This window comes from Streptomyces sp. NPDC002935 (assembly GCF_040611295.1).
GTDB lineage: Bacteria > Actinomycetota > Actinomycetes > Streptomycetales > Streptomycetaceae > Streptomyces.
The window spans coordinates 1-57,011 of record NZ_JBEXNW010000050.1 but is presented as its reverse complement, the minus strand read 5'-3'; the positions used below and the strand labels follow the sequence as shown (position 1 = coordinate 57,011).

General features: G+C 70.9%; 51 protein-coding genes and 2 pseudogenes. 30 read left to right on the top strand and 23 right to left on the bottom strand.

Going from position 1 to position 57,011, the window contains the following annotated elements:
- Nucleotides 1-91: 91 nt before the first annotated feature.
- Nucleotides 92-397: a DUF1905 domain-containing protein gene (locus ABZX90_RS40205; protein WP_351132805.1), complete on the bottom strand. Its 306-nt coding sequence runs from the start codon at nt 395-397 to the stop codon at nt 92-94.
- A 271-nt stretch (nt 398-668) separates the two neighbouring features.
- Between ABZX90_RS40205 and ABZX90_RS40200 the strand changes: the two genes are divergently transcribed.
- The 3 genes from ABZX90_RS40200 to ABZX90_RS40190 all read left to right on the top strand — a co-directional run bounded on the left by ABZX90_RS40200 (nt 669) and on the right by ABZX90_RS40190 (nt 3,360).
- Entirely contained in the window at nt 669-947 is a 279-nt protein-coding gene (locus ABZX90_RS40200) for a hypothetical protein (protein ID WP_355213313.1), read from the top strand.
- A gap of 370 nt (nt 948-1,317) precedes the next feature.
- Entirely contained in the window at nt 1,318-2,523 is a 1,206-nt protein-coding gene (locus ABZX90_RS40195) for a serine hydrolase domain-containing protein (RefSeq protein ID WP_355213312.1), read from the top strand.
- A 111-nt stretch (nt 2,524-2,634) separates the two neighbouring features.
- Nucleotides 2,635-3,360 carry a GntR family transcriptional regulator gene (locus ABZX90_RS40190; protein ID WP_351132799.1) on the top strand — a complete coding sequence of 242 codons (726 nt, stop codon included), beginning with the start codon at nt 2,635-2,637 and terminating at the stop codon, nt 3,358-3,360.
- Here the strand turns inward: ABZX90_RS40190 and ABZX90_RS40185 are convergent.
- Entirely contained in the window at nt 3,330-4,157 is an 828-nt protein-coding gene (locus ABZX90_RS40185) for a class I SAM-dependent methyltransferase (protein WP_355213311.1), read from the bottom strand. The genes ABZX90_RS40190 and ABZX90_RS40185 overlap by 31 nt on opposite strands.
- A gap of 269 nt (nt 4,158-4,426) precedes the next feature.
- Between ABZX90_RS40185 and ABZX90_RS40180 the strand changes: the two genes are divergently transcribed.
- The 12 genes from ABZX90_RS40180 to ABZX90_RS40125 all read left to right on the top strand — a co-directional run bounded on the left by ABZX90_RS40180 (nt 4,427) and on the right by ABZX90_RS40125 (nt 16,952).
- A complete protein-coding gene (locus ABZX90_RS40180; RefSeq protein WP_355213310.1) occupies nt 4,427-6,031 on the top strand; it encodes an alpha-amylase family glycosyl hydrolase in 1,605 nt (534 codons plus the stop codon).
- 713 nt (nt 6,032-6,744) lie between these two features.
- Nucleotides 6,745-7,839, top strand: a complete 1,095-nt coding sequence (locus tag ABZX90_RS40175; RefSeq protein ID WP_355213309.1) for an ATP-grasp domain-containing protein — start codon at nt 6,745-6,747, stop codon at nt 7,837-7,839.
- 34 nt (nt 7,840-7,873) lie between these two features.
- Complete coding sequence (locus ABZX90_RS40170; RefSeq protein WP_355213308.1) at nt 7,874-9,133, top strand: ATP-grasp domain-containing protein; 1,260 nt, start codon at nt 7,874-7,876, stop codon at nt 9,131-9,133.
- A 10-nt stretch (nt 9,134-9,143) separates the two neighbouring features.
- A complete protein-coding gene (locus tag ABZX90_RS40165) occupies nt 9,144-9,815 on the top strand; it encodes a 7-cyano-7-deazaguanine synthase (protein WP_351132789.1) in 672 nt (223 codons plus the stop codon).
- A 3-nt stretch (nt 9,816-9,818) separates the two neighbouring features.
- On the top strand, nt 9,819-10,181 hold the full coding sequence (locus ABZX90_RS40160; RefSeq protein WP_355213307.1) for a 6-carboxytetrahydropterin synthase: 363 nt from the start codon (nt 9,819-9,821) through the stop codon (nt 10,179-10,181).
- Between the two features lie 84 nt (nt 10,182-10,265).
- On the top strand, nt 10,266-10,961 hold the full coding sequence (locus ABZX90_RS40155; RefSeq protein ID WP_351132785.1) for a 7-carboxy-7-deazaguanine synthase QueE: 696 nt from the start codon (nt 10,266-10,268) through the stop codon (nt 10,959-10,961).
- Between the two features lies 1 nt (nt 10,962).
- A complete protein-coding gene (gene folE, locus ABZX90_RS40150) occupies nt 10,963-11,577 on the top strand; it encodes a GTP cyclohydrolase I (protein ID WP_351132783.1) in 615 nt (204 codons plus the stop codon).
- A gap of 66 nt (nt 11,578-11,643) precedes the next feature.
- Entirely contained in the window at nt 11,644-12,135 is a 492-nt protein-coding gene (locus ABZX90_RS40145) for a methylmalonyl-CoA mutase (RefSeq protein ID WP_351132781.1), read from the top strand.
- A complete protein-coding gene (locus tag ABZX90_RS40140) occupies nt 12,129-13,523 on the top strand; it encodes a methylaspartate mutase (RefSeq protein WP_355213306.1) in 1,395 nt (464 codons plus the stop codon). The genes ABZX90_RS40145 and ABZX90_RS40140 overlap by 7 nt, the downstream gene beginning before the upstream one ends.
- The gene (locus ABZX90_RS40135) at nt 13,523-14,524 is read left to right on the top strand and encodes a fatty acid desaturase family protein (RefSeq protein WP_355213305.1); all 1,002 of its coding nucleotides are present in this window, start codon (nt 13,523-13,525) and stop codon (nt 14,522-14,524) included. The genes ABZX90_RS40140 and ABZX90_RS40135 overlap by 1 nt, the downstream gene beginning before the upstream one ends.
- A gap of 35 nt (nt 14,525-14,559) precedes the next feature.
- Entirely contained in the window at nt 14,560-15,765 is a 1,206-nt protein-coding gene (locus ABZX90_RS40130) for an ATP-grasp domain-containing protein (protein WP_355213304.1), read from the top strand.
- On the top strand, nt 15,762-16,952 hold the full coding sequence (locus ABZX90_RS40125; protein WP_355213303.1) for an MFS transporter: 1,191 nt from the start codon (nt 15,762-15,764) through the stop codon (nt 16,950-16,952). The genes ABZX90_RS40130 and ABZX90_RS40125 overlap by 4 nt, the downstream gene beginning before the upstream one ends.
- Nucleotides 16,953-17,005: 53 nt before the next feature.
- Here ABZX90_RS40125 and ABZX90_RS40120 read toward each other — a convergent pair whose 3' ends face one another.
- The 4 genes from ABZX90_RS40120 to ABZX90_RS40105 all read right to left on the bottom strand — a co-directional run bounded on the left by ABZX90_RS40120 (nt 17,006) and on the right by ABZX90_RS40105 (nt 20,723).
- Nucleotides 17,006-18,274, bottom strand: coding sequence for an RNA polymerase sigma factor (locus ABZX90_RS40120; protein WP_355213302.1), 1,269 nt, complete (start codon nt 18,272-18,274; stop codon nt 17,006-17,008).
- Nucleotides 18,271-18,612 carry a YciI family protein gene (locus tag ABZX90_RS40115; protein WP_355213301.1) on the bottom strand — a complete coding sequence of 114 codons (342 nt, stop codon included), beginning with the start codon at nt 18,610-18,612 and terminating at the stop codon, nt 18,271-18,273. The genes ABZX90_RS40120 and ABZX90_RS40115 overlap by 4 nt, the downstream gene beginning before the upstream one ends.
- Nucleotides 18,609-19,355: a nuclear transport factor 2 family protein gene (locus ABZX90_RS40110; RefSeq protein WP_355213300.1), complete on the bottom strand. Its 747-nt coding sequence runs from the start codon at nt 19,353-19,355 to the stop codon at nt 18,609-18,611. The genes ABZX90_RS40115 and ABZX90_RS40110 overlap by 4 nt, the downstream gene beginning before the upstream one ends.
- A gap of 114 nt (nt 19,356-19,469) precedes the next feature.
- On the bottom strand, nt 19,470-20,723 hold the full coding sequence (locus ABZX90_RS40105; protein WP_355213299.1) for a cytochrome P450: 1,254 nt from the start codon (nt 20,721-20,723) through the stop codon (nt 19,470-19,472).
- Nucleotides 20,724-21,134: 411 nt separating this feature from the next.
- Here ABZX90_RS40105 and rho point away from each other — a divergent pair, with 411 nt between their 5' ends.
- Together rho and ABZX90_RS40095 are read left to right on the top strand one after the other, a co-directional pair.
- On the top strand, nt 21,135-22,274 hold the full coding sequence (gene rho / locus ABZX90_RS40100) for a transcription termination factor Rho (protein ID WP_355213298.1): 1,140 nt from the start codon (nt 21,135-21,137) through the stop codon (nt 22,272-22,274).
- An 89-nt stretch (nt 22,275-22,363) separates the two neighbouring features.
- Nucleotides 22,364-23,272: pseudogene (locus ABZX90_RS40095) on the top strand (serine hydrolase); the annotation flags it as partial.
- Nucleotides 23,273-23,283: 11 nt separating this feature from the next.
- Here ABZX90_RS40095 and ABZX90_RS40090 read toward each other — a convergent pair.
- From ABZX90_RS40090 to ABZX90_RS40030, 13 genes are all read right to left on the bottom strand, one after another.
- Nucleotides 23,284-24,780 (bottom strand): glycosyltransferase 87 family protein, encoded by a 1,497-nt coding sequence (locus ABZX90_RS40090; RefSeq protein ID WP_355213297.1) that lies wholly within the window; start codon nt 24,778-24,780, stop codon nt 23,284-23,286.
- An 80-nt stretch (nt 24,781-24,860) separates the two neighbouring features.
- Complete coding sequence (gene mptB / locus ABZX90_RS40085; RefSeq protein WP_355213296.1) at nt 24,861-26,267, bottom strand: polyprenol phosphomannose-dependent alpha 1,6 mannosyltransferase MptB; 1,407 nt, start codon at nt 26,265-26,267, stop codon at nt 24,861-24,863.
- Between the two features lie 281 nt (nt 26,268-26,548).
- Nucleotides 26,549-27,499 (bottom strand): glutaminase, encoded by a 951-nt coding sequence (locus ABZX90_RS40080; RefSeq protein ID WP_351132758.1) that lies wholly within the window; start codon nt 27,497-27,499, stop codon nt 26,549-26,551.
- Between the two features lie 193 nt (nt 27,500-27,692).
- Entirely contained in the window at nt 27,693-28,727 is a 1,035-nt protein-coding gene (locus tag ABZX90_RS40075) for an asparaginase (RefSeq protein ID WP_355213295.1), read from the bottom strand.
- A 241-nt stretch (nt 28,728-28,968) separates the two neighbouring features.
- A complete protein-coding gene (locus ABZX90_RS40070) occupies nt 28,969-29,646 on the bottom strand; it encodes a FadR/GntR family transcriptional regulator (protein ID WP_355213315.1) in 678 nt (225 codons plus the stop codon).
- A gap of 230 nt (nt 29,647-29,876) precedes the next feature.
- Nucleotides 29,877-30,713, bottom strand: coding sequence for an undecaprenyl-diphosphate phosphatase (locus ABZX90_RS40065; protein WP_351132754.1), 837 nt, complete (start codon nt 30,711-30,713; stop codon nt 29,877-29,879).
- 83 nt (nt 30,714-30,796) lie between these two features.
- Entirely contained in the window at nt 30,797-31,171 is a 375-nt protein-coding gene (crcB, locus tag ABZX90_RS40060; RefSeq protein WP_355213294.1) for a fluoride efflux transporter CrcB, read from the bottom strand.
- Entirely contained in the window at nt 31,168-31,572 is a 405-nt protein-coding gene (locus ABZX90_RS40055) for a DUF190 domain-containing protein (RefSeq protein WP_351132750.1), read from the bottom strand. Before ABZX90_RS40055 ends, crcB (ABZX90_RS40060) begins: the two co-directional genes overlap by 4 nt.
- The gene (crcB, locus tag ABZX90_RS40050; RefSeq protein ID WP_355213293.1) at nt 31,569-32,045 is read right to left on the bottom strand and encodes a fluoride efflux transporter CrcB; all 477 of its coding nucleotides are present in this window, start codon (nt 32,043-32,045) and stop codon (nt 31,569-31,571) included. The genes ABZX90_RS40055 and crcB (ABZX90_RS40050) overlap by 4 nt, the downstream gene beginning before the upstream one ends.
- 203 nt (nt 32,046-32,248) lie before the next feature.
- Nucleotides 32,249-33,232, bottom strand: a complete 984-nt coding sequence (locus ABZX90_RS40045) for an SMP-30/gluconolactonase/LRE family protein (RefSeq protein ID WP_355213292.1) — start codon at nt 33,230-33,232, stop codon at nt 32,249-32,251.
- 4 nt (nt 33,233-33,236) lie between these two features.
- A complete protein-coding gene (locus ABZX90_RS40040) occupies nt 33,237-33,524 on the bottom strand; it encodes a helix-turn-helix domain-containing protein (protein WP_351132744.1) in 288 nt (95 codons plus the stop codon).
- A 143-nt stretch (nt 33,525-33,667) separates the two neighbouring features.
- Nucleotides 33,668-35,230 (bottom strand): arabinogalactan endo-1,4-beta-galactosidase, encoded by a 1,563-nt coding sequence (locus ABZX90_RS40035; protein ID WP_355213291.1) that lies wholly within the window; start codon nt 35,228-35,230, stop codon nt 33,668-33,670.
- A gap of 888 nt (nt 35,231-36,118) precedes the next feature.
- On the bottom strand, nt 36,119-38,140 hold the full coding sequence (locus tag ABZX90_RS40030; RefSeq protein ID WP_355213290.1) for a beta-galactosidase: 2,022 nt from the start codon (nt 38,138-38,140) through the stop codon (nt 36,119-36,121).
- A 208-nt stretch (nt 38,141-38,348) separates the two neighbouring features.
- Here ABZX90_RS40030 and ABZX90_RS40025 point away from each other — a divergent pair, with 208 nt between their 5' ends.
- The 9 genes from ABZX90_RS40025 (at nt 38,349) to ABZX90_RS39985 (ending at nt 46,844) form a co-directional block, all read left to right on the top strand.
- Nucleotides 38,349-39,671: an extracellular solute-binding protein gene (locus tag ABZX90_RS40025; protein WP_351132738.1), complete on the top strand. Its 1,323-nt coding sequence runs from the start codon at nt 38,349-38,351 to the stop codon at nt 39,669-39,671.
- Entirely contained in the window at nt 39,668-40,591 is a 924-nt protein-coding gene (locus ABZX90_RS40020; RefSeq protein ID WP_351132736.1) for a sugar ABC transporter permease, read from the top strand. Before ABZX90_RS40025 ends, ABZX90_RS40020 begins: the two co-directional genes overlap by 4 nt.
- Nucleotides 40,588-41,493 (top strand): carbohydrate ABC transporter permease, encoded by a 906-nt coding sequence (locus tag ABZX90_RS40015; RefSeq protein ID WP_351132734.1) that lies wholly within the window; start codon nt 40,588-40,590, stop codon nt 41,491-41,493. The genes ABZX90_RS40020 and ABZX90_RS40015 overlap by 4 nt, the downstream gene beginning before the upstream one ends.
- On the top strand, nt 41,490-42,521 hold the full coding sequence (locus ABZX90_RS40010) for a LacI family DNA-binding transcriptional regulator (protein ID WP_351132732.1): 1,032 nt from the start codon (nt 41,490-41,492) through the stop codon (nt 42,519-42,521). The genes ABZX90_RS40015 and ABZX90_RS40010 overlap by 4 nt, the downstream gene beginning before the upstream one ends.
- A 197-nt stretch (nt 42,522-42,718) precedes the next feature.
- Nucleotides 42,719-43,069: a VOC family protein gene (locus ABZX90_RS40005; protein ID WP_351132730.1), complete on the top strand. Its 351-nt coding sequence runs from the start codon at nt 42,719-42,721 to the stop codon at nt 43,067-43,069.
- A 149-nt stretch (nt 43,070-43,218) separates the two neighbouring features.
- On the top strand, nt 43,219-43,611 hold the full coding sequence (locus ABZX90_RS40000; RefSeq protein ID WP_351132728.1) for a MarR family transcriptional regulator: 393 nt from the start codon (nt 43,219-43,221) through the stop codon (nt 43,609-43,611).
- Between the two features lie 634 nt (nt 43,612-44,245).
- A complete protein-coding gene (locus ABZX90_RS39995; protein ID WP_351132726.1) occupies nt 44,246-44,989 on the top strand; it encodes an IPT/TIG domain-containing protein in 744 nt (247 codons plus the stop codon).
- Between the two features lie 149 nt (nt 44,990-45,138).
- Entirely contained in the window at nt 45,139-46,143 is a 1,005-nt protein-coding gene (locus tag ABZX90_RS39990; protein ID WP_355213289.1) for an IPT/TIG domain-containing protein, read from the top strand.
- A 233-nt stretch (nt 46,144-46,376) separates the two neighbouring features.
- Nucleotides 46,377-46,844, top strand: coding sequence for an Ig-like domain-containing protein (locus ABZX90_RS39985; RefSeq protein WP_351132722.1), 468 nt, complete (start codon nt 46,377-46,379; stop codon nt 46,842-46,844).
- A gap of 223 nt (nt 46,845-47,067) precedes the next feature.
- Here ABZX90_RS39985 and ABZX90_RS39980 read toward each other — a convergent pair whose 3' ends face one another.
- The 3 genes from ABZX90_RS39980 to ABZX90_RS39970 all read right to left on the bottom strand — a co-directional run bounded on the left by ABZX90_RS39980 (nt 47,068) and on the right by ABZX90_RS39970 (nt 51,645).
- Nucleotides 47,068-47,958, bottom strand: coding sequence for an MBL fold metallo-hydrolase (locus ABZX90_RS39980; RefSeq protein ID WP_355213288.1), 891 nt, complete (start codon nt 47,956-47,958; stop codon nt 47,068-47,070).
- Nucleotides 47,959-48,115: 157 nt separating this feature from the next.
- A complete protein-coding gene (locus ABZX90_RS39975; RefSeq protein WP_351132718.1) occupies nt 48,116-48,532 on the bottom strand; it encodes an SseB family protein in 417 nt (138 codons plus the stop codon).
- Between the two features lie 245 nt (nt 48,533-48,777).
- Complete coding sequence (locus ABZX90_RS39970; RefSeq protein WP_355213314.1) at nt 48,778-51,645, bottom strand: carbohydrate binding domain-containing protein; 2,868 nt, start codon at nt 51,643-51,645, stop codon at nt 48,778-48,780.
- 496 nt (nt 51,646-52,141) lie between these two features.
- Between ABZX90_RS39970 and ABZX90_RS39965 the strand changes: the two genes are divergently transcribed.
- Nucleotides 52,142-53,161 (top strand): permease, encoded by a 1,020-nt coding sequence (locus ABZX90_RS39965; protein ID WP_351132716.1) that lies wholly within the window; start codon nt 52,142-52,144, stop codon nt 53,159-53,161.
- Nucleotides 53,158-54,000, top strand: a complete 843-nt coding sequence (locus ABZX90_RS39960; RefSeq protein WP_355213287.1) for a TIGR03943 family protein — start codon at nt 53,158-53,160, stop codon at nt 53,998-54,000. Before ABZX90_RS39965 ends, ABZX90_RS39960 begins: the two co-directional genes overlap by 4 nt.
- Nucleotides 54,001-54,099: 99 nt before the next feature.
- Here ABZX90_RS39960 and ABZX90_RS39955 read toward each other — a convergent pair whose 3' ends face one another.
- Complete coding sequence (locus tag ABZX90_RS39955) at nt 54,100-54,912, bottom strand: TetR/AcrR family transcriptional regulator (protein WP_351132712.1); 813 nt, start codon at nt 54,910-54,912, stop codon at nt 54,100-54,102.
- A gap of 277 nt (nt 54,913-55,189) precedes the next feature.
- On the opposite strand from ABZX90_RS39955, the gene ABZX90_RS39950 reads away from it, so the two are divergent.
- On the top strand, nt 55,190-56,902 hold the full coding sequence (locus ABZX90_RS39950) for an MFS transporter (RefSeq protein ID WP_355213286.1): 1,713 nt from the start codon (nt 55,190-55,192) through the stop codon (nt 56,900-56,902).
- Between the two features lie 40 nt (nt 56,903-56,942).
- Nucleotides 56,943-57,011 (top strand): annotated as a pseudogene (locus ABZX90_RS39945) (DNA methylase); the annotation flags it as partial.

Below are 57,011 nucleotides of genomic sequence, written 5' to 3'. Positions count from 1 at the left end.
CCTCCGCCTTGCAGTTGGACGCACCAGGCCCCGCTCACGTGCGCTGATCAGGCGCCGCAGGTTTCCTCCGACTTGATCCGCCGGACAGGCCCTAGCGGGATTGAGGTTCGTGGAGACGGACGGCCATCCTCACCGTCACGTCGTCTCCAGCCGAGAGGCCGCTCGGCTTGCGCACAGCGACCTTGAGCGGCAGCAGGTAGCCGCTGTCCTTGGGGAAGAGCGACGTCTGGAAGGCGACCTCGCCGATCCGGGCCTCGACCGGGATCACGCCCCAGCCGTAGGTGGCCATCGCGGCCACCTCGCGGATGTCGGCGGCCTCCTCCTCCGGCACACGAACGAAGTAGTACGGGGACGGTCCGCGCCATTCGATCACCGGGCCGGAAAAGACGAACTCCATGAGGTCAGGTTCCTTCCTCGAGAACGGCCAAGATACGCGATCCACCCGGCGAAGGTCTCCGGTCTTCCACCCCTCGACGACGCAGGCGTACGGCGCCACTGAGACCGCTTCGGAGACCGCGCCTGCCGGTGTGCGGTGGTCACCCAGGGCGAACAGGTCACCACCTCGACGAGCGCGGCGTCGTCGCGCTTCCCTTCGCGGTCACGGTGAGCACACTCAGGGCGGGTCCCGTCAGGATGCGACGTGGTGCCCCTCGTTGGATCGTGGAGTCATGAACCATCACCAGTCCCAGCGGACGATCGACATCGACACTCGTCTCGTCACAACCGGTGCCGCGCTCACTGTGGCCGGTGCCGTGGTGGCGTGCACCGGCATGGCCATCGCGGCCTTCGCCGTCGCCACCGCAGGTCGGCGCATGATCCGCGCCATGGAGGTGCCCCCGTCCCAGCAGGCGGCCATGATGTGGCGGCAGGCCATGGAGGCGTCCCGAGCGGGCAGGCAGGCGTGGCAGTCCGCGTCCGACGCCCAGAACGGGTCGCTCACCCGCTAGACCCGTCCACGCCGCTCCACCGACACCGGGTCACCGGCCAGGCGTCGGTGGAGCGACGCCTCCTCTCCCGGCGCGGTCGCCTGGCAGGCCCGGGCCATCATCCGTTCGCCGTATCCCGACCCGCGCCGTTTCCCGACCCGCGCCGTCGCCGCGGAGCTCGATGAGCCGATGCTGCCGCCGGGCAGAGGCACCCGTTGCGCTTCACGCGGAGGTGTCCGGCGCGGCGCCCTGTACGTACGCACGTGCTGACCGCCTCGGCTTCCCACGAACCCGCGCCCGACCCCGCGATGCGATGCCGTCGCAGGCTTCCCTCCAGTCCGACCAGTCGGTATGTTCAACGGACCCGGACCCGGACATCCACGGAGGGCTCATGCTCGCGTCCCAGCAGACCCCGGCGGCACACGGCCACTGCGACCCGCGCTTCGCGGCCGTGCGCACCGCGTTCGAGGACAACTTCCGCGACCGCGGAGAACTGGGCGCGGCGGTGTCCGTCACGCTCGACGGGGAGACGGTGGTGGACCTGTGGGGCGGCTGGGCGGACGCGGCCCGCACCCGCCCGTGGGAGCGGGAGACGCTGGTCAACGTCTGGTCGACGTCGAAGGGGCCGACCGCGCTGTGCGCCCACATCCTGGCCGACCGGGGGCTCCTCGACTTCGACGCCCCGGTGGCCGCGTACTGGCCGGAGTTCGCGGCGGCGGGCAAGGGGGGCGTCCTCGTACGTCATCTGCTGTCCCACCGGGCGGGGTTGTCCGGGCCGCGCGAGCCGCGCACACTGGCGCAGCTCTGCGACTGGGAGCCGACCGTCCGTTCTCTCGCGGAGCAGGAGCCCTGGTGGGAGCCGGGGACCCGGTCCGGCTATCACGCGCTGACGTTCGGGCACCTGGTCGGCGAGCTGGTGCGACGGGTGTCGGGGCTGCTGCCGGGCGCGTTCCTGAAACAGGAGGTGACCGGGCCGCTCGGGATCGACTTCACCATCGGGCTGCCGGAGAAGGAGGCCGCACGCGCAGCCGAGCTGGTCCACCCTCGGGCCGCGTCGAGCAGTGAACAGGCCGCGATCTTCGCCCAGTTGGCGCCCGCGGCGCTGGCCGCGCTCACCAACCCGTCGGTCGGCGCCGCCGAAGCGAACACACCGCGTTGGCGGGCCGCCGAGATACCGGCCGCCAACGGCCACGGAACGGCGCGCGCGGTCGCCGCGCTGTACGGCATCTTCGCACTGAAGGGCACCTACGGCTCCCGGCGGGTGCTGTCCCCGGAGGCGGCCGAGCGGGTGCGCGAAGGACAGGGCAGTTGCCGTGACCTGGTACTGGGCGCCGGTTTCGAGAAGGAGACGGAGGTCGGACTCGGGCTGTGGCTGAGTGGCGCCAACGGCTCGTACGGGCCCAACCCGAGGGCTTTCGGACACGACGGGTTCGGCGGCTCCTGCGGTCTCGCCGACCCCGAGGCAGGGGTCTCGCTGGGGTACGTGATGAACCGCATGGGCCCGCACATCGCAGACGACCCAAGGAAGATGGCGCTCGTCGACGCCCTGTACAGCGCGCTCCGGGGGCTGCCCGCGCCGGTCGGGGACGCGGGCTGAAATCGGCCGAAGTACCCGGTCGCTCCTTCCTGGTGGCGTAGACCAATGCTAGATGTGGTGGCGCAATGAGCCCGCACGGCTACGGCTTGTCACCACGCAGGAGGCGCGGACATGGCCCGCACCACCCATTCATCCGACCACGAACCGCTCTACGCGCGGATTGCCGCACAATTACTCGGCGAGCTGCGCGACGGGACCATCCCGCCCGGCGAACGCCTGCCGGGAGAGCGGGAGTTGGCGACCCGCTTCGGCGTCAGCCGGGAGACCGTACGGCAGGCGCTGCAGATGCTGCGGCGCGGCGGCCAGGTCTCCACCGACCGGCGCGGCAGCCATGCAACGCTGTCCGGCACCGGCGCCGAGCATGTCCCGTCCCTCGACTTCCCCGTCGGAGCGCACACCAGTGAACCCTGCGCGCGCCGGCGGACCACCGTGACCTGGGAGACTCCCCCACCGGAACACGCCACGGCGCTCGGGCTCGCCCCGCGGCGGGCGACGCTGGTCCACCGCTACGAGTCCGCCGCCGCCGACGGCAGCGGACTGCGCACGGCCGTGACGTCCTTCTCCGCGATCGCGGTGACCGAGGTCGAGGAACTCGCCCGCTACCGCGACCGCGCGGACGGCAACGCGTCGGCGCAGCTGTCACGGGCCTACGACTGGATGCGCAAGGCCGGTCTGACCCTGCATCACCGGGACGCGATCACCCAACTCCCGCAGTCGGTACGGGTCACCCGGCGCGTGCACGACCAGTACGACCGGCCACTGGAGATCACCGACCTCACTGTGGACGCCCAACAGGACGCCTTGGTCTACGAGTTCACACTACCGGCGGCCGAGTGAGCATCGTCCTCGCGCGTGGCCACGACCATCCGGGCCCGCGGGCTGCCGTCCCGCCGGCGGCCGAACTCGGGCAGCGCGTGAAGCTCCGTCCGGAATCCGGCCCGCGCCAGTTCCCGCTGCGCGTCACCGAGCCGGAACGCGCGGTAGTACATGACGAAGGTCGGACGCCGGACGGCGTTGCGCACCCGCATCACCGTGTCGAAGCCCAGCAGGGCCCAGTACCAGGGCGAGCCGGGCCGCGGCGGGGCCATGACCGGGAACGCGAAGCGTCCGCCGGGACGGAGTACGGCGTGGACCCCGGCGAACAGACCGGGCAGCTCACGCGGCAGGAAGTGCCCGAAGGCGCCGAAGCTCACGACCAGGTCGAACGCGCGCCCGAAGGGCAGGGCGCGGGCGTCACCACGCACCCAGGCGACCGACGGTGTCCTGTGGTCGCGCGCCCCCGCCGCGTCCGGCGTCCCGTCGTCGCGCACCCCCGCCGGGGACGGTGTCCCGTCGGCCCCGAGGCGCGAGCGTCCGACCGTCAGCATGCCCGCGCTGATGTCGACGCCGGTGACGCTGTCCCGGCACAGCTCCCGCAGGACCTCCATGCCCGCGCCGGTGCCGCAGCAGAGGTCGAGTCCCGCGGTGAACGGTCCCATGGGAGCGAGGGCCCGCCCCACCGCGTCGAGGATCGCGTCAGGGGTCCGGAACGGCGTGTGATCGAACTTGGGGGCGAGCAGGTCGTAGCCGTGTTCGATGGACGAGAGGGCCTGCACGGCCAGTTCGCGGAGGGTGGGACCTTGCGGGGTGAACATCTCGCCGAGCTTAGGGCCTGTCCGCCGGATCAAGTCGGAGGAAACCTGCGGCGCCTGATCAGCGCACGTGAGCGGGGCCTGGTGCGTCCAACTGCAAGGCGGAGGAGGGCGCCGATGCGGAGCATCGGCAACCGACGACAACGCCGCTGGGGGTCCCCCCTGCTCGAAGAGCTTGGGGGAGGGCGTGCCAGACCCCGCGTCTCCGGCATGATCCGCCGGACAGGCCCTAGAGGCAGCGGGCGCCGGTGCGCTGATCTATGGTCCGTGGCATGACTTCGTTCCGCCCCGCCCCCGGCTGGCTGGCCGACGCCGTCTTCTACCAGATCTACCCGCAGTCGTTCGCCGACTCGAACGGCGACGGCATCGGCGACTTCGACGGAATCGCCGAGCGCCTCGACCACCTCGCGTGGCTCGGCGTCAACACCGTGTGGCTCAACCCGTGTTTCGTGTCACCGTTCGGGGACGCCGGGTACGACGTCGCCGACTACCTGGACGTCGCGCCCCGCTACGGCTCGTCCGACGACCTCGCCCGCCTCGTCGACCAGGCGGGCCACCGCGGCATCCGCGTCCTCCTGGACCTGGTGGCGGGTCACACCTCCGACCAACACCCCTGGTTCCGCGCCGCGATGGACGATCCGGCCGACGACCGGTACATCTGGACGCCCGAGGGCTCCCCGGACGGCTTCGTCCCCTCCCCCGGGACCCGCCCGGGCTCGTACCTGCCCAACTTCTTCGCCTTCCAGCCCGCCCTCAACTTCGGCTACGGGCGCGACGATCCGGCCGAGCCCTGGCGCGGCTCGGTCGACGCGGAGGGCCCGCGCGCCAACCGTGCCGCCCTGCGCGCGATCATGGATCACTGGCTGGGCCTCGGGCTGTCCGGCTTCCGCGTGGACATGGCCGCCTCGCTCGTGAAGGACGACCCGGGCAAGAAGGAAACGGCCGCGATCTGGACGGAGTTGCGCCACTGGCTGGACCGCGCGCATCCGGACGCGGTGCTGCTCTCGGAGTGGGGCGACCCCGAGGTGTCCGTTCCCGCGGGGTTCCACGGGGACTTCTTCCTCCAGTTCGGCGGCCCCACCGACGGGCTCGCCCTGCGCTCGCTCTGGAGCAACGGCGAGGGCACGGTCAACGAGGCCTGGGACCCCCTCGACTGCTTCTTCGACGCCGAAGGCCGGGGCTCCCCGCGCCCGTTCGTTCAGGCCTGGCGCCATGCGGCCTCCACGATCGGCGAGAACGGCTTCGTCGCGCTCCCCACCGCCAATCACGACTTCTCCCGCCTCAACTGCGGCCCCCGCACGGCCGGTCAGCTGCCCGCCGCCTTCGCCTTCCAGCTGACCTGGCCGACCCTTCCGGCGATCTACTACGGCGACGAGATCGGCATGCGCTACGTTCCGGGGCTGCCCGAGAAGGAGGGCAGCGTGCTGGGGCCGCGCTACAACCGCGCGGGTTCCCGGACACCGATGCAGTGGGACGACAGCCCCAACGCCGGTTTCTCCACCGCCCCCGCCGACCGCCTCTACCTCCCTCTCGACCCGTCCCCGGACCGCCCGACCGTGGCCGCCCAACGGGCCGACGACGCCTCGCTCCTGCACCTCGTACGACGCCTCGTCGCCCTGCGCACCAGCACCCCGGAACTGGGACCGGGCGGCACGGTGGAGGTGGTGCACGCCGGGTATCCGTTCGTGTACGTGCGGGGCGGCCGGTATCTCGTCGTGGTCAATCCCCGCCGGGAGCAGACGAGTTGCCACTACGACGGCATCACCGACGCACGCCCCCTGGAAGCCACCGGCATCCGCGTCGACGCCGGCACCATCAGCGCCGAGGGCTTCGGCTACGGCATCTTCGAACTCGCCGGGCCATGGTCCAGGCATTGAGCGCAGCACCGTGTGAGGCACCCAGGCCCACCTGTTGTCCGTGATCTTTACCGTGCCATGAGCGAAGTTGTGCGGGACTCGGGTCAGCGTCCCCGTCGGAATCGGGGGGACGGATGAACCGTTCAGGTCGGCTCCCGGCGGGAGCGGGGGCAGGCCGTCCGCACATCCCGGCGGCCATGACGCCCATGATCGATCAGCTGCGTTGATCTTGAGTGACACCCAGCGATCATCGAGCGGCAGTTACCAGTCATGTTGATCATCTCGACCTGTCACTCGGCTGTCACGACCACGGTCCCTTTTGTCGCCCTTGCACTGATCTGCCGGAGGCTGGATGCGCTACGCGCGTTGAAGGGGCCCGATTTCACCGGGCGCAGGGTGGGTGGCTCATTCCCACGCTCCGCAACCTCAACGGAACCTCAATTGCTTGAAGGTGCTTCTAATTCCATGTTCTGCTCTCCATGCCCCGGTGATCACGGAAACCCGGAAATGCATCAGGAGAGAAATGTGAAAGATTTACCCAGCCCAACACGGGGCGCCGCATGACAACAGTCACCCAACAGTCGGCAAAGAATTCCCCAATTCTGGTCATCGGCAGCGGCTCGGCCATCTGGCGGGAATACCTTCTGCGCTCGATATCCGAATCCTGTGATATATGGCTCTTCAGCGCCGGCGATGTCACGTGGGAATCTCCGTACATCATCGGCAGCACTCGGGTGAACACACTCGATGCCGCCGCGACCATTGAGGCAGCGGCCGACCTGGACCGCCGGCTCGGCGTGGGCGGGGTGCTCTCCTACGACGAGATCCGCGTGTCCGTCGCCGCCGCGGTGGCCGAGGCGCTCGGGCTGCCCGGGGGCGGTGCCGAAGCGGTCGCGTCCTGCCGTGACAAGGCCTCGACCCGGCAGAGGTTCTCCGCCGGCGGAGTGCCCCAGCCGAGTTCGTACGCGGTGTCCTCCTTCGAGGAGGCCGAGTCCCGGGCCGCCTCCATCGGGTATCCCGTGGTGGTCAAGCCGCGTGCGCTGGCGGGCAGCATGGGCGTCGCGCTGGTCGCGAAGGCGGCGGACCTGCCGGATGCCTACGCCTCGACACGGAGCGCGGAATTCTTCGAACTCCCGAGGCTGGAGGCCGGCGTCCTCGTCGAGTCGTTCGCCGACGGGCCGGAGATCAGCATCGACGCGGCCTGCCACAACGGCACCGTGCACCCGCTCTTCGTCGCGAGGAAGAAGACCGGCTTCGCTCCGTGCTTCGAGGAGGTCGGGCATGTGGTCAGCGCCCGCGACCCGCTCCTGACGGATCCCGAGATTGTACGGGTCCTGCAGGCGGCCCACAGCGCGCTCGGGCTGTCCACCCTCATGACCCACACGGAGATCCGGCTGACCTCGGCGGGCCCCAGGGTCATCGAGGTGAACGCCCGGCTGGGCGGGGACCTCATCCCGTACACCGCCCACCTGGCCACCGGGGTCGACTACGGGCTGGTGGCGGCCCGGCTCGCCCAGGGCATCCCCCCGGTTCGCGAGGAACTGCCCGAGCGGACCGCGCAGATCGACTTCCTCTACCCCGACACCGACCTGAAGGTCGACGCCCTCGACGTGACCGAGGACGGGCTGCCGGCCGAGGTGCACCGGATCATTCCGCTCGTCGGTCCCGGCCGGGAGCTGCGCATCCCGCCGCGGGAGCACGTCCGCGGCCGCTATGCCGTCGTCATCACCGCGGCGCGGACCCCTGAGGCCTGCGAGCAGGCGAAGGCGGCCGCCGAGAAGCACATCGAACTCGTGGGCGCTCCGCTGGACATCCCTCCCGCCGCGTAATTCGCCCCATCCGCTCTCAAGCCTCAGGCGACTCATGGAATCACTGACACAGGACGCCGTCCTGCTGCTGGACCCTGTGAAAACGGGGGCCAACTACAAACCGGCCGTGCGCGAACGCGGCCTGGCCATCGTCTCCGTCTACACGGTGGAGCCGACCGAACTGCACGAGCGCTGGCCCACGCACGCCGACGGTGACGACGCGACGCTCTACGCGTCGCAGACCGCCGACGTACTGGCGAAGCTGGCCGAACAGCCCTACCGGATCCGCGGCGTGGTGCCGGCCATGGAATCGGCCGTCCACCTGGCCGAGGAGGTGGCCGAGCGACTGGGCCTGCCCGGCAACGGGACCCGCCTCGCCCGCGCCCGCCGCGACAAGGCCGAGATGCGGCGCGTCACCCAGGCCGCCGGCGTGCGGGTACCGGAGCACCACGTCGTGCACAGCCTCGACGAGGTCGCGGCGGCAGCGGAGAAGATCGGTTTCCCCGCCATCCTCAAGCCGACGACCGGCGCCGGATCGCACGGGGTCACCCTGCTGCCGAACGCCCGGGCCGCCCGGCACCTGGAGGACCAGGAGCGCCGTGACCTGTTCGGCTGGGAGGTCACCGAGTGGCTGGTGGAGCGGTACGTCCGCGGTCGTGAGATCGCCGTGAACTGCTTCAGCTTCGGCGGACAGCACCGGGTCGTCGACATGTGGGAGTACCGCAGGCCCGACGACGCCGACTACGACCTGCCGTACTGGGGCTCGGTCCAGCTCGACCGGGACGACCCCGACTGGCGGCCGGTGGCGGAATTCATCGAGACCGTCCTGGACTCGCTGGAGATTCGCAGCGGCCCGAGCCACACCGAGGTCAAGTTCGCCGCCGACGGCGTGTACCTGATCGAGACCGGCGCTCGGCTGCCCGGTGGTCCCATCACCGACCAGTGGACGCAGAACAGCGACATCCGACCGTTCCACGACGCGCTCGACTTCTACGTGGACGACGGCGCCGTGCCCCGGCTGCTCCAGGACGCGCCCGTGTTCCACGCGGTGTGCGGGGCCAGCGCCATCTGCAACGAGGAACGGCCCGGAACGCTCGTGGCCATTCGCGGCCTGGAGGCCGTCAACGCGCTGCCCGGTGTCGACAAGATGCTCGTCACCTACCAGCCGGGCGACCACGTTCCGGTCACCCGCAACACGAAGACCATTCCGCTCGGCGTCTGGGTGTCCGGCGCCACGCGGGACGACGTCATCCGGACCCTCGACGAGATCCGCCGGACCGCGGCGATCGAACTCGCCGGGCAACTCGAGAGTTAGGTGTGTCTCCATGGCACGGATAGTCGCCATCGTCTCCGGCGGACTCGACTCCGTCGTACTGGCCCACCACCTGGTGGACCAGGGGGACGACCTCCTGATGCTGTCCATCGACTACGGCCAGCGGCACCGCAAGGAGCACGAGTTCGCGCAGCGCACGGCCGACCGGCTGGGCGCCGACTACGAGGTCGTCGACCTGCGCAACATCGCCACCATGCTGCCCGGCTACTCGCTGACCGACAGCAGGGTCGACGTCCCCGACCAGCACTACACGGCACCCGGCAGCGTCAACGTGGTGCCGAACCGCAACGTCATCCTGCTGTCCGTCGCCTTCGGGCGGGCGGCCGCCGAGAAGGCCGACAAGGTCGCGATCGGCACGGTGGCCGGCGACGACACCACCGCCCCCGACTGCTCGCGCGCCTTCATCGACGCGTTCAACACGATGGAGCGGGTGGCCACCGCCGGGTACGCGCCCGAGGGGCTTGAGGTCGTCGCGCCCTTCATCGACATGCCGAAGCACGAGGTCATCAACCTCGGCGAGCGGCTCGGTGTGCCCTGGCAGGGGACCTGGAGCTGTTTCAACAACTACGACGTGCAGTGCGGCCTGTGCGCCGCCTGCCAGGACCGGCGGCTGGCCTTCGAGAAGTCCGGCGTGTCCGACCCGACCCCCTACAGGAGCGAGTGACAGATGTTCACGATCACGAAGGACTTCCAGTTCTCGGCGAGCCACCGGCTGGCCCACCTCCCCGAGGACCATCAATGCGCCCGGCTGCACGGGCACAACTACACGGTGCAGCTCGAACTGCGCTGTGCGAGCGACGAGCTCACCGAGCCGGGATTCGTTCGCGACTACGGCGAGCTCGGGGACTTCAAGAAATGGATCGACGCGGAACTCGACCACCGTCACCTGAACGAGGCGATATCCGACCGCAATCCATCGGCAGAGAACATGGCGATGTGGATCTACCAGATCTGGTCCGAGCGTATTCCGGAGCTTTCCGCCGTCCGCGTATCCGAAACGCCCAAGACCTGGGCCGAATTCCGTCCGTAAGGATATGAGCGGAGCGTTGTCATCGAAACTCTGGAAGAAAGCGTAGAAGACGCCGAACTCTTCGCGGATGCCGCGAAGATCGTCGTGAACGAGATATTCGGTCCCACGGTGCAGGGGGAAGGCCCGTCCGCGGGCCGGCGGTGCGGATTCCTCCGCCTGGGCGGATGCAACCTGTCCTGCAGCTGGTGCGACACCCCCTACACCTGGGACTGGAAGGGCACCAGCGACGAAGGCAGGGCCTACGACCCCCGGGTCGAGCTCACCTCGCGCAGCCCCGCCGACGTGCTCCACGAGCTGCTCGCCATGGACGTGGACCTCATCGTCATCAGCGGCGGAGAACCGCTGAAGCAGCAGAAGAGGATCGCCCCTCTGGTGCGTGAGCTCCACGATCGCGGCATCTCCGTCGAGGTGGAGACCAACGGAACCGTCGTTCCGGACGACGAACTGATCGACCTGGGTATCCGCTTCAACGTCTCCCCGAAGCTGTCGCACGCGGGAGACCCCGAGCACCGCAGGATCAAGCCCGACGCGCTGCGCAAGCTCGCGCGGACGCCGGGAGTCGCCTTCAAGTTCGTGTGCAGGTCGCACGACGATCTCGACGAAGTCGCCGCGTTGCAGCGGAACGTGGGCATCGATCCCGTCTGGATCATGCCCGAAGGCAAGAACGTCACCGACATCAGCCGCCACCTGGCACACCTCTCCGACGAGGTCGTGCGGCGCAACTGGAATCTCTCCACCAGGCTCCATGTGTTGGCCTGGGGAGATCAACGGGGAGTATGACATGACGATTGAACTTGAAGACCTCGCGGCGACCTCCGTGAACGGTGTGAACCCGACCGCGGACCCGCTGGAGTCGCTGGCCCGGCAGTTGCTCGCCGAGATCGGCGAGGACCCCAACCGTGAGGGCCTCCTCGACACCCCCCGCCGCTACGCTAAGTGGTGGCGCGAGTTCGTCAACTACGACGCCGGGAAGATCGAAACCATCTTCGAGAGCGTCGCCGACAACCAGATGGTGCTCGTGTCCGACATGCAGGTGTGGTCGCTGTGCGAGCATCACCTGCTGCCGTTCAACTGCTCCCTGACGGTCGCGTACCGCAGCAACGACAAGCTGCTCGGGCTGTCGAAGTTCGCCCGCATCGCGCACAAGCACGCCCACAAGCTCCAGGTGCAGGAGCGGCTCGTCGCCGACATCGCCGCCGAGATCGCCTCGGTCACCGACTCTCCCGACGTCGCCGTCATCGGCCGGGGTGAGCACCTCTGCATGACCATGCGCGGCATCAGGACCGGTGCCGTCATGACGTCGGCCGTCATGCGCGGCGTGTTCGGCGAGGACGGGCCGCAGCGAACCGAGTTGCTGACGCTCGCCAACTCTTCCGGCGCCTCGCTGCGCCGCTGAGGCGCGGGCGCTCGTGCCCCCTCGCCCTGCCGACATCCGGGTCCCTTGCCGAGCAGAGGAGTTCTCATGACAGGGGCGGTCGCCCCTCGCCGTTCACAGGACCTTGACGGCCCGAAGAAGATCCTCCTGTCCGGCGTCTCCTCCGACGCCCACATGTGGAACCTGATATTCCTTCAGCTCTTCATCGAGGAGAACGGCCATCAGGTGAGGAATCTGGGCCCCTGCGCCCCGGACGAACTGATCGCCGAGCACTGTCTCGCCTGGCGCCCGGACGCGCTCGTCATCAGCACGGTGAACGGGCACGGCCACCTGGACGGGGTCCGGCTCATCCGCACCCTGCGCGAGGCGGGTGGGCCGCTGGCGACTCTTCCGGTCGTCATCGGCGGGAAGCTGGGCATCCACGGGATCGGAAACGCGCGGTTCCACCAGCAGTTGCTGGACGCCGGCTTCGACGCCGTCTTCGGCGCCGAAACCGGGGTCATGGAGTTCCAGTCCTACCTCACAGCTCTCAGCCGGTCCGGGCGGGCCGTGGAGACGACGGCGGTCCCGGCATGCTGAATCCTGCCGACCCGGCGGCACCGCTCGCCGGATCGGTTCCGTCGCCGTACGGACCCGATCCGGCGGAGCTGGGCGGCCTGCCCGCCGCCGTCGCCCGTGCGCGTGCCCGCGGCGAGCTCGTCGTCCAGCCGCGCATGGGCTTCGGGACCGTCTCCCGGATGCGGGCCGGCCTCACCGCCGTACACGACTGCGACGCGGTGAGCGTCGGAACGGTCACCGTCGACAGCTTCACCCGCGTCAACGACCACGACTCCGCACGCCGTGCGCTGGCGGGGGGAGCGGACCTCAACGGCTTCCCCCTCGTGGCCCACGGCCCCACCACCACACGCCGGATGCTCGACGGGCTGCTGTCCGAGCACTTCCCGGTCCAGGTACGGCACGGTTCGGCCCTGCCGTACCCCCTTTTCCAGAGCCTCACCGAGGCAGGGCTCACCGCCACCGAGGGCGGTCCGGTCTCCTACTGCCTCCCCTACAGCCGCACACCGCTCGACGACTCCATCGAGGCGTGGAGCCGGTGCTGCGAACTGCTCGCCTCGACCTCCCGGCCCGGCGCCGTCGCGCATCTGGAGAGTTTCGGCGGATGCATGCTGGGCCAGCTCTGCCCACCCAGCCTCCTGATCGCCCTGAGCGTCCTGGAATGCCTGTTCTTCAGGCAGCACGGGCTGCGCAGTGTCTCTCTCAGCTACGCGCAGCAGACCAGTCCGGCGCAGGACCGCGAGGCCCTCGCCGCCCTGCGCCGGCTGGCCGGTGAACTCCTGTCCGGCATGGACTGGCACATCGTGCTCTACACGTACATGGGCGTCTTCCCGCAGACCCGGGCAGGCGCGCTGGCCCTGCTCGGCGACAGTGCGCGGCTGGCGGTCACGGCCGGGGCCGAGCGCCTCATCGTCAAGACACCGGCCGAAGCCCATCGGATTCCCACGATCGAGGAGAACGTCCAGTCCCTGGAACACGCCGCGCAGGCCGCCCGCGGTGCCCGCGCGCCGGCCACCGCACCGGAGCCGGTGCCCGACACCGGCATCTACCGTGAGGCCGCGGCGCTGGTGGAGCGCACGCTCGCCCTCCACCCCAGGGTCGGCAGGGCGCTCGGGCAGGCGTTCCGCCTGGGCACGCTGGACGTCCCGTACTGCCTGCATCCCGACAACGCGCAGCGGGCCCGGGCCGTGATCGACGACCACGGACACCTGCGCTGGGCCTCCGTCGGCGCCATGCCTCTGCCGCGTCCCGCCTCGTCGGCCGGTGCCCGGCTGACCTCGACCGGCCTTCTGCACATGCTCCATTACACCCAGCGGCGCTACGACGTTCCCGCACCCACCCCCAGACAGCACGCGATCACGACTGTGGGAGACAAGGAACGGGCCGCCGCTCCATTGCCCACGGGGGATTGATGAACACCGACTCCATAAGTCCCGCACCGCCGTCGGCGGACACGCAGGCCGGGGCCGCGGGCGAGAAGCCGTTCCGCAAGGGCTACCGCCTGCCGCCGGAGCTGCGCGACCGCATCGCCGCCGCACATCGCACCCGGCCCCTCCTCACCATGGCCTGCGCTCTGACGGATGCGGTCACCGCCCTGGCCACCGCGGTCGTCTGCGCCTTGTTACTGACCTCCGCGAGCCTGTTCCTGTCCGTTCCGGTCGCACTCGCCGGCTGCTTACTCATCGCCCGTCAGCTGCGCGCGCTGGAGAACCTCACCCACGAGGCCTCGCACTACAACTGGTCACGCCACCACCGCAGAGGGAACGACGTCCTCGGATGGCTGCTCTCCGGCCTGCCGACGGGCGGCCGGCTCTCCGCGTACCGGGAGAGCCACCTTCGCCACCACGGCCGGTTCGGCACCTCGGACGATCCCGACCGGCGGCGCTACGCCGAACTCGACCTCGAAGCACTGAACCGCAGCTCGCCCTGGGCGTTCGCGTCCTCGGTGCTGGTCAGGATCACCCGCTACCAGATCGGCTGGCTGCGCGAGGTCAAGACGGACCTGCTCGCGAGCGCCGGGATTCTGCTGTGGAGCGCGGTGTGCGCGGCGCTCCCCGCGACGCTGCTCGGCGGCCCGGTCACCGGCGTCCTCGCCGAAGTGGTCTGGCTGGCCTCGGCGTTCGTGGTGCTGCCGGTCCTGCGCCTGGTCGCCGAGGCCGACGAGCACATCTACTCCGACTGCGACACGGTCTTCGACGCCACCATCTCCAACGTGGGCCTCGTACAACGCGTCCTGATCCATCCGCACGCCGACGGTTACCACACGGTCCATCACCTGTGGCCGGGGATCCCCCATCACGCGCTGCGCCGCGTGCACCACACACTCATGACACATGACCCCGACTACGCCCGGCGCATCAGGATGCGCCGAGGTGTGCTCGACACCCCCCGAGCGACGACCTCGGACTCCTAGAGAAAAGGTGTGTGATGACCGTAAGAAGCCCAGCAGTGGCCGCTGTTCTGCTCGTGGGCGGCCGCCATCCCGCGGCTGCCCGGGCCGCCCGCCGAGCGGGGCTGCGCGTCCATTACCTGGGCGCGCGGGACGGGGCGCCCGGTTGGCTCGAGGGCGAGGCGGACGCGGTGACGCTTCTCGACACCCCGGACGCGGAGTCGGTCATGGCCGCGGCGCGGGACATCCACGCGACGCAGCCGTTCGACGTGGCGATCTCCATGAGCGATGCGTACGTCGAGGCCGTCGCCGTCGTCAACGAACGGCTGGGCCTGACCGCCAACACCCCACGGACGGCCAGGACCGTCAACGACAAGGCGCTCATGCGCGAGGTCCTGCGCGGCTCCGGGGTGGCCTCGGTGGCGGCGGCGCGTGTCACCACCGGAGAGCAGGCGAGGCGGTTCCCCGCCGAGGCCGGTTACCCGTTCGTTCTCAAGCCCGTCGACGGATCGGGCAGCCGCGGTGTGACGCTGGTGCAGGACGAGGAGAGCCTCGCCGACGCCGTGGCACACACCGTCGGGTCCGAGTCCGGGACGTGGATCGCGGAGGAGTACCTGAGGGGACCCGAGTTCAGCGTCGAGACGTTCTCCGCCGGCGGCGAGCACCATCTCCTAGCGGTGACCGAGAAGTTCAAGGGCACCAACTTCGTCGAGGTCGGACACCTGGTTCCCGCTCGCATCGCCGCGGAGACGGTGCGCGCCCTGGTCGACGAGGCCATCGCCTGCCTCGACGCGGTGGGGTTGCTGGAGGGCCCTGCCCACACCGAGGTGATCCTCACGGACAAGGGGCCCCGGGTGGTGGAGACCCACGCCCGACCCGGCGGTGACGGCATCGTCGAACTGGTGCGGCTGGCCACCGGACTCGACGCCCAGCAGCTCACCTTCGACTGGCTCGCGGGCCGCCCGCTGGACCTGGACGGGGCGCGGCACGAGATACGTGCCGCCGCGACGTGGTTCCTCACCTCGCCCCCGGGAACAGTGGCCGACGTCGGCGGTCTGCGGGAGGCGCTCACCGAGGAGGGCGTGACCGAGGCGTACCTCGCCGTGGCGCCGGGCGACGTCATCGGCGAACTGCGCAGCTCCTCGGACCGCGTGGGCGCCGTCATCGCCGCGGCCGACACCCCGGACGCGGCGCTGGACCGGGCGCGCGAGGCAGCCGGCCGCCTCCGGGTCGGCGTCACCTCCGAGACCGCACCCGCCTCATGACGGGAGGTCTCGCACGCTACCGGCGGCTGCTGTCCGGGCCGCGCATGGTGACCTGTGGCACGGCCGCGCTGGCGAGCAAGCTCCAGGGTTCGATGTTCTCGCTGAGCCTGCTGTTCACCGTCGCGGACGGCCGCTCGTACGCCACCGCCGGCGCCGTGGCGGCCGTCTCGGCGCTCGGTGGCATCGCCGCCCCGGCCCGCGGACGGCTGCTGGACCGGAAGCGCTACGCCCCGGTGCTCTGGGGCGTACTCGCCCTGCACGCCGCGCTGGTGGCCCTGATCGTGGCCAACGAGGTGCTGCACGGCCCGCTGCTGCTCACGTTCGCGGCGGCGCTCGGTGCCAATGTCGCCGCGCCTCCCGTCGGCGTGGTGACCCGCGTCATGTGGCGGTTCGTCACTTCCGAGGACGAACGGTCGACGGCTCTCGCGCTGGACGCGGTGCTGGCCGACGCGGGTTTCATCGTGGGGCCGGTCCTGGTCGGCGTGATCAGTTCGCTGCTGGCTCCGTCGGCGGCCATGGTGGCCTGCGTGCTGGTGAGCACCCTGGCGACGCTGTTGCTGCTGCGCGCCCTGGCCGGCCGTGAGCCCCTCAAGTCCGAGCCCGGCGAGCGGAGTTGGAAGGGCGCTCTCGACAGCGTGCCGTTGCGGATGATTCTCGGCTGCGCGGTGTTCTTCTCGGCGACCGTGGGCGGAGTGGAGGTGATCCTCGCCTCGCACGGTGGCGAACTGATGGGCAGTGTGCTCGTCAGCGTGCTGTCGGTCGGCAGCATCACGGGCGGTCTCGCCGTCGGAGCCCTGTCCCCCGAGCGCGCGGCACGGGTCGGCCGGCTGTCACTGCTGCTCGTGTACCTGTGCGTGGCGTCGGCCCTTCTCGCGTTCGTGGGCGACGGCCATGCCGTGGCGACCGTGGTCCTGGCAGCGGCCGTGGGCATGGCCTTCGGTCCGTGCTTCGTGGCGCTGTACGGGCAGACCGCGGATCTCGCACCGGCCGGTACGGCGGCCGAGACCCAGGCGTGGGCGGGTGCGGCCCTGCAGGGCGGCACGGCCCTCGGTCAGGCCGCGGGCGCGTACGCGTACGGCAGGTGGGGCTTCGGCGCGGGCATGACCCTCGTTCCCGTCTTCGCCCTCCTGGGCGCTGCCTTGGCCCTCGTCACCGAACGGTTCTCTCTCGCCGCCGTGACCGAGTGACCTCCGGCGCCGACCCCGGCGCTGCGCCTGTCCGCACCTCACCGACGAAGGGCCTACGCCGACCGGCACTCCGCGAGCCGCTTCTCCAGGAACCTCCGCTCCGCCGCGTTCTCCACCAGTTCGAGCGCCCTCTCGTACGCCGCGGCGGCCTCCGTCGTGCGGCCGCCGCGGCGCAGCAGGTCCGCGCGGGTGGCGGGCAGCAGGTGGTACGCGTCCAGTTCACCCTCCTCCTCCAGTTCGGCGACGAGGGCGAGCCCGGCGTCGGGACCTTCGGACATGCCCACGGCGACCGCTCGGTTGAGCCGGACGACGGCGGAGGGCACGAAGCGCCTGAGCTCGCCGTAGAGGGCCGCGATGTCGGCCCAGTCGGTCTCCTCGGCCATGGCGGCGGTGGTGTGGCAGGCGGCGATCGCCGCCTGGATCTGGTACGGGCCGGGACGCCCGCGGCGCAGGGCGGTCTCCAGCAGTGCGGCGCCCTCGTCCGCCTCGGACGTGTCCCACGCGGTCCGGTCCTGGTCCTCCAGGGTGACCAGGCCGCCCGCCGCGTCGACGCGCGTGCCGCGCCGGGCGTCGTGCAGCAGCAACAGCGCTAGCAGGCCGAGGACTTCGGGCTCGTCGGGCATCAGGCGGGCCAGGACGCGGGCGAGCCGGATCGCCTCGGCGCAGAGGTTCGTGCGCACCAGATCGGCGCCGGCCGTGGCGGCGTACCCCTCGTTGAAGAGCAGGTAGAGCACGCCGAGGACGCCCGTGGTGCGTTCGGGCAGGAGGTGCGCGGGCGGTACGCGGTACGGGATGCCCGCGTTGCGGATCTTCCGTTTGGCGCGCACGATCCGCTGCGCCATCGTCGCCTCGGGGACGAGGAAGGCGCGCGCGATCTCGGGCGTGGTCAGCCCGGCGAGGGTGCGCAGCGTGAGCGCCACCCGGGCCTCGATGGGCAGCGCCGGGTGGCAGCAGGTGAAGATCAGCCGCAGCCGGTCGTCACGCACTCCGCTCTCGTGGTCGAATTCCGGGTCGTACGGGCCGTAGGGGTCGTACGGCTCCTCGTCGCGCGCCAGCACCGCCACCTCCCGCAGCTTCCGCGCACCGACCGCCTCCCGGCGCAGCACGTCCAGGGCGCGGTTGCGCGCGGTCGTGGTCAGCCAGGCGCCGGGGCGGCGCGGTACTCCGTCGCGCCGCCACCGGTCGAGGGCCTGGGCGAAGGCGTCCTGCGCGCACTCCTCGGCGAGGTCCCAGTCGCCGGTCACCCGGATCAGGGTGGCGACGACCTGGCCCCACTCCTCGTGGAACGCGGCGGCGACCGCCTCCTCGACGTCGTCGTTCACTCCCAGACCGGCCGCACCTCCACCGAACCGCCGTCCAGCGCCGCCGGATGCCGGGACGCGAGTGCGACGGCCTCGTCGAGGTCGGCGACCTCGATGATGCCGATGCCCGCGACGTACTCCTTCGATTCGACGAACGGGCCGTCGCTGAGCAGGACTTCGTCGCCCTGGACCCGGACGGTGGTGGCGTCGGTGGACGGCCTCAGCCGGGCGCCGCCCTTCAAGAGGTCGCGGTCGCGCACCTCTTGGACGTACGAGGTGAACCGGGGGTCGTCGACGATCTCCTCGGGACCGAGCTCCTCGCCGCCGACGGGGGTGCAGAGGAACAGGACGTACTTCACGGCCGGCCCTCCTCTGTTCCCGGGATGTCTGCGGCGAGGGGCACCGACGTGTGCTGGTGGACGATCTGCCAGCGGTCGCCGGCCGCGCGGTAGCCCGTGGTGACGCGTGCGGTGGTGTCCAGCCTGCCGCCGTCGGCGCGCGTGGCGCGCGTCCGTACCAGGGCGTGGCTGAAGGCGACGCTCTCGTCGACCCGGAGCCGGAAGTCGAGCACCTCGCGTTCGACGGGGCCGGCCAGCGTCGAGAACCGCAGTTCCGCCGCCTTGCGCAGGGCGCCGACGCCGCTCTGTTCCAGGCCGCTCACGGGGTGGAACACCTCGACGTCCGGGGCGTAGCAGGCCATCGCACGGTCGATGTCGCGCTCACGGGCGGCCTCGGTGAGCTCCGCGTCGAGGCGGCGGATCTCCGTCCTGGCGTCCTCGTCGTCCCAGAACGCGCGGACCTCCATGGCGCCGATGGCCGCGACCGGGTGTTGCGCGGCGGCCTCGATCGCCTCCTCCATGTCGGCGCAGTCGAGGATGTCGAAGCCGGCGACGTACTCCTTCGTCTCGGCGAACGGGCCGTCGGTGCGCAGCACCTCGCCGTCGCGCACCCGGACGGTGACCGCGTCGGCGGGCGGCCGGAGCCGGTGGCCGTGCAGTCGTACTCCGCGCTCGGCGCCCAGCTCCTCGACCCAGGGTTCGACGGGTGCCATGCCGGAGGCGTCGGCGGTGTCGTCCCCGCAGACCAGCAGCATGTACTTCATGGTTCCTCCCGGTACTCATGAGCTTCCTACACCCCACCGACGAACGGCGTCGCGGCGAATCGACAGGCCTCGCCCGATTTTTCGCGTCCTCGTGTCCGGACGGTGTGCGCGGCGTCAGAGGCGGGAGGCTCCGGGCCGGACGGGAAGGGCCCGGACGCTGTTGCCCACGAAGCTGGCGTGCCGGGTGAGCTCCGCCTCGGACACGGCGAGGTCGAGATCGGGGAAGCGGGTGAACAGCCGCTCCAGGGCGATCGTGGCCTCCATCCGGGCGAGCGGGGCGCCGAGGCAGTAGTGGGCGCCGTGCCCGAGGGAGAGGTTCCGGACGGCGCCGGGACGCCCGGAACGGGTGATGTCGAAGCGGTCGGCGTCCGGCCCGTGCGCCGCGCTGTCGCGCCCCGCGGCCGAGTAGCCGGCGAGGACGGGCGTGCCCTGGGGAATGACGGTCCCGTCGACGGTCAGGTCCCGCACCGGGTAGCGGAACGGGAAGTAGCTGACGGGCGCGTCCCAGCGCAACGTCTCCTCCACGACGTCCGCCCAGCTCGACTCGCCCTTCTGGACCGACTCCAGCTGGTCCCGGTGCCCGCACAACGCCCGTACGGCGTTGGTGATCAGGTTCAGTGTGGTCTCGTGACCGGCGATGATCATGAGAACCAGGGTGCCGATGAGCTCCTGCTGGCTGAGCCGGTCGCCCTCCTCGTCCCGGGCGGCGATCAGCGCGCTGGTGAGGTCGTCGCCGGGGTTCTCGGCGCGGGCGGTCGCGACGGCGCTCAGCACGGCGACCAGTTCGCGGTTCGCGGCGACGGCCTGCTCGGGGCCGATGTCGGTGGCGACGACCTGGTTCGACAGATGGTGGAGCCGGTCGAGGTACTCGGCGTCGACCCCGAGGAGTTCACCGATGACGCCCATCGGGAGCGGGAGCGCGAAGTGCCTGCGCAGATCCGCCACTCCCCCGTCGTCCTCCGCCGCCGCGTGCAGACCGTCGAGCAGTCCGGACGTCAACTCCTCGATACGAGGGCGTAGTTGCTCAACCCGCCGCACGGTGAACGCCTTGCTGACGAGGGATCGTAGCCGCCGGTGGTCATCCCCGTCGGCGGTCGTCATCCCCTGCACGGTGGCGAAGGTCATCAGGGGCCAGCCGGCGGCTATCCGCCCCTCGCGCAGGGCCGTGAAGTGCTCGGCCCCCTTGGCGACATCCGGGTGCGCCAGGAAGTCCTTCAACGCGTCGTGCCCGAGCACCGCGACGCCTTCCACCGCACCGGGCAGCAGCACCGTCGCGACGGCGCCCCGCGCGAGCAACCGCTGGTTGTCGGCGTGCGGGCAGCCGCCCGCGGGGTCCATGCGGTGCGGCGTGACGGGCGAGGTGTCCACCGGGTTCTCCTTGCTGCTGGGCCGAGTTGACGTCCGTACGACGATCGATTCTGCCTGCTCAGAGCAGCGTGCGCAGCAGCTCGGCGAAGACCCTTCGGGTGGGTCGGGTTGCCGCTGAGAGCCGGATCACAGCCGAACCGGGCCCATCAGTGGTACTGTCGTGTCAGCACTCGTGTACGCCTCTTCGTTCAGGCGCCGGTGCCAGTTCCTTTCTCTCCCGCTGTCACGCCGTCGATTCCGACCGGCGGACCAGCTTCTCAGCACCACCTCCCGAGCACGGCCGGGGATCAGTCCCGTCGTACCCGAGGTGATGTTCCCGCCGCACCGAGGCGCGCCCCGTGCCCTCCCTTCGCGGCCTCTCCCCCTCCTTTCCGCATGTCCCATGCATTCCCGTCCGTGAGAGGACATCCCATGACCACCACACTCGAACGCCCCCCTGTACAGCAGCGGCCCCAGACCCAGGTCGCCCGCGGTGTCCTCGACATCGACGGCAACGGGAAGGGGCACCTGCGCTCCGCGAACTGCCTGCCCTCGCCCACCGACCTCCAGGTCTCCCCCGCGCTGATCCGCCGTCACGGCCTGCGCAAGGGCGACACCGTGGAAGGTGTGCGCGGCGGGCCCCGGACCCTCACCGAGGTCGAGCGGATCAACGGCCGCGCACCCGAAGAGCTGCGCCGCCGCCCGCACTTCGGCGACCTCACCCCGCTGCACCCGCGTGACCGGCTCCGGCTGGAACACCCTGCGAGCGGACTGACCGGACGCGTCGTCGACCTGGTCTCCCCGGTCGGCAAGGGACAGCGCGGCCTGATCGTCGCCCCGCCCAAGACCGGCAAGACGGTACTGCTCCAGCAGATCGCCGCCGCCGTGGCCGGCAACCACCCCGAATGCCATCTGATGGTGCTGCTGCTCGACGAGCGGCCCGAGGAGGTCACCGACATGCGGCGCTCCGTGCGCGGCGAGGTCTTCGCCTCCACCTTCGACCAGACGCCGAAGCAGCACATCGCGCTCGCCGAACTCGTCATCGAGCGGGCCAAGCGGCTCGTCGAGGCAGGCGAGGACGTCGTGATCCTGCTCGACTCCCTCACCCGGCTGTGCCGGGCGCACAACAACGCGGCCGCCGCCGGCGGGCGCACCCTCAGCGGCGGTGTCGACGCCGCAGCGCTCCAGGGCCCCAAGCGGCTCTTCGGCGCGGCGCGCCTCGCCGAGGAGGGCGGCTCGCTCACCATCCTCGCCACCGCCTTGGTGGAGACCGGCTCCCGAGCCGACGACTTCTTCTTCGAGGAGCTCAAGGGCACCGGCAACATGGAGCTCCGTCTCGACCGGACCCTGGCCTCCCGGCGTGTCTTCCCCGCGGTCGACATCACCCCTTCCGGCACCCGCCGTGAGGAACTCCTCCTGCCCACAGCCGAGTTGGCGACGGTACGAGGACTGCGCCGCGCCCTGCGGACGCGGGACGGGCAGGCCAGCCTGGAAACGCTCCTGGAGCGACTGCGCGCCACCCCGGACAACGCCGCCTTCCTGCGCCAGGTTCAGCCCACCCTGCCCTCCTGACCGACCGCGTCTGTGGCATCCGGGTGCTCGATGCCGCCACTCGGCCCGGCCAGCCCGGCGTGTCGCGAGTCCCTTCCTACGTTTGCGGTATGACCATCGGATTCTCATTCCGGGCCGCCGCTTCTCGCTCCGCGGTCACGCGCGCCGCCCTCTCCTGCTCCGTCGTCTGCGTGGTCGGTGTGCTGGCCGTCGCGCCGAGCCCGGCCGCCGCGCTCGCCGGTGCGGACCCTGCGGCGCCCGGCCCCGCCGCGTCGCCGCACTCGTCGCTCTACCGGCCAGGAACGCAGGTACGGCCCCGGGCCGATGCCCCCGAGGTCCCCGAGGACATCTCCGCGCTGTCGTGGCTGGTGGCCGACGCCGGCACCGGGGACGTGCTCGCCGCGCACAACGCCCACCGCAGGCTGCCGCCCGCCAGCACCCTCAAGACCCTGTTCGCCCTCACCGTCCTCCCGGCGCTGCCCAGCGGCATCCGGCACACCGTCAAGGACGAGGAACTGGAGGGCATCGGCGCGGGCAGCAGCCTGGTCGGCGTCGCCGAGGGACACACCTACCGCGTGTCGGACCTGTGGCGCGGTGTCTTCCTCAACTCCGGCAACGACGCCGTGCACGTGCTCGCCGCGATGAACGGCGGCTGGACGAGCACCGCCGTCCAGATGCAGGCCAAGGCCCGCGCTCTCGGCGCCCGCGACACCCACGTCGTCTCACCGGACGGGTACGACACACCTGGCCAGGTGTCGTCGGCGTACGACCTGGCGGTCTTCGGACGGACCGGGCTGCGCAACCCGGACTTCGCACGGTACTGCGCCACCGCCGAGGCGATGTTCCCCGGCGACGACGGCTCCTCGTACGGGATCCAGAACACCAACCGGCTGCTGACCGGCGCGAACGGCGTGGAACCGTACCCGGGTCTGATCGGTGTCAAGAACGGCTACACCACCAACGCGGGCAACACCCTGGTCGCCGCCGCGCGGCGCGGCGGGCGCACGCTCGTCGTCACGGTGATGAACCCTCAGGCGGGCGGCGGCGTCACCGTGTACGAGGAGGCGCGCTCGCTGCTGGACTGGGGCTTCGAGGCGGCCGGCCGTGTCGATCCCGTGGGAACACTGCTCGACACACACGCCGTTCCGGCGGCCGGTCCCTCCGCCCCGGCAGGTTCCGCCACCCGGGCCGGTTCCGCCGCGCGGCCCGGCCTCAGCGCACGGCCCGGTTCCGCCGCACCGCCCGTCACCACCGCACAGCCCGCGGCCGCCGCGCTCCCGGACGGCGAGGGGCTCGACTGGTCCGACGCGGCCGAGATCGCGGGCGCCGCGGGTCTGGGTGCTGCGAGCGTCGCTCTCGCCCTGCGGATCAAGTCAGCCCGGGCCCCGCGCGGCTGACCGGCGGGCAGCCACAGCAGCAGCCCGAGCGTCACCCACGTATAGACGTTGCTGCCCAGGAATCCGTCGAGGCCCGACGCGTCGTCGAACCACAGCCACACCACGCTGCTGCACAGCACCGCGTACAGAACCGCCGCGACCCCCAACCGGCGCCTGTGCAGCAGCACGGCGAACGACGGCAGCAACCAGACGAGATGGTGCACCCAGGTGATCGGGCTGACGAGACAGGCGGCCAGGCCCGTGAGGGCGAACGCCGCGGTCCAGTCGTCGTCGGCCAGGGCCCGCGAGGTCCGCCGGGCCCAGACGCACAGGACCAGCAGGGCGACCGTCGCCCACAGGGCCCGGCTCGGATCCTCCGGGGCCACGAGCCGGGCCAGCACTCCCTGCAACGACTGGTTGGAGACATAGTCCAGGCGACCGATGCGAGTCGTGTCCCACAGCGCGTCGGTCCAGTAGAAGCGTGAGGCGTCCGGCGCCGCCCAGGCCGCCAGCGCGGTGGCCGCGGCGGCGACGGCCGTCGCGACCCCGGCGGCGCGCCGACGGCGGCCGAGCAGCAGCAGCACGATGAACAGCGCCGGGGTGAGCTTGATCGCCGCGGCGAGGCCGATACCCACGCCGGCCCAGCGGCCCCGCCCGCCGGCCAGCAGCCAGGCGTCGCTCAGCACCAGGGCGAGCAGCACCAGGTTGACCTGGCCGAAGCTGAAGGTGTCGCGGACCGGTTCGAGCAGGGCCAGCAGACAGGCCGCCAGGGCGAAACCGAACCAGCCGTAGCGGCGCAGCGCGGGTCCGACCAGGATCCCCACCACACAGGCCAGCGCGGCGAGGTTGATCACCAGCGCGATGGCGATCGCCGTGCGCAGCCCGACCAGTGCCATGGGCAGCATGCCGAGGGCCGCGAACGGCGGGTAGGTGAAGCCGTACGTCGTTCCCGGCATCCGGTAGTCGTAGATACTGCCGCCGTGGTGGACCCAGGTGTCCACCGCCCCGTAGTACACACGCAGGTCGAACCAGTCGCGCAGCAGCGGCACGGTGGCCGTGAACACGCCGACGACGACGGCCAGTCCGAGGACGAGGACAAGGCGCCGGCGATCGGTGCTCAGCACCGCCGCCAGGCCGCTCGGACCCCGCATGCCGTTCCCCGCCTTCACTCCCGCAGTCCCCTTCGACCCGCTCGACCCGCTCGGACCCGTCCCACGCTTCGGGTCTCCCGTCATGCCGTCCGCTCCAGTACCGGTGCGTTCGGCTGCGCCGCCTGGTGGGCCTGCCAGAGCACGACGAGGGCGAGCACTCCCCCGGAGACGGCGAGGATCACCTGCTCGACGTCCGCCGGTGCCCCGCTCGGCAGCACCGCGAGGGCGAGCACCGCGCTGGCGGCGGCGACCCTGCCCCGTACCGAACCGGTGGGGGCCGCCGCCGCGATCAGGAACAGGCCCCACAGCGCGTACCAGGGCCGGATCGCCGGACCGAGCACCGCCACCGCGGCCAGACTCAGGCCGAGCGCGTAGACCGGGTGCGGCCGCAGTCGCAGCCATATGAACAGCAGCAGGCCCACGGTCGCCACGAGTCCGGCCGCGTGCCAGGCGGGCATCGCGAGCGGCGCGAGCCCGCTGCCCAGCTTCTGCAGCAGGGCGCCGGTGGCACGGCCGAGGACGCTGGTGGGTGACCAGTTGTGCGGCGAGACGGGCGTCTTCAGGGCGGCTATCCAGCCGTACCCGGTACCGGCCACCGCCGTCGCGGCGACCGTCGTCGCGACCGCGACCACCGCGGTCGTCACCGTGGCCCTGGCGATCCCCCGGCGCCCCCGCCCGCGCCCGCGCAAAGCGACGACCGCCACCAGGCCGAGCACGGCGGGCGCCTTGACGAGTGCGGCGAGAGTGATCAGGACGACGCCCAGGACGGGCCATCGGCCGCGCGCGGCCACCAGGCCGACACCGAGCAGACCCAGCATGATGGCGTCGTTGTGGGCACCGGCCACCAGGTGGAGCAGGACGAGGGGGTTGAGGGCGCCCAGCCACAGCGCGGCGGCCGGATCGGCGCCGCTGTGCCGGGCGAGGCGGGGCAGCGCGGCCGCCATCAGGGCGACGCCGAGCAGGGCGACCATGCGCATGCCGAGCAGTCCGGTCGGTATCTCCCCGCGGGTCAGCGCCGACAGGCCGCGGGCCACGGCGAGGAAGACCGGGCCGTACGGCGTCGTCGTCTGCTGCCACACGGGCGCCACCTCGTCGGCGAGCGGGCCGCCGAGCTGCGCGGGTCCGTACGCGTACACGTCGATGTGGGCGTCGACCATGGCGCCCTGCGCGAGATAGCTGTAGACGTCCCGGCTGAACAGCGGTGGCGCGAGCAGCAGCGGCGCCGCCCAGGTGGCCAGAACGAGCAGCAGGGAACGCGGAGTCGGGGGTTCGGGCCCGCGTACGACGGTACCCAGCAGCGCCCAGGCCGCTATCAGCAGAACGACGCCGAAGTACACCCCGACCAGGCCCAGGACGGCACGCCCCGACTCGGGGGCGAGGAGGTCCCGCGCGGGCAGGGCCCCCGCGGTCTCGCCGCCCAGCGCGAGGAAGGCGGTACCGGCCAGGCCCAGAGCCTGGCAGCGGCGGAGATCGACGGGGAAAGCCATGGCCAACACTCCGCAAGCGTGTCAACGCCGGGTGGCCGGAAGGCGACGTGGTGCTCTCCTGGCGGGGTCAGGCGTGTGACCTCCATGTGGTGGGCACGAAATCCGGCGGTGCCGCGCCGCTCACACGGTCGGCGCGAGGCGCACGGACGACAGGGGACGACCATGGGGACGGTCGGCGATCGGGTCGGGTCGTACGCACGGGGCACGCCGGCGGTCGGGACAAAGTGGCTGTCCGCGTGTGGCTACGGTCGGCACCGATCCGTCGTCGGCGCGGGCAGGTGTTAGAAGACCGACACCCCGGTCAGGGTCGTGAAGCGGTCCAGGGCCGCGACACCCGCCACCGAGTTGCCGCGCTCGTCGAGGCCCGGGCTCCAGACGCACAGCGTGCAGCGGCCCGGCACCACGGCGATGATGCCGCCGCCCACCCCGCTCTTGCCCGGAAGCCCCACCCGGTAGGCGAAGTCGCCCGCGGCGTCGTACGTCCCGCACGTCAGCATGATCGCGTTGATCTGTTTGGCCTGGCTCTGGGTGAGCAGCCGGCCGCCGTCGGCGCGGATGCCGTGCCGGGCCAGGAAGCCGGTGGCAAGGGCGAGATCGGCGCAGGACGCCGCGATCGAGCACTGCAGGAAGTACTGGTCGAGCAGGACCGGCACCGGGTTGTCGATGTTGCCGTACGACGCCATGAAGTGGCCGAGTGCCGCGTTGCGGTCGCCGTTCGCGGTCTCCGAGGCGGCGATCTCCTTGTCGAAGGCGAGCTGCGCGTTGCCGCTCTCGGCCCGCAGGAACTCCAGCAGGGTGCCGGCCGCGTCCCCGGTCCGGGTCTGCAGCCGGTCGGTGACGACGAGGGCTCCCGCGTTGATGAACGGGTTGCGCGGGATGCCGTTCTCGTACTCCAGCTGGACCAGGGAGTTGAACGGGTTGCCGGAGGGCTCGCGCCCGACGTGTTCCCACAGTTCGTCGCCCTCGCGGGCCAGGTCGAGGGCGAGCGTGAAGACCTTGGTGATGGACTGCGTGGAGAACGGCTGCCGCCAGTCCCCCACGCCGTACACCGTGCCGTCGAGCTCCGCTACGGCCATGCCGAAACGGCGTGGGTCGCAGGCGGCCAGCGCCGGGATGTAGTCGGCGGGCCGCCCGCGTCCCGGCGTCTGCGCGACTTCGGTGGCGATGCGCTCCAGGACCGGCTGGAAGGTCAGGGAGGACGGATACGACGAATTCGCGGACATGATCACCATTGTGCCGCCCGTCCGGTCCCGCTGCTCACCGGTTCGGGTGGTCCCGGGAACTCGCCCGCGACGGTCCCCGGCCGCGGCCGCCTGGCGAACCGCCCGGGCGGCAACAGGCTCTCCCCCAGCACGAGTTCGGCCACCTCACGGCCGGGTGGCGAGGACGTCCGCGGTGCCTCCGACGTCCGCCGGACGCCCCGCGTCATGCGTAGGCGGGCCGGCTCAGCGGGTCGAGGGCGCGGGCGGGATGGACGCGGCCGACCACCGCGCCGCCCCCGAGGAGGGGCGCGCCCGCGAACTCGGCGAGGGCGGCCGGGTCGACCCCGGCCCGTGCCAGGGCGGCGGCGGCCACCGGGACACGCGCCCGGTCGGCGCCGTCGGCGATCTTCACGGCGACGGCGCGGCCGTCGGGCAGCGCCGCGACCTGCACGCCTTCGAAGCCGTCCTTGGCGATCAGCCCCGGCACGGCCCGCATCAGCGCGGCGACGTCGCGCCCGGATCCGGAGGCCATCTCGGCGTGCTCGCGCATCGCGTCGGCCACCCGGGCCTCGGGGGTGCCCGGCACGGCCGTGGCGATCCGTACGGCGGCGCGCGCGAGGCCGTGCAGCGAGACGGAGAACAGGGGTGCGCCGCAGCCGTCGACGGTGACCTGGGCGACCGCCTGTCCGGTGAGGTCCTCGACGGTCGCGGCGATCGCCTGCTGGAGCGGATGGGCCGGGTCGAGGTAGTCGTCGAGCGGCCAGTCGTTGAGGTGGGCGGTGTACAGCATGGCCGCGTGCTTGCCCGAGCAGTTCTGGGCGAGCCGGGAGGGCAGTCGGCCGTCGCGGATCCAGGTGTCGCGGACGACCGGGTCGAAGGGCAGGTCGGGGATGTTGCGCAGTCGGCCCTCGGGCAGCCCGGCCGACTCCAGGATGCGTCGGGTGCCGGCGAGATGCCGTTCCTCGCCGGAGTGGCTGGCCGCGGTGAGCGCGAGCAGTTCGCCGTCCAGCGGGAGGCCGGCGCGCAGCATCGCCACGGCCTGCACGGGCTTAAGCGCCGAGCGCGGGTAGAAGGCGGCCTCGATGTCGCCGATCTGGAGCTCCACGCCGCCGTCGGCGGCCAGGACGACGACCGAACCGTAGTGGATTCCCTCGATCACGCCACCGCGTACGAGATGGGCGACGGGCGCGTGGAGGGGTTCGCGGATCGCGGGGGCCGCCGCGGTGAGCGGACCGCCGTACGGCAAGGTCGGGTTCACGCGTCGGCCCCGACCCGTATCCGGGCGTACGGGCGGCACGCTCCGTACCGGTCCGCGGCCGGCGGCGCGACGATGGGCGCACGGCAGGGCCGGGTCGTCCGGCCCGCTCCGGCGGACACGGTCGCCAGGGACGCCAGGGACGCCATCGGGACGTCCGCTGCGGGCGTCCGGGAGGCCGGCGGCCTGTTCCGCGAGGGCGTCTGCGACGCCAGGGGTATGTCCTGCCGCGGGGAGTGCGTGCTCACGCCTCGGGTCCGCCTTTCGTGGGGGTGTCCGTGCGCCCGGGGCGCACGATGGAGGTGAGAGCGGTGTCCACGCGGTCGAGGTGGTGGGCCATGGCCTCGACCGCGTCGTGTTCGCTGCCGTCGACCAGCGCTTCGACGATCGCCCGGTGTTCCCGGTTCGACTGCTCGCGACGGCCGCCGAGTTCGTTCAGGAAGGCCGACTGACGTGCCAGCGCGTCCCGGATCTCCTCGATGACACGGCGGAAGACCGGGTTCTGGGAGGCTTCGGCGATGGCGATGTGGAAGACCGTGTCCATGGCGACCCACGCCGTGGTGTCGGTCTCCCGCTCCATCCGGTCGAGCAGATGGACGAGGTGGTCGAGGTTCTCCGGGGTGCGGCGCACGGCCGCGTAGCCGGCGACGGGGATCTCGACATGGCGCCGCACTTCGAGCAGGTCACCGGCCGCGTAGTCGCCGAAGGTGGGGTCCTCGACCGCGTCGGCGACCACGAAGGTGCCCTTCCCGGTGCGGGACACGGTCAGGCCCATCACCTGGAGGGCCCGCAGCGCCTCGCGCAGCACGGGGCGGCTGACCTCCAGACGGCGGCAGAGCTCCGCCTCGGAGGGGAGTTTGTCGCCGACGGCGTAGTCGCCGCGCTCGATGGCGTCGCGGAGGTGGGTGAGCACCGCTTCCATGGCGCTGACCCGCCGCGGTATCGCCCCACCTGTCTGGCTGTCTGACAGGTTCACGGATGCGATCCTCCGGGCGGCCGGAGGGGATGTCAAGCGGAGTGCGGGAAACGGGGACCCGGGGACCCGGGGAAAACACCGAGGGGGCGCGAAGCCCGGAAACCGGCTTCGCGCCCCCTCGGAGCGGCGCCCGCGCGCCCTCGGACCGGCTCGCACCGGCGCCCGGGGCGGGCGTCTCAGCTGTCGAGAACGCCCGCGCCCAGCAGCCCGAAGAGCGCCACGCCGATGATGATCCGGTAGATCACGAAGGCGTTGAAGGAGTGCTTGGCGACGAATTTCAGCAGCCAGGCGATCGAGCCGTAGGCGACCACGAATGACACCACGGTCCCGGCGATCAGCGGGGCGGCGCCCACACCGGTGCCCAGGGCGTCCTTCAGCTCGTACAGGCCCGCGCCGGTCAGCGCCGGGATGCCGAGGAAGAAGGAGAGCCGGGTGGCGGCGACGCGGTCCAGGTCGAGGATGAGGCCCGTCGACATGGTGGCACCGGAGCGCGAGAAGCCGGGGAAGAGCAGGGCGAGGATCTGGGAGCTGCCGACCAGCATCGCGTCCTTGAACGAGACGTCGTCCTCACCGCGCTTGTGACGGCCCATCTGGTCGGCCGCCCACATCACGCCACTGCCCGCGATCAACGAGCCCGCGACCACCCACAAGGAGGCCAGCGGACCCTCGATGAGCGGCTTGGCCGCGAGGCCCACGGCCACGATCGGGATCGTCGCGTAGATGACCCACCAGGCGAACTTGTAGTCGTGGCTGTGCCGCTCCTCCTTGTCGCGCAGCCCGCGCCCCCAGGCGGAGACGATCCGCACGATGTCCTTGAAGAAGTACACGAGCACGGCGGCGATCGCGCCGACCTGGATGACCGCGGAGAAGCCGACGACGGCGTCGTCGTCGACGGGGATTCCCATAAGGCCCTCGGTGATCTTGAGGTGGCCGGTCGAGGAGACGGGAAGGAATTCGGTCACCCCCTCGACGACTCCGAGGACGACGGCCTGACCGACGTTGATGACGCTCATGGGATCCAGTTCTGAGGAGTTGGTCGACAGTGCTGTAGACGGTGCAGGAGACAGTGTTACCTATGCGCGACGACGCCCGGCACCTACGTCCACAAAGCTTGCGCAAACGAGACCCCGGCGAACGCCGCGCCGAGGCCCGCCGGGACGCTCACGACCACGTTGGCGGCAGCGTAGAACCCCGCACCGGTCTCGGTCAGCCGCAGGGTCTCGTACGAGAACGTCGAGTACGTGGTCAGTGCCCCGCACAGACCGGTCCCGATCAGCAGCTGCAGGTGTTCGGACACCTGACCCGCCGAGGCGGCGCCGGTCAGCAGGCCAAGGACCAGGCACCCTGTCACATTGACGACGAGGGTGCCCCAGGGGAAGACCGTATCGTGCCTCAGCTGCACCGCCCGGTCCGTCAGATGGCGCAGGGGTGCGCCGACCGCGGCACCGATGATCACCAGCAGCCAGTTCACGACGACTTCTCACTCTTCCCAGGCGTTCCGCCACCGGCGGCGCCGGACGGGTCCTCAGGAGCACCGCCCCGTCCCACGTAGCGGATGACCTCGCAGTCGTCGAGGATCACCAGCCCCTCGGTGACGAGTTCGTCCAGCTCCGGCAGGAAAGCCCGTACGCGCTCCTCGGTGTCCACGACGATCACGGCCACCGGAAGGTCCTCGCTGAGCGAGAGCAGCCGCGAGGTGTGGATCAATGAGGAGGCGCCGAAACCCTCGATGCCCCGGAAGACGCTGGCACCCGCGAGGCCCGCCGCGTGGGCGCGGTGCACGATCTCCGCGTAGAGCGGCTTGCGGTGCCAGGTGTCGTTCTCGCCGATGAAGATCGTCACCCGCAGGGCGCCGCCCGTCAGCCTTGTCATCGCCGCCTCCATACCAGGGCGCGGCGGGCCGCCGTCACCCCGAGCCACACCGCCGCGAGTGCCGCGCACAGCGTCGCGGCGAGATAGCCGAGCCCGGTGCCCGGGTGGCCCGTGGCGACCAGTGTCCGGATGTCGACGGCGTACGTCGAGAAGGTGGTGAAGCCGCCGAGGACTCCGGTGCCGAAGAAGGGACGGACGAGGCGGTGCGCCGCCCATACGTCGGTGATCAGCACCATGAAGACGCCGATCACGGCGCAGCCCACGACGTTGATCGCGAACGTCGTCCAGGGGAAGGCGCCGGCCGGCGTGGGCCACAGCTGCCCCGCTCCGTAGCGGGCCGTGGCGCCGATGGCGCCGCCCAGCGAGACCATCGCGACGACCGGGCCCTGGCCGCGCCAGGGGGACGCCGTGCGCGCGGGAGCGCGCTCGGGAGTGCCGAATGCGTCGACGCGCTCAGGTCGCGGGACTGTCATGTACCTGGCACTCCTACTCGCCGGGCCGGTGCGGGCACACGGCATCGCAAGCAGGGACCGTCGGCGGCATCCGTGCCGCGGTTCGGGTACGGCGGGCCCCACCGCCGCGCCACGACGCAAGATCGCGGCCGGTGAACAGGGTACCGCCGGGGGTGCGGGACGCGCACCCGCGGACCGTCCCCCGACGGGCCCGGCGCGGCGGCTCAGTCGGTGGCGCCGGGCAGATCACAGACCGCCAGGCCTCGCTCCCAGATGCTTCCCAGGATCAGCCGGCCGTCGGCCTCACAGGCGCTCGTGACCATGCGGTACCGCGCACGGCGGCCTTCCATGTGGTGCAGGACACGGCCCGTGTCGTCGACGGCGAGGGCGCCCATCGTGCCCGGCGGACGGAAGGGGGCGCGTACGGCGAGCCGGGCCGCGGTGCGCCGGACGGCCGGGCCCCGGCGGTGCAGGAGTTCCAGGGCGCCGACGCGGGGCCCCGCCAGCGCCACCCAGATCGGACCGCCCGGGGCGCGCCAGAGGTTGTCCGGCTGGCCGGGGAGGTCGTCGAGGAAGGTCTCGGCGTGGCCCGCCCGGGGCCCGGTGAGCCAGTAACGGGTGAGGCGCGACAGGCCGGTCTCGGCGACGACGAGGAAGGACTCGTCGGCCGACGGGGCGATGCCATTGGCGAACTGCAGCCCCTCCAGGAGCACTTCGGGTTCCGTCTCCCCCGGTGCGAGCCGCAGCAGGCGACCGGTCCCGGTGTGCTCGACGAGATCGCCAATCCATTGCTTGAGGGGGTAGCTCCGGCTGGAGACCGTGAAGTACACGGTGCCGTCCGCGAGGGCGACCACGTTGCTGCAGAACCGCAGGGGCGCACCGGCGACCCGGTCGGCGAGGACGCGGACGACCCCGTCGTCGAGTCCGATCCGCAGCAGTCCGCGTTCGGCGTCGCAGACCAGCAGAGCATTGTCCGGCAGGAGTTCGAGGCCGAGTGGTCTGCCGCCCGTCTCGGCGACGACCCGGACGTTGCTGCGGACGGGATCGCCGAGCCCGTGGACGCGGATGATGCGGCCGTCCTCCAGGCCGGTCAGGACCCCGCCCCGGGCGTCGGCCACCACGTCCTCGGGGCCGCGGCCGCCGAGCGGCACGAGGTGCCGGGGCACGAGGGCGGTGGGCCCCTCGGCCGTCGTGGACCGGTGTCCCACGCGCCTACCAGCCCTTCTCGAAGAAGTGGCTGACCTCGGCGATGCGGTACTCGTCGCGGCGGTAGTAGGTCCGCCGCCCGACCTTCTTGGCACGGAGCAGACCGACCCTGGTGAGGAGGTCGAGGTGGGTGCGGGCCACGGCCCGGCTCACACCGAGCTTGTCGGCGAGGATCTCGGGGCTGACACCGTCCTCGACGAGGTCGCCGCGGCGCTGCCGGGGGAAGTGCGCGGCGGGGTCCCGCAACCACTCCAGGATGTCCAGCCGTTGCCCATTGGCGGGCCCCTTGAGCATCTCGTCCCCCTCCGTCGTGGCGTCTCCCGCTACTGTCCCGCAGCCCGGGGCGGCACGCACGGCCTTCCACGACCCTGGCCGGAGCCGAACGGCTCCGAAAACGCACGGGGCCCGGCCGCACCGGCGGCCGGGCCCCGTCGCGCTCAGCGGTGACTGAACAGGGACATGGCCGGAAGGGCCTTGTCGTCGAAGCCGAACAGGGCCTGGTTCTCCCATCCGTTGCCGGAGGTGGAGTCGGCCGGGTCCCAGCCGTTGCCAGTGACCGCCGTCCAGGTGGCCTCCCAGTAGAAGACGCCCAGACCGCGGCCGTTCGGCACGGCCTCCACGATGTTCATGACGTCCCGCAGCCAGTTGGACTGCCCGGCGGTCGAGGCCGCGTAGCCGGAGACCAGTTCACCGGTCGTGTCGATCTGGTTGACGAGCGCGTCGTCGCTGTCCAGACGGAAGGGATAGGCCGTCTCGGCGAGGAAGACCGGCTTGCCGTAGCGGGTGGCCGCGTCGTCGAGGGTGGTCTGGAAGTCGTAGAGCGAGCCGTGCCAGTAGCCGTAGTACGACAGGCCGATGGCGTCGAACTTCACGCCGTTGGACACCGCGCTGTCGAACCACCAGCGGGTTCCGGCGAGGTCGCCGCCCTTGGCGAGGTGCAGGGCCACGACGGTCGAGGAGCTGACCGCCTTGGCCGCGTCGTAGCCGGAGTTGAGCAGTCCGGCTAGCTGCGCGAAGTTGTCCGTGGAGCCCTCGGACCAGAGCATGCCGCCGTTGATCTCGTTGCCGATCTGCACCATGTCGGCCGTGGTGCCCTGCGCCTTCAGGGCGTTCAGGACGTCGTACGTGTGGTTGTAGACGTCCGTCTTGAGCTGGCTGTACGAATGTCCGGCCCAGGCGGCCGGCTTGGTCTGGGTGCCGGGGTCGGCCCAGGTGTCCGAGTAGTGGAAGTCGACCAGGAGCTTCATGCCCTGCGCCTTGACGCGCTTGGCCATCGCGAGCACGCGGGCCTTGTTGTTGTAGCCGTCGACCGGATTCACCCAGACCTTGAGGCGCGCGTAGTTCATCCCGGAGGACTTGAGGATGGCGAGCGCGTCACCGGTGGTGCCGGAGCTGGTCTTGTAGACCCCGCCGTAGGCCTCGCTCTTGGCGAGGGAGGAGATGTCGGAGCCCTTGACGGACAGTCCGGTGGTGCCTGAGGTGAACGTCAGGTCGTCGACGTTGATCCAGTTTCCGGCGTTGGCGTCGGAGTAGACGCTGATCGTGCACTGGTTGCTCGTCACGGCGACGGGCACGACCAGGTGGATCCATCCGCTCGCGGAGACGGGCAGGTCGGTGCGCTGTTCGGTGCCGCCGCAGTTCTTCAGGGCGAGGTAGGCGGAGTTTTGCCCACCGCCCGAACGCACCCAGGCGGTGAGCTTGTAGTTCCCGTTGGTCAGCCCGGAGAGGTACTGGTACGTCTCCACCTTGTACGCCGAGGCGGAGTAGTGGCTGAGGCGGTAACTCCCGCCGTGGCCACCGGCCTCGACGTACGAGGCGCCGGTGCTGCCGGACTCCGACCAGCCGCTGGGCACGGCGGCGCCGGTCCCGTCGGCCTCGAATCCGGCGTTGGTCAGGGTGCTCGCCGCGTGCGCGGTCTGCGCGGGGAGGGCGGTGAGGGCGAGCCCCGCCGCCAGCGGCAACAGCAGGGCCCTGAGTGTGCGTCTGGGATGGAACTTCATCGTCCGTCGTCCCTTCGACGTTGGGGAGGGGGTGCCCCCGGTGGCCCGGGGGCGGACCCCTCCGCCCGCGGCTACATGGCTCACACGGGCGGAGGGGAGTCGGCTCGCCGTCGAGTGCCTTGACTCGGACGGCTGTTGGACCGACCGGCGGGTGCGGAACCCGTCCGGGCGGGGCGGTCACCGGGTCGTGACCCGGCGGGATCGGGGGCAGCCACCGGGTTGCGCGACCCGGACGGCTCGGTTCGATTCGGAGCGGCCGCCCGTGTTGCGGCCACGACGGCTGAGGCGGTTGCCGGATTGCGACCCGACGGGTGGGTGCAGTCGTCGGATTGCGAGCCCGATGACTCGGGGTGGTGATCGCTGGAGTGCGGCCCCAACAACCGGAATGTGGTCGCCGGATTGCGACCCCAACGGCTCGGGGTGGTCAGCGGGTAGCACCTGCGGTTGCCGGGTTGCGGCCCCGACGGGCTGAGGGGCGGTCACCAGGGCCGCAACCCGGACGGTGGTCGCTGCGTTGCGCGGGCCTGGGCGACCGGAGCTGTCAGCGCCGCCGGGTTGTGGTCCGGACGGCTTTCGGTGCCGCCGCCGGGTTGTGGTCCGGACGGCTTTCGGTGCCGCCGTCGGGTTGCGGCACGGACGGCTCTCGGTGCAGCCGCAGAATCGGCGGATTTTGCGGCTTGTTCTGTCTGCCGCGTCGGCCGCCCCGGCAGCATGTGGTGCGGACCACCGTTCGCCGACCCGGTCGACCGTGGGGCCGGACACGAGCAAGTTCTGCACCCCGCAAGCCGGTTGGCCGTCCGGGCCACGCGCGTCGGACGACTCGCACGACCGCCGGCCCGCACGACTGCCGGCCCGCACGACCGTCGGCCCGGTCAGCCACCGACCCGGTCAGCCGTCCAGACGTACGACCCGTACGGCGCCCGCCGGAACCACGAGCCGGCCCGCGGCGCGTTCGCCCGTCAGGAGCTCGGTGCCGTGTGCGTCCAGCGGCACCTTGGCGTCCGCCGAGGTGTGGTTGACGGCGAAGACGTAGGTGCCCGACTCGCCGGTGCGGCGCACCACTTCGACATCGCGGGGCAGTTCGGCGCGCGGCGCGATGCGCGCGTCGTCGGCCGCCCAGCCGATCAGGGCGTCCAGCCCCGCCGCTCCGAGACGCGTCGACACGTACCAGGCCGAGCCGGCGCCGCTCTGGTGCCGGGTGATCGCCGGGTGGCCGGCGGCGAGCCCGTCGGCGTACGTCCAGACGGTCTCGGCGCCGCGCGGCACCACGAACTCCGTCCACACGTCGCCGGTGAGTTCGGAGCCGTCGGGACCGGTGATCCGGACCATCTCGCCCTGGAGGAGCGGCGAGAACTCCTCGACGGTCAGGCCGAGTACGTCCCGCAGGGCGCCGGGGTGGGGTCCCTCGTACACGGCGTCGTGCTCGTCGACGATGCCGGAGAAGTACGAGACGAGGAGGGTGCCGCCGTTGTCGACGTACTCCGTGAGGTTGTTCCCCGCGGCCTCGGTCATCAGATAGAGGGCGGGTACGACGACAAGGGGATAGGCCGACAAGTCGGCTTCCGGGTGGGCGAAGTCGACCGTGAGGTGGCGGTCGTAGAGGGCCTCGTAGAAGGCGTCGGCGCGCTCGCGTGCGTCGTGGTCCTCGCTCGGGCGCCACTGGAGGCTCTGAGCCCACCAGGACTGCCAGTCCCACAAAACGGCCACGTCGGCGACCGTGCGGGTGCCCTTGGCGGCGGCCAACGCGTCGATGGACGCGCCGAGTTCGACGACCTCGCGCCACACCCGCGAATCAGTTCCGGCGTGCGGCAGCATCGAGGAGTGGAACTTCTCGGCGCCGCGCCGGGACTGCCGCCACTGGAAGAACAGGGCGCCCTCGGAGCCGCGCGCCACGTGGGAGAGGGAGTTGCGGGCCATCTGTCCGGGCGCCTTGGCGGGGTTGCGCGGCTGCCAGTTGACACCCGAGGTGGAGTGTTCGAGGAGCAGCCAGGGAGCGCCGCCCGCGACCGATCGGGTGAGGTCGGCGGCCATCGCGAGGTTCACGTGGGTGCGGCGGCCGTCGGTCATCAGGTAGTGGTCGTTGGTGACGAGGTCGACCTCGCGGCCCCAGGCCCAGTAGTCGATCGAGTCGCACTGGCTGAGGGCCGTCATGAAGTTGGTGGTGACCGGGATGCCGGGCGCGAGGTGGTGCAGGATGTCGCGTTCGGCCACGAAGTTCTCGCGCATGGTGGCGTCGGCGAACCGCTTGTAGTCCAGTGCCTGCGCCGGATTGCCGACGGTCGGGGTCAGCCGCGGCGGGTCGATCTGGTCGAAGCCGGCGTAGCGCTGGCCCCAGAATGCGGTCCCCCATGCCTCGTTGAGGTCGTCGACGGTGCCGTAGGTGGTGGTCAGCCAGGTGCGGAAGTGCGCGGCGCAGGAATCGCAGTAGCAGGCCGAGACGGGGACGCCGTACTCGTTGTGGACGTGCCACAGGGCGAGCGCGGGGTGGTCGGCGTACCGGGTCGCGAGCCGCGTCGTGATGGAGGCCGCGGCGGCGCGGTAGTCGGGGTTGCTGTGACAGATGGCGCCGCGTGAGCCGAAGGAGTAGCGGGTGCCGTCGGCGGCCACGGGGAGCGCTTCGGGGTGTTCGCGGTAGAACCAGGCGGGCGGCGCGACGGTCGGGGTACCCAGGTCCGCACGTATGCCGTTCTCGTGCAGCAGGTCGAGCAGGCGGTCGAGCCAGCCGAACTCATAGGTGCCCGGAACCGGTTCGAGAAGCGCCCAGGAGAAGATCCCGACGCTCACCATCGTGACGCCCGCCTCGCGCATCAGCCGGACGTCCTCGGGCCAGACGCTTTCCGGCCACTGCTCGGGGTTGTAGTCCCCACCGAAGGCGAGCCCGGTGAGGCCCTTGGGGTTGGTCTCCGGCATGGATCTCTCCCATGTAATCGATCATTTGGGAACGTGCACACACAGCGCCAGCGGCGTGAGTCCAACATAACCGCACAGCAACAACCATTGACAAGTGTCCGGGATGTTTCTCTACTGTGAACGCTCACAGAAGCACGGAGCGCACACCGCGCACCAATAGGGCAGGCCTCCGCAGCAGGCGGAGGCCCAGGTCAGGGGAGAACGTTCCATGCCCAACACGAAGCACAACCGCCTCGTGGCCAGCACCATCGCCGTCGTCCTCGGCGCCACCTCGCTCGCCGCCTGCGGCTCGTCCGACGACGACAAGAGCGCATCCCAGTCCGGACCAGCGTCGCTGACGTTCTGGACCTGGGCGCCGGGCATGGACAAGGTCGTCGACCTCTGGAACAAGGGGCCGGGGAAGAAGCAGCACATCACCGTCACGGTGAAGAAGCAGGCGTCCGGCGACACCCTCGTCACCAAGATCCTCACCGCGCACAAGGCGAAGAAGGCACCGGACCTGGTCCAGGCCGAGTACCAGGCGCTGCCGACGCTGGTCAGCAATGACGCGCTCGCCGACATAGCCGCCGAGTCCAAAGAGGCCAAGTCCAAGTTCGCCGAGGGCGTCTGGCAGCAGACGACGCTGGGCACGGACGCGGTCTACGCGATCCCGCAGGACATCGGCCCGATGATGTTCTACTACCGCGCGGACCTGTTCAAGAAGTACGGCCTGACGGTTCCGACGACCTGGGAGCAGTTCGCCGAGACCGCCCGCGCGCTGAAGAAGAAGGCACCGGACAAGGCGCTGACCACCTTCTCCGCCAACGACTCCGGCCTCTTCGCAGGTCTGGCGCAGCAGGCGGGCGCCAAGTGGTGGACCGCCTCCGGCGGCAAGTGGAAGGTCGGGATCGACGACACGGCCACCCAGAAGGTCGCCGACTTCTGGGGCGGTCTCGTCAAGGAGGGCGCGATCGACAACCAGCCGATGTACCAGCCCGCTTGGAACAAGGCGCTGAACACCGGCAAGCAGATCGCCTGGGTGAGCGCGGTGTGGGCGCCCGGCACCCTGACCACGGCGGCCCCGGACACCAAGGGCAAGTGGGCGATGGCCCCGCTGCCGCAGTGGTCGGCCGGCGAGAACGTCACCGGCAGCTGGGGCGGCTCCTCGACGGCCGTCACCACGGACTCCCCGCACAAGGCGGCCGCAGCGAAGTTCGCCGCCTGGCTGAACACGGACCCGCAGGCGGTGGCCGCGCTGGCCAAGGAGAGCGGGATCTACCCGGCGTCCACGAGCGCGCAGACCAGTGACGCGTTCGCGCAGCCGCCGGCGTTCTTCTCCAACCAGCCGGACTTCTACACCAAGGCCTCGGAGATCGCCAAGAGCACCGCCCCGTCCGCGTGGGGCCCGAACGTGAACGTCGCCTACACGTCCTTCAACGACGCCTTCGGCGCCGCCGCGAAGAACAAGTCGGACTTCGGTGCCGCCCTGACGACGATGCAGGACGCCACCGTCGCCGACCTCAAGAAGCAGGGCTTCGGGGTCGCTCAGTGACGACCGCACGCCGGAAGCCGTACGGGGTCAAGGGGGCCCCGTACGGTTTTCTCCTCCCCGCGACGATCCTCTTCGTCCTCTTCTTCGCACTGCCCATCGGCTACGCGATCTGGCTGAGCCTGCACAAGGTCCAGGTCAAGGGCCTCGGTCTGGGTGCCGGCGCCCGCGACGAGGTCTGGGCGGGCCTCAGGAACTACACCGACGCGCTGACCGACAGCGAACTGGTCGACGGCGCGCTGCGCGTGGCGGGCTACGGCGCCATCGTGGTGCCGGTGATGCTCGGCCTCGCGCTGCTCTTCGCGCTGATGCTCGACGCAGAGAAGGTGCGCCTCGCCCCCTTCACCCGGCTCGCGATCTTCCTGCCGTACGCCATACCCGGCGTCGTGGCCGCGCTGCTGTGGGGCTTCCTGTACCTCCCGGACGTCAGCCCCTTCTACTTCGTCCTCGACAAACTGGGGATGCCGCAGCCGAACCTGCTGGACGGCGGCCCGCTGTTCCTCGCGCTGTCGAACATCGCGGTCTGGGGCGGCACCGGCTTCAACATGATCGTCATCTACACCTCGCTCCAGGCCATCCCGGCCGAGGTCCGCGAGGCGGCGAAGCTGGACGGTGCCACCCCGCTGCAGACCGCCCTGCGGATCAAGATCCCGATGGTGGCGCCCTCCCTGGTGCTGACCTTCTTCTTCTCGATCATCGCCACGCTCCAGGTGTTCAGTGAGCCGACCACCCTCAAACCCCTCACCAACTCCGTCTCCACCACCTGGAGTCCGCTGATGAAGGTCTACCGGGACGCGTTCAACACCGGTGACATCTACGCGGCCGCCGCCGAGGCCGTGATCATCGCCGTGGCCACGCTGGTCCTGTCCTTCGGTTTCCTGCGCGCCGCGAACTCCCGTACCAAGCAGGAGGAAGCACGATGAGTTCTCTTGCCGTCCGCAAGGCCGTGCCGGCCGCGGGCACGACCCCCGGCACCGCCCAGGGACCGCCCCTGCGCGGCCGGATCGCCCTGGTCCCGACCCTCACGCTGCTGCTCGGCGCGCTCTATTGTCTGCTGCCCGTCGCCTGGGTGGTGATCGCCGCCACCAAGTCGGGCCGCGAGTTGTTCTCGACGTTCACCTTCCTGCCGGGCACCGGGTTCACTCAGAACATCAAGGAACTGAGCGCCTACCGCGAAGGCATCTACTGGAAGTGGATGGGCAACTCCGCGCTGTACGCCGGGCTCGGCGCCCTGCTGTCGACGGCCGTCTCGGCGATCAGCGGCTACGCCCTCGCGATCTACCGCTTCCGGGGCCGCGAGACCATCTTCAGCGTCCTCATGGCGGGTGTGCTGATGCCGCCGGTGATCCTCGCGATCCCGCAGTACCTGCTCCTCGCCAAGGCCGACCTGACGGATTCGTACGCGTCCGTGCTCCTGCCCCTCGTCCTCTCTCCGTACGGCGTCTACCTCGCCCGGATCTACGCCGCCGCGGCGGTCCCCGGTGACGTGGTCGAGGCCGGGCGGATGGACGGCGCCGGAGAGTGGCGGATCTTCACGCGGGTCGCGCTGCCCATGATGGTGCCCGGTCTGGTGACGGTGTTCCTCTTCCAGTTCGTGGCCGTGTGGAACAACTTCCTGCTCCCCTACATCATGCTCAGCGACGACGAGAAGTTCCCGATCACGCTCGGCCTGTTCACGCTCCTCGAACAGGGCTCCAACACCCCGGCCCTGTACACCCTGGTGATCACCGGCGCCCTGCTCGCGATCGTCCCACTGGTCGCGCTGTTCCTGGTCATCCAACGGTTCTGGAGCCTCGACCTGCTGTCCGGAGCCGTAAAGTCATGACCATGAGCAACACGGGGGGCCGACGCAAGCCGCCGACGATCCACGATGTCGCGCGCGAGGCCGGTGTCTCACGCGGCACCGTGTCACGTGTGCTCAACGGCGGGCACTATGTGAGCCCCACGGCGGCGGAAGCGGTCAACGCCGCCATCCGCAGGACGGGCTATGTCGTGAACCGGCACGCCCGTTCGCTGATCACCGGACGGTCCGACTCGGTCGGCTTCCTGCTGACCGAGCCCCAGGAGCGGTTCTTCGAGGACCCGAACTTCAACGTCCTGCTGCGCGGCTGCACCCAGGCGCTCGCCGCGCACGACGTGCCTCTCCTGCTGATGCTCGCCGGCACCAAGGACGAGCGGCGGCGCATCACGCGGTACATCACGGCGGGCCATGTCGACGGGGTGCTGCTGGTCTCCAGCCACTCCGGCGATCCGGTCGCCGAGGAACTGCGCGAGGCGGGCGTGCCGCTCGTCGCCTGCGGCAAGCCCATCGGCCTCGGGTCCAAGGTGAGTTACGTGGCCGCCGACGACCGCGACGGCGCCCGGGACATGGTCACGCACCTGCTCTCCCTCGGACGGCGCCGGATCGGTATGGTCACCGGCCCGCTGGACACCCCCGGCGGTGTCGAGCGCCTCGCGGGGTACCGGGAGGTGCTCGCCGAGGCGGGCATCGAGGCCGACGACCGGCTGATCGCCTCCGGTGACTACAGCCGTGCCAGCGGTGAGGCGGGGGCCGAACGTCTCCTCGACAGCGCCCCGGACATGGACGCCGTGTTCGTCGCCTCCGACCTGATGGCCCAGGGAGTGCTGGCCGCGCTTCGCAAGGCGGGCCGCCGGGTCCCGGAGGACGTCGCGGTCGGCGGCTTCGACGACTCCCCCGCCGCCACGGCCGCCACCCCGGCCCTCACCACCATCCGCCAGCCCTGGGACCGCATCAGCTCCGAGATGGTCCGGGTGCTCCTCGCCCAGATCGGCGGCGAGGATCCGGCGGCGGTGATCCTGCCGACGGAACTGGTGCGCCGCGAGTCCACCTGAGGACCGCCCCGCAGGACGGAGCCGGGCGCCGGGTGCCGAACCACCCCGGCCCGGCTCCGCTCCGGGGAGGCCCGGCGCACCGGTCAGGATTCGAGAAGCCACGCCCGCCTCCCCCGGCTTAGCGTGAGAGGACCGTCGGAACGCCGGCGGCACGACAGCCGGCCGACACGGCCGCCACGCAGCACGGAGGACCCGAGATGACCGCCGGAGTCAAGACCATCATCTACCCCGTCAAGGACATCGCGAAGGCAAAGGCCCTGTTCACCGCGCTGCTGGGGGTGGAGCCGTACGTGGACGAGCCGTACTACGTCGGTTTCAAGGACGCGGGCCAGGATGTCGGCCTCGACCCGAACGGCCACTCCAAGGGGCTGACCGGACCGGTCCCCTTCTGGCACGTCGACGACATCAAGGAGAGCCTGTCGGCCCTGCTCGGCGCCGGCGCCGAGACACTCCAGGAGCTCCAGGACGTGGGCAACGGCAGGCTGGTCGCGTCGGTGAAGGACGCGGAAGGCAACCTGGTCGGGCTGATCCAGGACCCCACCACCTGACAAGGACGGCCGACCGGTTACGGGCGAAGGGCGACCGGGAGCAGGCGAAGGGGGACCGGGCGTAGGCGAACGGTGAGGCGACCGCACCTGGATGCAGACGCACTAGTTGCACACTCAACGACTGGCCTGATCTCTGTTACCGTTCAGTTATGGCAACGAAGACGCCCGGTGCCGGGCTGGAGGACGAGTGGCGGGACATCCTCTCGGTGCACGCGCGCACGATGTGCGAGATCGACCGCGCACTGCATCCGCACGGCCTCGGGGCCAGTGACTTCGAGGTCCTGGACATCCTCGCCTCGGGCACCGTCTCGGAGCCCGGCGAGCAGTGCCGGGTGCAGAACATCGCGGGCCGAGTGCATCTGAGCCAGAGCGCGCTGTCCCGGCTCATCGGCCGGCTGGAGAAGGACGGCCTGGTGGAACGCACCGTCTGCCAGGAGGACCGCCGCGGCGTGTGGGTCGCCCTCACCTCGAAGGGCCGCGACCTGCACGCCGAGGTGCTCCCCCTGCAGCGCTCCGTCCTCGCCCGCATGCTGCACGGCTGACCTCCCGCCGGAAACTCCCCGGACACAGTCGCCGGGTTCCAGCGCCCACGGCCGGTGTCGGCGCTGTCGGGGATCGGTCCGGCTACCGCACCCACCCTGCGCCGGTACGGGTCGCACACGGTCGGCTCGCTTGCCGGCCTTCCGCCGGTGACGTTGCGGCGCATCCTGGGCGACAGCGCCGGCCGCGCGATTCGCGCGCGGGCCCTGGGCCGTGCCCCCCGGCCGGTGACCCCGGCCGCCGTGCCGCGCTCCGTCACCCGCGAGGTGGCTCTCCCCGCCGATGTGCTGGATCCGCGTCCGTGTTCGTGCTGGCCCGGCAGGTGACCGCGTACCACCAGAACGCGCCGCCGCACGCCCAGCGCGCTCCGCCAAACGGTTGATACCGTGTCAATTCCCTTGGTAAAGGGATCACTCTGATGGGTCAATTCAGGTGTCTGCATCAATGGGCGATGATCCATCGACTCCCCGCGGACAAGCCTCCCTCCCGGGACTGAACTCATCCCGTCCGGACGGGCCTCCGCACATCCCCATCTGCCAGCGGCCGGACGTGTTGGCCTGAGCCGGTTCGGGACGTCCGTGGATCGGAACACCCAGTCGCTGCTCGGAGAAGACCTCCGAGTGAGGAGGAACCCTCATGCCTATCAGTCCCAACCAAGGCTCCACCAGCGGCGGAACAACCGTCACCATCACCGGCGTGAACCTGTCCGGTGCCACCGCCGTCCACTTCGGGTCCCGGACGGCCACGATCACCTCGAACACCCCGACCTCGATCACCGCCATCGGCCCCGCGGGCTGCGGCGTCGTCGACGTCAACGTGACGACTGCGGGAGGGACGAGCAACTCGCTCTCCTTCTTCTACATCAGCCCGCCGATCGCGGTGTCCCTGAGCCCGGGCTCCGGTCCGACCGCGGGCGTCAACACGGTCACCATCAACGGCTACGGCCTCTCCACAGCCACCAGCGTGTCCTTCGGCTCCAACAGCGCGACCCCGACGGTCGTCTCGGACAGCCGGCTGTCGGTGGTCGTTCCGGCCGGCAGCGCCAGCGGCTCCGTCGACGTCACCGTCACCACCACCGGGGGCACGACCGCTCCGCTCACCTACGCCTACGTCGACGCGCCGACACTGGTCTCGCTCACACCCACCTCGGGGTCCGCGTCCGGCGGCACCTCGGTGACCGTCAACGGCACCGGTCTGGCGTCCACCACGGCCGTCACCTTCGGCGGCATCACCGCGGACTTCGCAGTGCTGAACAGCACCACGCTGGTGGCCGTCTCACCGCCCGGCACCGTAGGTTCCGTCGATGTCGTCGTGACCACCGCGGGCGGTAGCGCCACCCTCAGCGACAGCTTCACCTACGTGTCAGGTCCCGGCATCTGACGGCGTCTCGGACACACGGCCGCGCACGGCTCCGGTCCACCGGCCCGTGCCCAGCGGAATCGGTGCGGGCTCGCGTACGCCCGCCCGCACCGCTTCCGTGCCCCCAGTTCGCGGCCCAGCCAGGCCGACCACACCCCCTTGGAGTCACCGTGGCCCCTCCCGTCCTCACCTCGGTCGTACCCAACACGGGTCCGGCGGCGGGCACGAATATCGTGACCCTGAACGGTAGCCAGTTCACCGGCGCCACCGCCGTCACGTTCGGATCCGCGGCCGCCCTGTCGTACACGGTCAACACCCCGTCGACGATCACGGCGACCGTCCCGCCCGGAACCGGCACGGTCAACGTCACCGTGCGCACACCCGCCGGGCTCAGCAACACGGTCGCCTACACCTACGCGCCCACGCCGACCCTCAGTGCGATCGCGCCGAACCAGGGCCCGACGTCCGGCGGGACCAGTGTGGTCCTCACCGGCACAGGCCTCACCGGAACCACCGCCGTCACCTTCGGCAGCACCCCCGCGACCTCCTACACCGTCAACTCCGCCACCCAGATCAGCGCCGTCACACCGGCCGGCACCGGCGCGGTGGCGGTCACCGCGACCACTGTCGGCGGCACCTCGGGGCCGGTGTTCTTCTACTATCTCAACGCACCCTCGCTGCTGTCCGTCTCGCCCGCCGAGGGACCGGCGACCGGCGGGACCAGCGTGGTCCTCACCGGCACAGGCCTCACCGGAACCACCGCCGTCACCTTCGGCAGCACCCCCGCGACCTCCTACACCGTCAACTCCGCCACCCAGATCACCGCCGTCGCACCGGCCGGCACCGGCTCCGTCGCGTGCACCGTCACCGGTCCCGGCGGCACCAGCAACTCCGTCATCTACACCTACCTGGCGGCGCCTGCGCTCACCGCGCTCTCGCCCACGCAAGGGCCGACGGACGCGGGCGCCGCCGTGACCCTGACAGGCACCGGGCTGACCACGACATTCGCGGTCCACTTCGGCACCGCACCGGCGGCCTTCACCGTGGTGTCGGACACGACCGCGATCGCGATCGCCCCGGCGGGTCCGGCGGGCGCGGTCCCGGTGAACGTCACGACGTCGGGCGGCACCAGCAACTCGCTCGCCTACCAGCGCGTCGCACCTCCCGCGATCTAGCCATGGCACGGCATGGGCGCCACCGGCCCGCGCCTGCCCCGCGCCACCGGCCCGCTCCAGCCCATTCGAGCGAGCCGATGACTCAGGTGGGTCCGCCGGGACCCGCGCCTCCCGCATATGCCATCAAAAGCGGCCTAAGGTCACGCTCCGAACGGTTACGGCGAACCCCCGCCTGACGATCAGACCGAGGAGGCCCCTCAGTGAAAGCGTGTCGTGCCCGCAAAGCCGGACTCATGGTCGCCGTAGCGGCGGCGGCCACGGTGCTGTCCCTCGCTCCGCCGGCTGCCGCCGCCGATCCGTCGTCGACCACGGTCCAGGCCACGCCCTCCTCGGCGACGACCGGGCAACTGGTGACCCTCGACGCGACGGTGACCTGCAGCTCGGACCCGAGCGGCGGCCTCGGCGTGTCGTTCTTCGACGGCTCGAACCTCCTCGCGACCGCACCCGTCTCCACCGACGGACACTCCTCACTGACCACCGGCTTCACGACCACCGGAACACACACCATCACCGCCGCCTACAACGGCGACGACACGTGTGACGCTTCGAGCGACACCACTACCGTCACCGTGTCCCAAGCCCCGGCTCCCCCGGCCGACAACCCGGGCTGCCTGCTGTGCGGGCTGATCGACGTCCACTTCGGGGACGTCCACAACGAGGTCAACGTCAACAGCCACAATGTGACGCGCATCCACGAGTGAGCCCGGCCCGCCGGCCGCTGGACGCGCGCGGGGGGTGCCACGGGCCCGTGGCACCCCCCGTCCGGCCGCCGACCCGCCATCCGGGCGGGATCGAAAGATCGGACCGGTAGCCGGGGGCGGCGGAACCGTGTTCCGCCGCTCGGGCTTCGTCCCAGGAGTCGATGCGGGCGATCAGTGGCGCGGGCAGCGTGTCGTCCTCCGCCCGGGGGCAGGTGTCCACCGTCTACAGCACGAACTCCGCACCGTCGGGCAGGACGTCGGCGCCGGCCCCGGTCACCGACGCGTAAGCGTCCGTGGCCGGGTCGAGCAGCGGATTCGTGTGGTCGAGGTGCGTGTAGACCAGGCGCGCCTCCGGGTGCCGGGCCAGGGCGCTCGGGCTGCCGTCCGCGCCGGAGACCGGACGGTGCCCCCTGACCGCCTGCCCACGGGGCACCCGCACGGCGGTGTCCCTCTCGCCGGCCGCGGCCACGGTGCCGTCGAGCAGGACGCAGGTCGCCCCGGTGAGCAGGTCATCCAGCGCGGGCGTCCACGCACCCAGGCGGGGCGCGTAGACGAGCACACCCCCGCTGGCCAGGTCCTCGATCCGGTACGCCGTCACCCAGCGGTCGTCGCCGACGGCCTCGGCGAGGTATCTGGGGGCCTCGGAACCGACCGCGTGGGCGCTGACGACCAGTCCCCCGGCCAGGACGAATCCGCCCTCGGTCCAGCTGTCGGCCCACTCCCACGGGGCGTAGCGGTCGAGCACGGCGTGCAGCGGGGAGAGTGCGGCGAGCACGGGGGGCGCGGCGTAGACCTTGAATCCCGCGGCACCGCGCAGCGCGGTCAGTCCCATGACGTGATCGGCCTCGGCGTCCGTCAGCAGGACACCGCGGACGGGTGTGTCGCTGTGCCCCGGTCGGGGCCCGGGTGAGAGCGCGGGGGTGGCGTTCAGCCGCGTACGTACGTCGGGGGAGGCGTTGAGCAGCCACCAGTCGCGGGAGTTGCCGCTGACGGCGACGCACTCCGGAGTGCGGGCCGGCAGTTTGCCGTCGCGGGCGGCCGAGCACAGCGCGCAGGCGCAGTTCCACTGAGGGAAGCCGCCACCGGCGGCGGTACCCAGCAGGACGACTTTCAAGGGAACCCCACTCCTCGGCGGCGGACTTTCCAGGATCTTCCCCGCCGGGACGAGCCGGGCCACTCCCCGGTGAGGAGTAATTCCGGACGTCCTTCGCCCGCGCGCGCATGCCCGCCCTACGGGCCCCAGGGCGGGACCCGCGTCGCGGCCGTCAGCCCTACGGCCGGACCAGCAGTGTGCGCACGCCCTCGGAGGTGAGGGTCAGGCCGTGCGGTGAGGCGGCGTCGATGGTGAGGGCCAGATCGCCCGACGGCCACTGGGAGGCGAGCGCGCCGAGCGGCACGAGCCGGTAGCGGGAGACGGAGGGAAGCAGCTCGGCCAACTCCAGCTCGGAGGTGAACACCGGGACCACCTGTCCGCCGCCCGGCTGGTCCAGGACGGGCAGCGCGACGGCGTGGGGATCGGCGATGTCCGCGTCGGAGGCGTCGTCCGGCACGGGCACCAGCACATCGCTGCCGGCGAGCGTGTCCAGCGCCGCCGTGTCCTCGGTGTTCGCGGCGAGGGTGTCGAGGGCTTCCTGGGCCGGTGTCGCCGCGGGTGCGGCGGGGTGGTGGTTGTTCAAGGGCGTGTCCATGGCAGATCCCCGGGTAGTGGCGGGCGGGCGGCCACCCGGGCCGGTCTCGGTCCCGGGCGCGTCGACCGTCGCGTACCCAACGCGGACCACGCCATTCATCCTGGTCGTCTCGTGTCCGGGTGACAGGAGCGGCGGTCACGGAGTCCAGCCCGGACGGGGACGCCCCGGCGGGGTCATGGTGATCGCTGCTCCTGTCACCCGCCGACCCGGCGCGGGCCATGTGAGGCGGGTGCTGCTTCAGGTGGCTACTTCAGGTAGGGACCGTCGGCTCCGATCTTGCCGGGCCCGTTCAGCACGTAGACCCGCAGGTTTCCCTGCCCGGGTGCGGCCACCGACAGCGTGCCGCTGGAGACGGTCTTCACATCTCCTGTGACAGCGTCCGTGTACGTGCCGTTGGGGATGCCCGTGTACGTCGCGCCGCCGGTGACCGTGACGAGGGCGAAGCTGTCGGTCGAGCCACTGGTGTAGCGGCGTTTGAAGGCCATCGAGCCGCTGATGCCGTCCGTCGAGTACTGGCCCGACTGCAGGGCCGGGATCGCCCGGCGGATCTGGTTGAGCCGCTGAAGGTGTTTGACCAGCGGCTGTGCGAGGGTCGTGGCGACCTCGCCGCTCGCGGAGTCGGCCTTGCCGAAGTCGGAGGCCGTGACGCTGCCCGCGAGATGGTCGCCGTAGTACGCGCGCCCGGTGGTCGCCAGCGGGCAGGTCGGTCCGCAGTCGATCTGCTTGCCCTTCTGGAACTCGATCTCCGAGCCGTAGTACAGCGTGGGGATGCCGCGGAAGGTCCACATCAGCGCCATGTTCTCGGCCCAGGCGTCTGTGCCGCCGCTGTAGCGGGTGCTCGACTTGTTCGGGCCGTAGTCGTGGCTGTCGACGTAGACGACGTTGTACGTGGCGTCGTTGACGGAGTCGTCGGAGTCCTTGCCGTTGCTGTAGGCGTTCTGCGCGTCGCCGAAGTTCATGTGCATGCGCATGTCGATGATGTTCATGCCTGAGAACTGGCTGCGGTCCGGGGTGTGGTAGCTGTTCCCGCTCAGGAAGGCGTTGGCGGAGGTGGGCTGGTTGCCGGTGCCGAGCTGTTCCTCGTAGTTGTACTGCTCGATCGCCGCCGTCTCGTCGTCCGCGCTGTACTCCTTGCGTTCCTTCCAGGTGAAGAACTGTGCGGAGTGGTTCACCGAGCCGCGGTTCCACTTGTCGTTGACGAAGGCGCCCACCTCGCCGAAGACGAAGAAGTTCTTCGCCGCGTCCGTGCCGAACCGCTGGGTGACCCGGTCGTAGATGGCGGGCAGGAAACGGCGGTTCCAGGTGACGCGCGGAATGTGGACGGCGGTGTCCACCCGGAATCCGTCGACGCCCATGTCGATGTACTTGTCGTAGGCGCCGATCAAGTAGTTCTGGACGGTGGCGTTCTCGGTGTTGAAGTCGGCGAGGTCCTCGTGCAGCCAGCACGAACGGGAGTCCTCGCCCTCCCAGTTGCCGATCCAGCACTGGTGGTAGTACGCCTTCGGGAACATGCCCGACGTGGGGCTGGGCCACTGGCAGTTGTACACGGTGTAGCCTTCGGCGCTCTTGCCTCCGGTGGGCTTGCCCCAGTTCAGGCAGGTGTTGCCGGAGGGTTCGGCGGTCGACCACAGGTCACCGTTGTAGTACGACTTCCCGGACTTGGGCTCGACGGTCAGGCCGTCGTACTCGAAGCCCTCGTTCTTCTCGTCGTAGTACCAGCTCCACTGGGAGTCGCGCACGCCGTACACGGTCGGGGTGAACAGGCCCTTCGCGCCCCAGCGGGAGCTGTGGTTGTAGACGACGTCCTGGTAGATCTTCATGCCCTTGGCGTGGGCCGCGTTGATCAGGTCCTGGTAGGAGGCGCCGGCCGACTCCAGGCGCGGGTCGACCTTGTAGAAGTCGTAGCCGTGATAGCCGTGGTAGTCGTAGTCCGAGCGGTTGAGGACGACCGGGGTGATCCAGACGGCCGAGAAGCCGAGCGCCTTGATGTACTCGAGTTTGTCGACGAGTCCCTTGAAGTCGCCGCGGAACATGGGGTCGTTGTTGGCCGCGTTGCCCGACTTGACGTCCTGGCTGCCGCCGCGGTTGTCGGAGCTGTCGCCGTCGTAGAAGCGGGCGGTGAGGACGAAGTAGATCGGGTCCTTGCGCGGGTCGGTGCCGAGCGGGGTCCCCGAGGCCGGGGCGGGAGCCTTCTCGCCGGTCGTGACGGTGGCCGCGGCGGAGGCGGGCGAGGTGTTTCCGGCCGCGTCGACGGCCTTCACCGTGTAGGTGTAGCCGGTCTTCTCCTCAAGTCCCGTGTCGGAGTACACCGTCGAGCCGACGTCGGTGACGACTGTTCCTTTCGTGCCACCCGTCCGTGTGAGCTGATACTTCGTCACGGCCGTGTCGTCGGTCGCCGGATCCCAGCTCACCACCACCGAGGTGTCGGTGGCGGTCGCCGTGACCTTCGTGGGCGCGGTCGGTGCCTCGGTGTCGGGCACCTCGGCGGCGCACGGGTCCGCGGCGTCGGCGGTCACCGTCCGGTCCTTCACGGTCGTGGTGCCGGCCGGGATCGTGTAGTCGGCGCTGTTGTTGTTGTCCCAGACGCCGTTGCCGTTGTTGAAGGCCGCCTTGAGCGAGGTCGCCGTACCGATGTCGAGGGTCTTCTTCCACCAGCCGGTGCAGGCGGTCTCCATGCCGACGCCGGGGGCCGTCGTCCAGGAGCCGCCCGTGGGCGCGTAATGGATGTTGGCCGTGGTCCAGCCGGTCGTGGCGGTCGAGTAGTAGACGGTCGCCCGGTTGGCGCCGCCCGTGCCGGTGTCGGCGCACGGGTCGCTGTGGGCGATCACGCCGTCCTTGACGGTGATGGTGCCGGTGCCCAGCGCGTAGTTGTTGCCACCGTTGTTGTCCCAGGTGCCGCTTCCGTTGTTGAAGGTGGCCTGCAGCCCGGCGGCCGAGCCGAGGTCGACGGTCTTCTTCACCCAGTCCGTGCAGGCCGCCTCCATCTGCACACCGGGCACCGTGGTCCAGGAGCCGCCGTCCGGGGCGTAGTGCAGGTACGTGGTGGGCCAGTTCTTGGTCTTCGTGTAGTAGAAGACGGTCGCCGTGGTGGAGGTGGCGGCCGTGCTCTCCATGGGGACCGAGCCCGCGTCGGGCGGGGTCAGTCCGAACAGTCCGGTCACCGCGACGAGCGCCACCAGCGGTCGTAGCGGCGGGCGTTGGGGTCTGCGTCTCATGGGGCGTCTCCAATGCGGGCCGCGGAGGGGGAGTTGTCCTGCAAGAAGAACCGGCAAGTTCCTGAAAGCTCTTGCGGCCGGGAAGCTACAGGTACATGACAGTGGCGTAAAGAGATCTCACAACGACCGGCGCACAGAGTGGGAACGGACCGGGAGCGGCGCGGCCGCCGGGGACCCGCCTGTCAGCTTCGGACGTGTCCGGTGGAGGATGGACCGGCAGCTCACGACGGGCCAGGGGGCGTGAGACGACGCTCCCCCGGTCCTGTGAAGGTCAAGATTCCCCCGGGCGCAGGCAATCCCGCCGACACACGGTGAGAAGCTGCGGCCGAACCGGCGTATTCAAGGCGGAAGGGCATCAGCAGCCGAGCCCTTCCCGACCGGAGGTACCTCAAGCGTGACCATCACCAAGGCAGCCCCGCCACCGGTTCACCGGAAGGACGGGGACGACCGCCAGGGCCGGCAGGGCTGGAACTTCAACTCCCCACTCGCCCTGACCATGCTCCTGCTGCTGGTGATCGCGTCGCAGGGGCCGATCCGCGGGGCGCTGTCCGCACCGGTGATGCAGAGCTGGATGACCGTGTTCGTCGCGGTGGTGGTCCAGGCACTGCCCTTCCTCGTCCTCGGCGTGCTGCTGTCGGCGGTCATCGCGGTGTTCGTCCCGCCGTCGTTCTTCGCCCGCGCGCTGCCGAAGCGGCCGGCGCTCGCGGTGCCGGTCGCCGGAATGGCCGGGGCGATCCTGCCCGGCTGCGAGTGCGCCTCCGTGCCGGTCGCCGGGGCGCTGGTGCGCCGCGGCGTCACTCCGGCGGCGGCCCTGGCCTTCCTGCTGTCCGCCCCGGCGATCAACCCGATCGTGCTGACCGCCACCGCCGTCGCCTTCCCCCGGAACCCGGAGATGGTTCTCGCCCGCTTCGTGGCGAGTCTCCTCGTGGCCTGCGCGATGGGCTGGCTGTGGCAGCGTGTCGGCCGCACCGACTGGCTGCGCCCGCCGGCCCGCCCGGCGCACGACGGCCTCGGCAAGGGGGCGGCGTTCTGGGGGTCCGTGCGGCACGACGTGATGCACGCGGGCGGGTTCCTCGTCCTGGGAGCGATGGCCGCGGCCACGCTCAAGTCCGTCGTACCGGCGAGCTGGCTGCAGGCCGCGGCCGGGAATCCGGTGGTGTCGATCCTGGCCCTCGCGATCCTGGCCGTGCTGCTGTCGATCTGCTCGGAGGCCGACGCGTTCGTGGTCGCCTCGCTGACCCAGTTCTCGCTCACCGCCCGGCTGGCGTTCCTCGTCGTCGGACCGATGATCGACCTGAAGCTCTTCGCCATGCAGGTCGGCACCTTCGGCCGCGGCTTCGCGCTGCGGTTCGCACCCGCCACCTTCGCCCTCGCGATCCTCATGTCCGTTCTGATCGGGGCGGTGCTGCTGTGAACCGGCAGGCACAGGCGGCCGTGCTCTTCCTCGTCGGCGCGGCGGTGCTGCACGCGAGCGTCACGGACCTCTATCTGCGGTACGTCAAGGCCGGTTTGCAGCCCCTGCTGCTCGCGGCCGGTGTGGTGCTGATCGTCACGGCCCTCGCCACGGTCTGGTTCGAGGTACGCGAGCACCGAACGGCTTCCGCCGCCCGCCCCGGCGAGAAGCGTGCCGGCGAGCGGGACGGCGAGGAAGCGCACGAGCAGGAGGACGGGCACGAGCACGCGGACACAGACACGGACGCGGACACGGACGGGCACACGGACACGGACGGGCATGGGCATACGCATCGCGAACCGCGTATCGCGTGGCTTCTCGTGCTCCCGCTGCTCGCGCTCATCCTGGTCGCCCCGCCCGCCCTCGGCTCCTACAGCGCGATGCGCACCGGCACGGCGCTGCAGGCGCCCTTCGGCTACGCCAAGCTGCCCGCCGGAGACCCGGTCCCTCTCGGCCTGGTCGACTACGCGAGCCGGGCGGCGTACGACCACGGCCGCTCCCTCGGCGGACGACGGGTCAGGATCACCGGCTTCGTCGCACTCGACCACGCCGGGACGCCCTATCTCGTACGCATGGCTCTCAACTGCTGCGCCGCCGACGCCCAACCGGTCAAGATCGGCCTGTCCGGGCGGATTCCGCCCGTCCTCCGTCCCGACACCTGGCTCGAAGTCACCGGCACCTACACCGCCAAGCGCACGAGGGATCCGGTCAACAGCGGCATCATCCCGTTCCTCGACGTCAGCGCGGCGAGGCCGGTCCCCACCCCGCACGATCCGTACGACGAGAGCTGGAACAACTGATCACCTGGACGGGCGAGGCAGGTCTCCCGCGGCCTGTTCCGATCCCGCGCTCCGCGGCGCCGTCCGGGGCGGGGCCGCCTCGGACAAAGGTGTCGTGGATCAGTCGGTGTCCGGAGCCCGGCGGGCGTCCGTGACCGCTCGGGCCTCCGGGTCCGGCAGGTAGCTCGCCAGGCCGCGCAGCATGATCTCCAGACCGATGTCGAACCTCTCGTCGGAGGAGTCCGTCACCATCACCCCGGCCAGGGCACGCAGATGGGGGAAGTCCGCCGTGGGCAGGGACGCGAAGTAGTTCTGCATCTCGTCGGCCATCTCATGCCAGTCCGGACGGGCCAGGGAAGAGCTGTCACCACTGTGCCGGGCGGCCCTGTCCTGCCACATGCCCTCCTCCAGGACGAACCCGTCGATGTAGGTGGAGATGAGGTCACCGGCCTCCGCCGCGATGCGGTCGGGCAGTCCGGCGGTGCGGAAGACGGCGAGAAACGCCTCGACGTGCGGCAGCAGTTCGGCCGTGAAGGGGACGTGGGCCATGGAAATCCTGGCCATGTCGCGATGGGACAACAGGCGCTGCCGCCAGGAGCGGGCATAGTCCCGCACCTGCTCCCGCCACCGCTCCGGGTCGGCTTCGGGAATCGCGAAGCCGTCGAAGAGCCGGGTGTACATCAGCTCCAGAAGGTCGTCCTTGGAGCTGACGTAGGCGTAGAGGGCGGAGACCGTGACGCCCAGTTCGGCCGCCACCTGGCGCATCGACAGCCCGTCGAGCCCTTGGCGGTCCAGCACGGTGAAGGCGGCCTCGACGATGCGTTCGCGCGACAGGGGTGCGCGGTCGGGGGCGACGCGGGCGCGAACGGGGCGCTCGCGCTCCCAGGGAGACGGCGGAGGTGGTGCGGGGGTGCCGGCGGCCGCGTCGTTCATGAGGACAGTCTAGGCGCTGGGAGAGCAGTGTTCTCTCTCGGTGAGCGGCGTTCATTGCGGCAGAACGCGATATATCTTGTCCGGCCCGCCCAGTTGCGCTATATCTTAATGAACGCTGTTCTTTCGGTGAGCGCTGTTCTGCTAAGGTGAACAGCGTTCTCCAGTGTCTGGTTCGCCCGTCTCTCACTCCGTGCCGACGAGCCGGGCAGTCGCATCCATCCCACCTACCGCGCCCGCCGGTCGTCAACGCGGCGCGGCCTCTTCACGAGGAGTTCCGATGTCCACCACCGGTGTCGCGTCCACCGAGACGCCCATCGACTCGCCAGCGCCCTACCGGTGGCGCTGGGCTGCGCTCTTCGTGATCCTGGCGGCCGAGGTGATGGATCTCCTCGACGCCGTGGTCACGAACATCGCCGGTCCCTCCATGCGGGCCGACCTCGGCGGCGGCGCCTCCACGCTGCAGTGGCTCGCGGCCGCCTACACCCTCTCGATGGCCGTCGGGCTCGTCACCGGCGGGCGCCTCGGGGACATTCACGGGCGCCGCAAGATGTTCCTGGTGGGAGCCGCCGGCTTCACCGTGGGTTCGCTGCTGTGCGCGATATCCGTGTCGCCCGAGATGCTGATCGGCGCGCGTGTCGTCCAGGGACTGTTCGGCGCGGTGATGCTGCCGCAGGGCCTGGGCATGATCAAGGAGATGTTCCCGCCGAAGGAGTCGCAGAAGGCCTTCGGCATGTTCGGCCCGGTCATGGGTCTGTCCGCGGTCTGCGGGCCGATCCTGGCGGGCTGGCTCGTGGACGCCGACTACTTCGGCACCGGCTGGCGCATGATCTTCCTGATCAACCTGCCGTTGGGTGCCGCGGCGTTCCTCGGTGCCGTGCGCTACCTGCCGAAGGGTCGCTCCGACAGCAAGCCGCGCCTCGACATCCCCGGCATGCTCCTGGTCTCCCTGGCCGCGCTGCTGATCATCTTCCCGCTGGTGCAGGGCCGTGAGTACGACTGGCCCGTGTGGACGTTCCTGATGATGGGCGCCGCGGTGATCGTCTTCGCCGTCTTCGCCAGGTACGAGTCGCACCGCAGCAAGGCAGGCCGGGACCCGCTGGTCGTCCCCAGCCTCTTCCGCAAGCGCGGCTTCAGCGGCGGCATGGTCCTCGGGCTGGTGTTCTTCTCGACCATGCAGGGCTTCATGCTGGTCTTCAACCTGTACACCCAGATCGGCCTCGGCTACTCGCCGCTCAAGGCGGGACTGGTGATGGTGCCCTGGTCGGGCGGCATGATCGTCGGCTTCGGCATGGCGCAGGGTGTGGTCCGGTTCGGACGCGCCGTCCTTCAGGCGGGTGCGCTGGTCATGGCGGTCGGCGTGTTCGGCGTGTGGCTGACCCTCGACCAGGTGGGGGCGGGTGTCGGTCCCTGGCAGCTCCTGCCGTCGCTGCTCGTCACGGGCATCGGGATGGGCCTGCTCATGGCGCCTTTCTTCGACATCGTGCTCGCCAGCGTCGAGCAGCACGAGACGGGTTCGGCGTCCGGCACGATGACCGCGGTACAGCAGCTCGGCGGCGCGTTCGGTGTGGCCATCCTCGGCACCGTGTTCTTCGGTCTGCTGGGCGGCGGGATCGCCACCGCCGTCGACCACCGCTCGGACGGCCTGCGGGGTCAGCTGGCCGCCGCTCACGTCTCGCCCGCGGCTCAGGAGCGAGTCGTGGCGGACCTGCGTACCTGCGCCTCGGACCGCGCGGTCGCCAAGGATCCGGCCGCGACCCCGGCGTCCTGCGCGCGCCTGGAGAAGGACGCCCGGTCCGCCGCGACCTCGCCCGAGGCCGGCGCCCGCATCTCCGCCGCGCTGGGGGCCACGGCGTCGTCCGCCTTCCAGAGCGGTTTCGGCTCCGTCATGAAGACGCTGCTCTGGATCGTCGACGGCATGCTCGCCCTGACCTTCCTGCTCGCGTTCCTCCTGCCCCGCCACGCGCGCCCGGAGGAATCCGCCGGACACTGAGCCCCGGCTGCGCCGGCATCGGCGAACGGGACGGCCGGGCCGGCACGGAGTCTGGCGTGACGGTCCGTACGTCGCCGCGTACGGCAAGGGTGGCGGCAAGGCCACCGTG

Excerpts from the sequence above, each read along its gene's own strand:
- ABZX90_RS40145 (WP_351132781.1), top strand. The coding sequence starts at position 11,644 with ATGACAGGGGCGGTCGCCCCTCGCCGTTCACAGGACCTTGACGGCCCG.
- ABZX90_RS39975 (WP_351132718.1), bottom strand. The coding sequence starts at position 48,532 with ATGGACACGCCCTTGAACAACCACCACCCCGCCGCACCCGCGGCGACA.
- ABZX90_RS40055 (WP_351132750.1), bottom strand. The coding sequence starts at position 31,572 with ATGACAAGGCTGACGGGCGGCGCCCTGCGGGTGACGATCTTCATCGGC.
- ABZX90_RS40165 (WP_351132789.1), top strand. The coding sequence starts at position 9,144 with ATGGCACGGATAGTCGCCATCGTCTCCGGCGGACTCGACTCCGTCGTA.
- ABZX90_RS40090 (WP_355213297.1), bottom strand. The coding sequence starts at position 24,780 with ATGCGGGGTCCGAGCGGCCTGGCGGCGGTGCTGAGCACCGATCGCCGG.
- ABZX90_RS40040 (WP_351132744.1), bottom strand. The coding sequence starts at position 33,524 with ATGCTCAAGGGGCCCGCCAATGGGCAACGGCTGGACATCCTGGAGTGG.
- ABZX90_RS40135 (WP_355213305.1), top strand. The coding sequence starts at position 13,523 with ATGAACACCGACTCCATAAGTCCCGCACCGCCGTCGGCGGACACGCAG.
- ABZX90_RS40125 (WP_355213303.1), top strand. The coding sequence starts at position 15,762 with ATGACGGGAGGTCTCGCACGCTACCGGCGGCTGCTGTCCGGGCCGCGC.
- ABZX90_RS39955 (WP_351132712.1), bottom strand. The coding sequence starts at position 54,912 with ATGAACGACGCGGCCGCCGGCACCCCCGCACCACCTCCGCCGTCTCCC.
- ABZX90_RS39995 (WP_351132726.1), top strand. The coding sequence starts at position 44,246 with ATGCCTATCAGTCCCAACCAAGGCTCCACCAGCGGCGGAACAACCGTC.
- ABZX90_RS40015 (WP_351132734.1), top strand. The coding sequence starts at position 40,588 with ATGAGTTCTCTTGCCGTCCGCAAGGCCGTGCCGGCCGCGGGCACGACC.
- ABZX90_RS40080 (WP_351132758.1), bottom strand. The coding sequence starts at position 27,499 with ATGGTGATCATGTCCGCGAATTCGTCGTATCCGTCCTCCCTGACCTTC.
- ABZX90_RS40190 (WP_351132799.1), top strand. The coding sequence starts at position 2,635 with ATGGCCCGCACCACCCATTCATCCGACCACGAACCGCTCTACGCGCGG.
- ABZX90_RS40025 (WP_351132738.1), top strand. The coding sequence starts at position 38,349 with ATGCCCAACACGAAGCACAACCGCCTCGTGGCCAGCACCATCGCCGTC.
- ABZX90_RS39970 (WP_355213314.1), bottom strand. The coding sequence starts at position 51,645 with ATGGAGAGCACGGCCGCCACCTCCACCACGGCGACCGTCTTCTACTAC.
- ABZX90_RS40140 (WP_355213306.1), top strand. The coding sequence starts at position 12,129 with ATGCTGAATCCTGCCGACCCGGCGGCACCGCTCGCCGGATCGGTTCCG.
- ABZX90_RS40030 (WP_355213290.1), bottom strand. The coding sequence starts at position 38,140 with ATGCCGGAGACCAACCCCAAGGGCCTCACCGGGCTCGCCTTCGGTGGG.
- ABZX90_RS40170 (WP_355213308.1), top strand. The coding sequence starts at position 7,874 with ATGGAATCACTGACACAGGACGCCGTCCTGCTGCTGGACCCTGTGAAA.
- ABZX90_RS40160 (WP_355213307.1), top strand. The coding sequence starts at position 9,819 with ATGTTCACGATCACGAAGGACTTCCAGTTCTCGGCGAGCCACCGGCTG.
- ABZX90_RS40065 (WP_351132754.1), bottom strand. The coding sequence starts at position 30,713 with ATGAGCGTCATCAACGTCGGTCAGGCCGTCGTCCTCGGAGTCGTCGAG.
- ABZX90_RS40180 (WP_355213310.1), top strand. The coding sequence starts at position 4,427 with ATGACTTCGTTCCGCCCCGCCCCCGGCTGGCTGGCCGACGCCGTCTTC.
- ABZX90_RS40195 (WP_355213312.1), top strand. The coding sequence starts at position 1,318 with ATGCTCGCGTCCCAGCAGACCCCGGCGGCACACGGCCACTGCGACCCG.
- ABZX90_RS40200 (WP_355213313.1), top strand. The coding sequence starts at position 669 with ATGAACCATCACCAGTCCCAGCGGACGATCGACATCGACACTCGTCTC.
- ABZX90_RS40185 (WP_355213311.1), bottom strand. The coding sequence starts at position 4,157 with ATGTTCACCCCGCAAGGTCCCACCCTCCGCGAACTGGCCGTGCAGGCC.
- crcB (WP_355213293.1), bottom strand. The coding sequence starts at position 32,045 with ATGACAGTCCCGCGACCTGAGCGCGTCGACGCATTCGGCACTCCCGAG.
- ABZX90_RS40035 (WP_355213291.1), bottom strand. The coding sequence starts at position 35,230 with ATGAAGTTCCATCCCAGACGCACACTCAGGGCCCTGCTGTTGCCGCTG.
- ABZX90_RS40005 (WP_351132730.1), top strand. The coding sequence starts at position 42,719 with ATGACCGCCGGAGTCAAGACCATCATCTACCCCGTCAAGGACATCGCG.
- folE (WP_351132783.1), top strand. The coding sequence starts at position 10,963 with ATGACGATTGAACTTGAAGACCTCGCGGCGACCTCCGTGAACGGTGTG.
- ABZX90_RS40010 (WP_351132732.1), top strand. The coding sequence starts at position 41,490 with ATGACCATGAGCAACACGGGGGGCCGACGCAAGCCGCCGACGATCCAC.
- rho (WP_355213298.1), top strand. The coding sequence starts at position 21,135 with ATGACCACCACACTCGAACGCCCCCCTGTACAGCAGCGGCCCCAGACC.
- ABZX90_RS40000 (WP_351132728.1), top strand. The coding sequence starts at position 43,219 with ATGGCAACGAAGACGCCCGGTGCCGGGCTGGAGGACGAGTGGCGGGAC.
- ABZX90_RS39950 (WP_355213286.1), top strand. The coding sequence starts at position 55,190 with ATGTCCACCACCGGTGTCGCGTCCACCGAGACGCCCATCGACTCGCCA.
- ABZX90_RS39985 (WP_351132722.1), top strand. The coding sequence starts at position 46,377 with ATGGTCGCCGTAGCGGCGGCGGCCACGGTGCTGTCCCTCGCTCCGCCG.
- ABZX90_RS40110 (WP_355213300.1), bottom strand. The coding sequence starts at position 19,355 with ATGAAGTACATGCTGCTGGTCTGCGGGGACGACACCGCCGACGCCTCC.
- ABZX90_RS40070 (WP_355213315.1), bottom strand. The coding sequence starts at position 29,646 with ATGGAAGCGGTGCTCACCCACCTCCGCGACGCCATCGAGCGCGGCGAC.
- mptB (WP_355213296.1), bottom strand. The coding sequence starts at position 26,267 with ATGGCTTTCCCCGTCGATCTCCGCCGCTGCCAGGCTCTGGGCCTGGCC.
- ABZX90_RS40205 (WP_351132805.1), bottom strand. The coding sequence starts at position 397 with ATGGAGTTCGTCTTTTCCGGCCCGGTGATCGAATGGCGCGGACCGTCC.